A 56,936-nucleotide genomic window follows, 5' to 3' on the forward strand; every position below is an offset into this window, starting at 1 on the left:
TCCGCCTCAGCTTCCCGCCGTGCCCCCTTGAGCACGAGATAGAACTTTACACACGCCCCGCCGAGTCCGCAAACCAAAACCAGTGCGACCTGCATCACACCCCTGGATCCCCGTGACCTGGCGGTTTCCACATCGAACCCGGACTCATCCCCGACGGACCAGCGCGGTCACAGGCTCAGGTCCTGCTTGGCCGCAACATGGATGGCTGGAAGACCCAGCGGGCGGCCGAGCGGTGGAACAGCTCGAGTGCTTCGGTGAGCATCGCGGCGCGGAAGGCGTCCGATTCGATTCCGGCACGTGATGCATCGCTGCTCCGGTACCCCTCCAGCACTGCGTCGGTGACTTGTTCGTACCAGAGGCCAAGGTCGAGCTTGGCTGTGTCGGCTGGGGCTGCCGCTGGGCGAGCATCCTCCTGAGAGGTCTCCATCACCAGCTCCGCCAAGGAGATGAGCACGGAGACCACGTCGCGCAGAGGCAGGGCGTGATCGACCATGCCGCCGTCCTCGTCGATGATCCACCCTGCATCGTGGTCTGCCTGTCGGATTCGATCCACGCTCAGAGCACCGTGGATCTTCTGCAGGCTCATCACCTGCTCGGCATCTCGGAGCTCTCGGGTCAGGAGCTCCACAACCTCGGCAAGGTCCGTCGCCTCGGACTCCTCGAAGTCTTCGCGCACCTGCCCCCACGCCTGGTCCAGCGCGTCGGCGGCGCGGCCATTCATGATCTCCAGCTGCAGGGACGTCTGCGGGTATGCCCCGAAGTTTCCGGCCAGATCAGCGTGGAAGTCACCCAGACTACGACCCAGCCGAGTGGCCTCGGTGAGGAAGTCTGATTCATCGTGCAGGGCGGTGCGGACCAGCGCCGAGGCCGGTGCGGCTGCGATTGAGGCTTCGCGGATGATACCCAGATCCCCGGTGACCCACCGGTTCTCCCCGGTGGTCGGGTTCGACTCTGGCCAGCTTCCGGTGACCACGCCCAGGACCCCTGCCATGGTGCGGCTGCCGCTCCTGGTCATCCGAAGCACCGTGTCCAGCGGTGCTGAGCGCTGCGGGTCAGGTCGGCGGATGAAGTCCACGACAGTCCTGCCTGTCTCGCCGACTTCACCCTCGATGGTGACCGCGGTGCGGACCACGGCAGGCGTCGGCGCGTCCAACGGCGTGCGCTGCAGCTTGGCAGTGAAGGCTGGCCAGGTGTCGAACTCGGCGAAGGCCTCGCCTCGCGAACGGCCGTTGCGGCTGCCCTGCTGGCGGCGGGCCATCTCGTGCCAGGCGGCGAGGAAGGCCCGATCCCTGGCCCCGTCGTAGACCCAGAGGTCACCTGCGGGGGTGGCGAGTCGTCCGATGAAGGCGGTCTTGCCGGCCAGCGCCGATGGTCTGGTGCGCAGCGCCATCGGCACCGCCACGCGTGCCTGCCCTGCGGAATGGTCGACGGTCAAGATGTGCAGTTCAAGGTGCAGGCCCTGGTCGGGGTCGCCATGCGAGGCGGGCAGCCGCAGACCACCGACACGGGTGATCACACGGCGACCTGGTGCGGCCTGGAACCACGACTGCTGGGACAGCCACGTTCCGACCAGATCCAGGAATCCTGACTGTTCCTCACCTCGGAAGCTCACCATTTACTGACGTGCCCCCTGGCGCCGCATCGCGATCTCGTAGAGGCTGATGCCCACGGCCATGGAGGCGTTGAGGGATTCGGTCGCGGAGGTGATCGGGATCGAGACGATCTGGTCGCAGGTCTCCCGGACCAGCCGGGACAGCCCCTTGCCCTCGGAGCCGACCACGATGATCACCGGTTCCTGGGCGAGTTCGATGTTCTGCAGGGAGATGTCTCCGTCTCCGTCGAGTCCGAGCACGAAGAAGCCCAGCTGCTTCGCCTCCTTGAGCGCCTGGGTGAGGTTCTTCGCCCGTGCCACCGGGATCCTCGCCGCGGCCCCGGCCGAGGTCTTCCACGTGGTGGCGGTGACGCCGGCGCTGCGCCGTTCGGGGATCAGCACGCCGTGGGCGCCGAAGGCCGAGGCAGCACGCAGCATCGCGCCGAGGTTGCGCGGATCGGTGATCGAGTCGCAGGCCAGGAACAGCGGCTGGTGCGGGATGTGGCCCTTGGCCGCGCGCTCCAGCTCGTTCTCTGCCAGGTCCAGCACGTCGACGTAGTCGTAGGGCTCCAGCAGCAGGGCCAGCCCCTGGTGGACCGCGCCGCCGGTGGAGTTGTCCAGGTGCCGGCGGGTGACCTCCCGGACCCGGACCCCGGCTTCGGCGGCGAACTGCAGCGCCTCGCGGACGCGGCCGTCGGATTCCACATCGGTGGCGACGTGCAGCTCTTTGGCGGGAACTCGTTCGCGCAGCGCCTCGAGCACGGAGTTCCGTCCGGCGACCATGTCTTCGGCCCCGAAGCCGGAGCCGCGCTGGCGCGGCTGGCTGCTGCTGGTCTTGGTGGCAGCCCGATCGGCGAGCATCTTCTGCCGGTGTGCCTTGTGATAGACCCGGTCCTCCGCCTTCGGCGTCGGTCCCTTGCCGCGCAGCGCGCGTCGTCCCTGACCCCCGGAACCAGTCTGGGGGCCCTTCTTCTCTCTGCGGATCGCGGCCGATTTCGGCCGTGAGTCTTTCGCCATGTTCAGCCTTTCCTGGCCCCGGTGGCGGGGCTGGTGGTCGAACTCGACCGGGCAAGCGCCCAACGAGTTCCATCTTTGGAGTCTTCCAGTGCGATCCCGGCTGCGCTGAGCCGGTCGCGGACAGCATCGGCGCGGGCGTAGTCCTTGGCGGACTTCGCCTCTACGCGGTCGTGGAGCAGGGCTTCGATCAGCTCACTCAGGGCGGTCTCCGCGTGGGAGCCGCCAGCGTCTCCTGATTCGGGGACATCGCTGAGACCGAGCACCGCCACCATGGTGGTCACGGCCCCGGCGCTGCGGGCGAGGAGCGCGGCGTCTTCGGCGTCGAGCGCGATATTGCCCGCGCGCACGGTCTCATGCAGCACCGCCAGCGCCTGCGGGACGTTGAGGTCATCGTTCATCGCCGCCCTGAACGCCTCGGGAACACCATGGTCGGCGCTCAGCTGCTGGCCGGAGAGGCTCTCGGCTGCGCGGGCCAGGAAGGTCTCGATGCGTTCGACGGCGGCCTGCGCCTCGTCCAACGAGGTCGGGCGGTAGTCCAGCTGGGAACGGTAGTGCGCCTGTCCCAGGAAGTAGCGCACAGCGCGGGGTCTGGCTGCGGCGAGCATCTCCTCCGGGGCGATGGTGTTGCCCACGGATTTGGACATCTTCTCCCCGGCGTAGGTGACCATCCCGTTGTGCAGCCAGAAGCGCGCGAAGCCGTCACCGGCGGCGGCCGACTGGGCCAGCTCGTTCTCGTGGTGGGGGAAGCGAAGGTCCAGCCCCCCTCCGTGGATGTCGAAGGTGCTGCCCAGGTACTTGGTGGCCATCGCCGAGCACTCGACGTGCCAGCCCGGCCGTCCGGCGCCCCAGGGGGCGTTCCAGCGGGCGGTCTCCGGGTCGGTCTCCTTGTGGCCCTTCCACAGCGCGAAGTCGCGCGGGTCGCGTTTGCCGCGGGCGTCTGCGTCAGCGGCGTCCTGCATGTCTTCGGCCCGCTGGTGGGTGAGTTCCCCGTACCGGGGCCAGGAGCGGACGTCGAAGTAGACGTCGCCGGAGCCGTCCTGGGCGGGGTAGGCGTGGTCGGCGTCGATGAGTCGTTGGATCAGCGCGAACATCTCGGTCATATGCCCGGTGGCGCGCGGCTCGTAGCGCGGGCGCTTCACCCCGAGGGCGTCATAGGCCTGATGGAAGGCCTGCTCGAAGCGGTAGGCGAGGGCGAACCAGGGCTCCTGCGCCGGGTACTCCGCGCTGGGAGTGTGCTCGGGCTGGTAGGAGAGCGTCGACTTCTCCAGGATCTTGTCGTCGATGTCGGTGACGTTGCGGACGCTGAGCACGTCGAGGCCGCTGTGCTCGAGCCAGCGGATCAGGATGTCGAAGGCCACGGCCGATCGCACATGGCCCACATGGGGGCGCCCCTGCACGGTGGCGCCGCAGTAGTACAGAGACACCCGGCCCGGCTCAAGGGGCTCGAAATCTCGCACGGTCGCCGTCTTGGTGTCATAAAGTCGCAGTGCCACGCGGTCAGCCTATCCGGTCCTCGGTTCAGAGCGTGTAGATCACCGCGGTGGCAGTGGCCAGGATTCCTTCGCCGCGGCCGGTGAAGCCCAGTCCGTCGGAGGTCGTGGCGCTGATCGCGACCGGCGCTCCGGCTGCCGCGCTGAGCACCTGTTGGGCCTCCTCGCGGCGTGGACCGAACTTGGGTCGCTTGCCCACGAACTGCACGGCGATGGAGCCGATCCCGAAGCCTTCCCCCGCCAGGATCCGCGCAGCCTCGGCCAGCAGCTGTGCCCCGGAGGCTCCCTCGAGCTCAGGTCGGGCCGTGCCGATGGTGTCGGCGCCGAAGTGCACCCCCAGATCTCCAAGCCCTGCGGCGCTGAACAGCGCGTCGCAGCAGGCGTGTGCCACTGCGTCGCCGTCGGAGTGTCCGGTCAGGCCCTGCTGGCCGGGCCAGAACAGTCCGGCCAGCCAGAGGTCACGTGGTTCCTCGGCGGGGGCGAAGGCGTGGACATCGTGGCCGATTCCCACCCGCGGCAGCACAGGCTTCATCTGCTCGGGGGTGTGGATGCTCGCCAGCAGAGCCTGCGCCGCAGCGAGATCGGCTTGAGTAGTGATCTTCAGGGCGCTCTCCGAGCCAGGCACGACGGCGACCGCGATGCCCATCGCTTCGGCGATCATGGCCTCATCGGTCAGCCCCTCCGCCTCCGCGTCGGGGAGATCTCCGATGAACTCGAAAGCCTGCTGGAGCAGCGCGAGCGTGAAGCCCTGCGGGGTCTGCACCGCGCGCAGCGAAGACCGCGGCACGGTCTCGGCCACCCGTTCGGCGCCGCTGTCCGCGGCCGGCTCCGGATGCACGCGCTTGATGGTGTCGGTCACCGGCAGGGCAGGGACGACGGCGGCGGCGCCGGCCTCCACCGCTGCGAAGACCCGGGCGTAGACCTGCTCCGGGGTCATGGCGCGGGCGGCGTCCTGGATCAGCACCGTGGTGGTGGCGGGGTCCCAGTCCGCCGCCGCGGCGCTGAGCAGATGGTTCACCCCGGCGCGCACCGAGGAGGACCTGCTGCCTCCCCCGCGGGTGGAGAACACCGGGACTCCCGCAGCGGCGCTGAACTGCTCGCCCACTGCGGCCAGCTGGTCATAGCTGGCCCGGTCCGGTGGAAGCACCAGCACCACGGCGTCCAACCCGTGGCTCAGCCGGCCCGGCGTCAGCCCACCGCTGCTCAGCCCGTGGAGGCGCTGCAGCACCTGGGCAAGGATCGGTCGACCACCCAGATCCACGCAGGCCTTGGGTATTCCGTGTCCGAGCCGCTCTCCGCTGCCGGCGGCCACAACGATGAGCGCCCGGCGCGCTGTGACAGGTTTCCCCGTCCCGGCGTCCGGGCGACTCATCGATGGCGCTCCTGCGGGAGCGACCGTGGCTGCCGGTGCGACCTGTGGTCCCACCTGGCTCATCTCTACTCTGCGACCTTCTCTGGCTCTGCCGGAGTCGGGGCCTGATCGAGGATCTCGTCGAGAAGCTTCGCAGCCTCTTCCTCGTCGAGCTTCTTCGCAAGAGCCAGCTCCGAGACCAGAATCTGCCGGGCCTTGGCGAGCATGCGCTTCTCGCCCGCGGAGAGACCGCGGTCGTTCTCGCGCCGCCACAGGTCACGTACGACCTCGGCGACCTTGTTCACGTCGCCGGAGGCGAGCTTCTCAAGGTTCGCCTTGTACCGGCGTGACCAGTTGGTGGGCTCTTCGGTGTACTCGGCACGGAGCACGTCGAAGACATGCTCCAGGCCCTCCGCACCGACGACATCACGCACGCCGACCAGGTCGACGTTGTCTGCTGGCACCTCGATGGTCAGGTCTCCCTGAGACACCCGGAGCTTCAGGTACATCTTCTCTTCGCCGCGAATGGTGCGGGTCTTCACTTCTTCGATCGTCGCCGCACCGTGGTGCGGATATACGACCGTCTCGCCGACCTCAAAATTCATGTAATGATTCCCCTTTCCCGGACTCAAGTTTATCACGCGTCACAATTGGCTCCGCGTGTCGCTCCGGATTCCCTCCCGCGTCACCACATAGGGTTCGCCGCCGAATGATTTCGACATCCTGTAGAATTGGGCCAGACCAGACCATCACGTGGGCAGAGGATTCTCCGCTGACGTGGACGACATCTGCGCCGCACGCCAATCTCCGGGGTCCAAGACCGCGTACCCTGGAGCTGATCTGTATCGCTCCAAGCCCGTGAGGAGACTCTCCACGTGAAGTTCTCAGCTGATAAGACCCGCCGCATGGCAGCGGTCTCCGTGGCCGCCGCCGCACTTCTGGGCGCCAGCGGCTGCAGCGCCGTCAACTACCAGGCCACCACACAGCAGTACGCCGCCTCCGACGGCACCCGCGCCGACGTCGAGGACGTGAAGTTCCGGCACATGGCGTTCATCACCGACGAGGCCGGCAACCCCGCTCGGGCCATGGGTTCGATCATCAACACCGGCACCGAGGACGCCGAGGTGGAGGTCACCGCCGACGGCGAGACCTTCTCCACCACGGTCCCGGCTGGGGAGAAGATCTCGCTGGAGCTCGACGAGGAGCTCGTCGTGGAGTCCTTCCAGGGCGAGCCCGGCGCGATGCACGAGATCACCGTCAGCGTCGACGGCGAGTCCAAGCAGATCCTCGCCTCGGTCTTCGACGGCGTTCTGCCGGAGTACCGCCACCTGCTCCCCGACGGCTTCGACGAGTCCATGGCCGAGCACCTCGTGCACGGTCCTGACACCTGGGGCAGCGGCGCGGCCCACCACGACGAAGACGACGCCGGCCACTAGAGACCACTTGCCGCCGCGGCCCCGGGCCGCAGCGAGCACTGGAGCTTCCCGAACAGAGAGGGCCCGCTTCTTCTGAAGCGGGCCCTCTCTGTTCATCCAGGCCCGTTCCTCGGATCTGGGCGCGGAAGTCCCGCTAGGATTCTGCGGTCGCTTCCCGCAGCAGTCGGCGCAGGCGCTGCGGATCGATGCGCCAGAAGTCCTTGACCTGACCGTTGATGCGCAGCACCGGGATCTCCTCGGCGAAGCTGGCGAGCAGCTCCTTCTCGGTGGTGATGTCACGTTCGATGAGCTCCACGGAGAACTCCGCGCAAGCCTCGCGGGCGACTGCCACCGCGTCCTTGCACAGATGGCATCCCTGCTTGGTGAGCACCTCGACCTCGACTGATCGGCTCACGAACCCCCCTCTCCTCTCAGGACTTCCTGGTGGGACGAAGAAACCCCGGCCGCCTGCTGGCTGCCGGGGTTTCTTCGCGCTTCCAAGAAGTCTTATTTCTTGTTGCGGCGCTGATGACGAGTCTTCCGCAGACGTTTACGGTGCTTCTTCTTCGCCATGCGCTTGCGGCGCTTCTTGATCACTGAGCCCATGGGGTGCAGTCCTTGTCTGTAGGTAAACAACGAGAAAAAGGTCTCGGAACAGTGTAGCCGCAACGCAGTGCTGGCACAGAATCGACGCCCCCTCCGGGTCGCGATCGGACCACAGGGTCCCAGTCACTCCAGACCTCAGTCGAACCAGGGGTCCAGTCCGTAGAGCGGGAAGATCTCTTTGCGGGTCTGCATCACCGCGCGATCCACTGCGTCCGAAGGGTCGTAGCCGAGCTCCCAGGAGCGCCACCACAGCTCCGCGTCATCACCCATGGTCTCGGGTGCGCAGACCTGGTACCGCTCGCGCACATGGTCCCGCCAGGAGCGGGGCACCACGGTCTTGAGCGACAGCGGGGCCCCGACGATGACGCCGGTCAGGTGCGTCCAGCTGCGCGGGACCACGGTGTGCACCGCGTAGCCGCCTCCCCCGGTGGCGATCCAGCGTCCTTCACAGTGCTCGTCGGCGAGGTGGGCGATGTCCAGGGCACTCTGCCGCTGCGCGTCCACGCTGAGCTGCAGGTCCGAGAGCGGGTCGTCCCGGTGCGAGTCACAGCCGTGCTGGGAGACGATGACCTCGGGTTCGAAGGCGGCCACCAGCTGAGGTATGACGGCGTGGAAGGCACGCAGCCAGCCGGCGTCGCCGGTGGTCTCGGGCAGCGCGATGTTCACCGCCGAACCCTCGGCCCCCGGACCGCCGGCCTCGTTGGGGAATCCGGTGCCCGGGTAGAGCGCGACCCCGGTCTGGTGGATCGAGATGGTCATCACCCGCGGGTCGTCGTAGAAGATGTCCTGGGTGCCGTCCCCGTGGTGGGCGTCCACGTCGATGTAGACCACTCGACGGGTGCCCTGATCCAGCAGCAGCTGGATGGCGACCGCGGAGTCGTTGTAGACGCAGAAGCCGCCCGCGCGGGATCTCGCGGCATGGTGCATCCCGCCGGAGAAGTTCAGCGCCCGGACCGCGGTGCCGTCGAGCAGCGCCTGGGCGCACTGGCGGGTGCCGTCGACGATCCGGGCGGCGCCGAGGTGGATCTCGCTGAACACCGGGGTGTCCTCGGTGCCGAGCCCGTGGTCACCGGAGGCGTGTCCATGCTCGGCGGCGTTCTTCACAGCGGTGATGTAGTCGGCGGAGTGGACCGTGCCCAGCACGGTGTCCGAGGCGATCCCGGTCTTCAGCTGCCGCACATGTGAGCCGCTGAACAGTCCGAACTCGTCGCAGAGCTTCGCGGTGAGCTCCAGCCGCACGGGATCCATGGGGTGGTTGGAGTTGAAGCGGTATTCGAGCAGCGCCTCGTCCCAGACGACGGCGGCGGGAAGTTCTCCCACGGTGGCCTCCTCAGGCGTGGTCGGCGAAGTACTCCAGCTGGGAGACGTCCCCGGAGACGATGATGGTGTCTCCGGCGGAGACGAGGGTGTCTGGCTGGGCATAGACGAAGTCCTTGCCCGGCGATTTCACGCCCACCACGTTGACCTTGTGCCGGCTGCGCGGCTGGCACTGGTCGATGGTCTTGCCGTGCAGCTCGCGCGGCGGGCGCATCTTCACGATCGCGAAGTCGTCGTCGAACTTGATGAAGTCCAGCATCTGACCCGAGACCAGATGCGCGGCCCGGACGCCGGCGTCGTGCTCGGGGTAGATCACGTGGTGACACCCGATCCTGGTCAGGATCTTGCCGTGGGTCGGGTTGATGGCCTTGGCCCAGACCTGGTGGACCCCGAGGTCCACCAGGTTCGCGGCGATCAGCACGGAGGACTCGATGGAGGTGCCGACTCCGACGACGGCGGCGTCGAACTCCTGGGCGCCGACCTGTCGCAGCGCCTCGATGTCGGTGGCGTCGGCCTCCACCACATGGGTGAGCATATCGGCGTACTTCTGGACCAGGCCGCGGTTCTGCTCCACCGCGAGAACCTCTTTGTTCTGGCTGACCAGCTGGTTGCTCAGCGCGATGCCGAAGCGTCCCAGTCCCACGACGAGGACCGGTTTGTTGCTCTGGGGGTTCAGCTTGGGCACGAATGCGTCCTTTTCCGCGAAGAAACGTGCTCGGCCAGGAAGTGCCGAGTCGTGAAGTGCTGACTCCAGGGTAGACCCCTTCTGGTCAGCGGGTCAGCCGGCGAGCGGGTCAGCCGATCATCGGACGGCCCTCGGGGTAGCGGTAGCGGACCCGGCTGCGCTGACGCACGGTCAGCGAGGCGGCGAAGGTGATGATCCCGACCCGACCGGCGAACATCAGCGCTGCGAGCACATAGAGCCCTTCCGGCGGCAGGTCCTCGGTGAGACCGCTGGTGAGCCCGACGGTCGCGAAGGCGGAGATGGACTCATACAGCGGACGGCCCATGTCCAGGCCGGTGATGTACATCAGCCAGACGGTGGAGATGAGCACCAGCGTCGCGCCCATGGCGACCACCGAGACCGCCACCCGCACGGCGGACGGCGGGATGGTACGGCCGTGGGCAGTGGACTCGGCGTCGCCGCGGGCCTCGGCGAGGAAGGCCAGCCAGATCACCGCGATGGTGGTGACCTTGATGCCTCCGGCGGTGGAGGCTGAACCGCCGCCGGCGAACATCAGCGCATCGGAGACGAGCATGGTCTCGGCGTTCTGCAGATTCGACTCCACCACCGAGAAGCCGCCGGAGCGCATGTTCACCGAGGCGAAGAGCGAGTTCTGCAGCTTCTCCCCGATGCTCATGTCGCCGATGGTGGAGCTGTTGGACCACTCCATGATCCCGTAGAGCACCGCACCGATGACCATGAGCAGCAGCGTCACCTCCAGGGTGAGCTTGGTGTGCAGGCTCCAGCGACGCACGTGCCAACGGTTGCGCCAGAGCATGAAAAGCACCGGGAAGCCCAGGCTGCCCAGGAAGACCCCGACCATGATGGTCCAGATGACCACCGGGTCGTTGTCGAATCCGGCGAGACCTTCGGAGTGCGCCACGAAGCCGGCGTTGTTGAACGCCGAGATGGCATAGAACGTGCCGTCCCAGAGACCGCTGGCGACGTCGCCGTTGAGATGGATGAAGCGCGGGATCAGCACCATCGCCAGCAGCGCCTCCACCACCGCGGAGACGATCACCACGGTCCGGATCACCTGGCCGGTCTCGCCCATCGAACCGGTGGAGATTCCGCCCTCCTGCGCGACCAGCCGGGTGCGCACCCCGAGGTTGCGGGTCACCGAGATGGCCAGCAGCGCAGCGATCGTGATGATGCCCAGTCCACCGACCTGGATGCCGATCAGGATCACCACTTCACCGGCGAAGGACCAGTGGTCAGCGGTGTTCACCGGGGTCAGGCCGGTGACGGTGACCGCAGAGGTGGCGACGAAGAGCGCCTCGTGGAAGGCGGCGGAGGAGCCGGAGGCGGTGGCCCAGGGCATGTTCAGCAGTGAGGCGAACACCGCGATGGTCACCCCGAATATCAGCATCGCCGCACGTGCCGGCGAGGTGCGGGTCAGCCGCCCCATCCACCGCTTCAGGTGGAGCCGAGGTCCGGTCCGGCGGCCCCTGCCGTGTTCAGTCTGCGCTGCGGAGCTCATCGGTGATCTCCGCTGACCGGTGCGCGCTGGCGTTGACGGCGGCGCGCACGGCGGCGGGCAGGTCGTGTTCGTCGAAGGCGTTGATGGCACGCTCGGTGGTGCCGTTGGGCGAGCAGACCGCGCGGCGCAGTCCGGCGGCGTCGGCGGTGCCCGCAGCCTGGTGCTCGACCAGCATCTTGCCGGCGCCATAGATGGTCTGCGCCGCCAGATCAGCCGCCAGCGCCCGGTCCAGGCCCAGCTCCACGCCGGCCTCTGCCATCGCCTCGGCGAGATAGAAGGCGTAGGCGGGACCGGAGCCGGAGATCCCGGTGAGGGCGTCGATCTGGGACTCATCGATCACGTGGACGGCGCCGCTGGCGCCCAGCAGCTGGGCCACGGTCTCGGTGTCCTGCGGGCTCACGTGGGTGCCCGGGACCAGCCCGACCACGCCGAGGCCCACCGAGAGCGGGGTGTTCGGCATGGACCGGATGACAGGTTGGCCCTGGGGCAGGGCCGCCTCGATCATGTCCACGCTGATCGCGGCCGCCACGGAGACCACCACGGCCCCTGGCTTCACGGTGCTCGCGATCTCTGCGGCCAGAGCGACGATGCCATGGGGCTTGACCCCGAGGAAGATGATGTCGGCCTTCCCGGCGGCGCTGCGGTTGGCCTCGGCGTCGTCCTGCTCGGCGAGCACGCTGATCCCGAACTGCGTCGCGCGCTGTTCGGCGGTGGCGGCGCTGCGTGTGGTGGCCTGGACCTGCTCCGGGGCCACCGAGGAGTCCAGCAGACCCGCGAGGATCGCGCCGTTCATCGAGCCGAGGCCGAGCATCGCTATCCGCGGCGCGGTGGGAGTGCTGGTGCTGGTGCTGGTGCTGGTGGACATCGTCACTCCTGACCGAGGTGTCTGCGGGCGAAGGCCAGGGACTCGGCGAGCCAGCGCTCCCGGTCTCCGACGTTGCGGGCGGTGCGGGTGGCGACCTCGACAGCGACGACGCCGTTGAACCCGGTCTCGGCGAAATCGGTCCGGCCGAGCATCTCCATCGCCTCGGCCACGCGCTGCTCCCCCTGACCGGGGATGAGGTGATCGTCTTTGAACCCGTTGGACCAGCCGTCGGTCAGGTGCACGTGGCGCAGGCGCTGTCCCAGTGCCTCGACGGCCTCGAGCGAGTCGGCCTCTGCCGTGGCGGCATGGGAGAAGTCCCAGGTGACGTGCGGGTAGGGCTGATCCACCGGGTCCCAGTGCGGCAGGTACATGGTGGCCTCGCGACCACCGGCCCGCCAGGGGTACATGTTCTCGACGGCGAAGAGCACTCCGGTCTCCTCCTCCAGATCCTTGATCCCCTCGGCGAAGCCTTCGGCGTAGCCGACCTGCCAGCGGAAGGGCGGGTGCGCGACGACCACGCCGGCGCCCACCTCGTGGGCGAGGGCGGCGCTGCGCTTGAGCTTGTCCCAGGCGGAGCCCCAGACCTGCTGGGTGAGCAGCAGAGTGGGGGCGTGGATGGCCATGACCGGCAGGCCGAAGCGCCAGGAGAGCTCGTTCAGCGTGGAGGCCTGCTGGGACTCCCCGCGGTGGGTGACCATGACCTCCATGCCGTCATAGCCGAGGTCCTCAGCGATGGAGAAGCCTTCGGCGACCCCCATCGGGTAGACCGAAGAGGTGGAGAGCGCCACGGGGATCCGCGGAAGCTTATGAGGCGGGCGCGGCTGGACTTCCTCAGTGGGCATGTTCAACCGCCGCCGTCGCCAGGGTGCGACCGCCGGGGATCTCACCGCGGGAGGGCTTGCGCAGCTCGCGGCCGAGGTTGACGTGTCCGACGCCGGGAGCGGCGGGCACGGCCACCGCGCCGTCGCGGACCAGGGAGTCCAGCCGGCGCAGGATCAGGCCCTCACGCAGCGCCCAGGGGCAGATCTGCAGCGTCTCGATGCCGAAGACCTTCATCGCCTGCTCAGCGACCAGTGCGCCGGCGAAGACCTGCCGGGCACGCAGGGTGGAGACGCCGGGCAGCTCGGCCCGCTCGGCCGCGGTCATCGTGGCCAGGTTCTTCACCAGCGGCTTCAGCTCGGCATGGGCCAGGCTGCGCGGAACATAGGGACCCTCTGCGGAGGGCGCGGCGCCGGTCATGCGCGCCAGCGAGCGGAAGGTCTTGGACGTGGCGAGCACCTCGATGTGTCCGCTCAGGACCGGGAACTCGCGGCGCGCCGCCTCCAGCTCCTCACGCACATAGCTCTTGAGCGCCTTCACCTGGTCCTTGCTGGGCGGGTCCTCGCCCAGCCAGTCGCGGGTGAGCCGGCCGGCGCCGAGCGGAAGCGAGACCGCGGTGGCGGGCAGCTCGTCGCGCCCATAGGCGATCTCGAAGGAGCCGCCGCCGATGTCGAAGTTCAAGATGTCCCCGGCGCTCCAGCCGCGCCAGCGCCGGGCGGCGAAGAAGGTCATCGCCGATTCCTGGGCGCCGGTGAGCTCGGTGAGCTCCACCCCGGTCTCGGCGACGACCCGTTGCAGGACCGCCGCTCCGTTGGCGGCCTCGCGCAGCGCTGAGGTGCAGAAGGAGAGCAGATCCTCGGCCCGGTGCCGCGCGGCGAACCGGGCGGCCTCGGCGATGAAGCCGATCAGCTCGAGCTGACCGTCCTCGGTGATGGCCCCGTGCTCATCGAGGTGTCTGACCAGGGACAGCGGTCGCTTATGGGAGGCGAACGCCTCGGGTTTGGCCCCGAGATGAGCATCCACCAATAACAGGTGCACGGTGTTCGAACCGATATCCAGCACGCCCAGACGCATCAGGTGACTCCTTGACTAGGATCCGGTCTTCGCGGTGGTCTTCTTGGCTGGAGCCTTCTTCGCGGCGGGCTTCTTGGCCGGAGCCTTCTTCGCCGTGCTCTTGGCGGCCCGCTTGGGCGCACCGGGCTTCTTCGGTCCGGCGGCGCGCTTCTCCGCCAGCAGCGAGTATGCGTGCTCCTTGGTCAGCGTCTCCAGCGAGACGCTGCGGGGCACTGTCACATTGGTCTCACCATCGGTGACGTAGGGGCCGAAGCGGCCGTCCTTGACCACCACCTGCTTCTCCGAGGTGGGATCGGCGCCGAACTCGGCCAGCGGGGGAACCGCTGCCCGGCGTCCACGCTGCTTGGGCTGGGCGTAGATCGCCTTCGCCTCGTCCAGGGTGATGGTGAACATCTGCTCCTCGGTCTCCAGCGAGCGGGAGTCCGAGCCCTTCTTCAGATACGGGCCGAAGCGGCCGTTCTGGGCGGTGATCTCTTCGCCGTCTGCATCGGCGCCGACCACGCGCGGCAGCGAGAGCAGCCGCAGCGCCTGCTCCAGCGTCACCGTCTCCAGGGTCATGTCGGAGAGCAGCGAGCCGGTGCGGGGCTTCTCCTTGGCCGGCTTCTTCTTCGGCTTGGGCTTGCCGTTCTTGTAGTACTCGGTCGGCAGCGACTTCATATGCTCTTCGAGCTGCGCCTCGGTCATCTCTTCGATGAGCTCGGTGACGTAGGGGCCGTAGCGACCGTCCTTGGCGACGATCTCGCGACCGGTCTCGGGGTCGGTGCCGAGCACCCGGCCTGAATACTGGGCCTGTTCGAAGAGCTCCTCGGCCTTGGCGACGGTGAGCTCGTCCGGAGCCAGGTCCTGGGGCAGGTTGGCGCGCTGGGGCTCCAGCTCACCCTCGGCGTTGACGACGCCGTCGGGGTTCGGCCGCTCCAGATAGGGGCCGTAGCGCCCCACCCGCAGGTTCACGCCGGGGGCGATCTCGATGGAGTTGATCGCCCGGGCGTCGATCTCGCCGAGGTTCTCCACCACGTGCTTGAGCCCGTCGACGCCGTCCTTGGCGCCGAAGTAGAAGCCCTGCAGCCAGGCCTCGCGCTGGAGCTCGCCGCGCGCGATCTGGTCCAGGTCCTCTTCCATGCGGGCGGTGAAGTCGTAGTTCACGTATTTGCCGAAGTGCTCCTCCAGCAGCCGGATCACGCTGAAAGCGGTCCAGGAGGGGATCAGCGCGGAGCCGCGCTTGGTGACGTAGCCGCGGTCCATGATGGTCGAGATGGTCGGCGCGTAGGTGGAGGGGCGACCGATCTCGCGCTTCTCCAGCTCCGCGACGATCGTGGCCTCGGTGTAGCGGGCCGGCGGGGTCGTCTCATGGCCCTTGGCCTGGACGTCGCGGCCGATCAGGCTCTCGCCGGTCTCGATCTTCGGCAGTCGCTTATCGGCCTTGCCGGCCTTGGCCTCGTCGTCCTCCGAGGTGCTCTCGCGGATCTCCTCGTAGGCGGCCAGGAAGCCGGGGAAGGTGATGACGGTGCCGGAGGCGCCGAAGGTGGCGGTGGTGCCGGCCTTGGGTCCGCCGGAGACGGAGGCGCTGAGCCGCACGGAGGCGGTGAAGCCTTTGGCGTCCTCCATCTGGGAGGCGACGGTGCGCTTCCAGATCAGCTCGTAGAGCTTGAACTCATCCTTGGAGAGCTCCTTGGCCACCTGGCCGGGGGTGCGGAAGTGGTCGCCGGAAGGCCGGATCGCCTCGTGGGCCTCCTGCGCGGTCTCGCTCTTCTTGGAGTACAGGCGCGGGCTGGCGGGCACATGGTCGGCCCCGTAGAGCTCGGTGATCTGCCGACGCGCCGCGGTGATCGCCTCGTTGGAGAGCGTCACCGAGTCGGTACGCATATAGGTGATGTAGCCGTTCTCATACAGCCGCTGCGCCACCTGCATGGTCGCCCGGGAGGAGAAGCGCAGCCTGCGGGAGGCTTCCTGCTGCAGCGTCGAGGTGATGAAGGGAGGCTGGGGACGGCGCGAGTACGGCTTGTCCTCCACCGAATCCACGGTGAACTCCGCCTTGGTCAGACCCTCGGCCAGGGCCTCGGCCGCTTCGCGGTCCAGGACGCTGACCTCTGTCTTGGAACGGGTGGACTTCAGCTCGCCGCGGTCGTTGAAGTCCGCGCCGGTGGCCACGCGGGCCCCGTCGACGGCGTTGAGCTTGGCGGTGAACTCCTCACCGGCGGCGGTGGCGAAGCTCCCGGAGAGGTCCCAGTAGCCGGCCGGGATGAAGGCCATGCGTTCACGCTCACGCTCGACCACCAGTCGGGTGGCCACTGACTGGACGCGTCCTGCGGAGAGGCCCTTGCCGACCTTGCGCCAGAGCACCGGGGAGATCTCGTAGCCGTAGAGCCGGTCCAGGATGCGCCGGGTCTCCTGCGCGTCGACGAGGTCGTCATCGATCTGACGCACGTTCTGCAGGGCTCGAGTGATGCCCTCATTGGTGATCTCGGTGAAGGTCATCCGGTAGACCGGGACCTTGGGCTTGAGCACCTGCAGCAGGTGCCAGGCGATGGCTTCGCCTTCGCGGTCGGCGTCAGTGGCGAGATAGAGCTCCGAGGCGTCTTTCAGGGCCCGCTTGAGCTCTGTGACCTTCTTCTTCTTGGAGTCGGAGATCACGTAGTAGGGCGCGAAGCCGTCGTCGGGGTTCACCGCGAACCGGCTGAAGGGGCCCTTCTTCATATCAGTGGGCAGCTCTGAGGGCTGTGGCAGGTCACGGATATGCCCGGCGGAAGCGTCCACGATGAAATCATCGCCAAGGTACTTGGCGATGGACTTGGACTTCGCCGGGGACTCGACGATGACGAGTTTCTTGCCTTCGGGCACTGATCTCCTTGAGGGAATTCTTGCGGTGCAGTCTCGGGCGCTCAGCAGTGGGCTGGCCGTCGAGTGCTCAATATATCAGCGAGCAGAACACGTCGAGGCCGGTGGAATCAAGACTCCCTGAGGTAGCCCTCGACGTAGAGGTCGAGGATTTCGCTGCGCAGCTCCTGTTGAAGCTGGCCTTGATCGGTGGACTCATCCGCCATCAGAGCGGCGACGGCGGTGACGAGCGCGGCGGCCTGATACTCCCCGTCGGCGGCTCCCAGCAGGCCCGCCGCGGCGCTGGAGACGGCCCGACTGCGGCGCAGCCCAGCGCCCTGACGTGCGAGGATCACCTCCGGGTGGACGGCGCCGAAGCGCTGATGGCGTTCTTCGGTGACATCTGCGGCGACGGCGAGGACCGCATCGAGCACCGCCTGCGGGTCCCGGGCGACGGCTTCTGCCCGGGCCGCGGTGGCCCCGATCACCGGTCCCAGCGGCCGCTCCACCGCGCCGGTGAGCTCCTCGAATCTCCGCCAGGGCGTGATCGCGCCCGCATCTGCCGGGCGGCGTCGGATGAAGATCATCCCGAATCCCACCGCGAGCACCGCGCGGGAGTCGAAATCATCCAGGTATTCGGCGTAGCGGCGGCGGTAGTTCTCCGGCTCACGCTGGGTGGAGGCGTCGCGCAGCCAGGTCTCGGCGTATGCGGAGCTTTCCTGCCGGTCGCGCTGGATGAACCAGGCATCGACCTCCGCGCCGAACGTCTCGCACCACAGGCGCGGTCGGGCGTCCCAGGCGGCGTGGTCCTGGATCTCCCAGTTGCCCAGCAGCTGCGCGGTCCCGGACTCGGCGAGGTGCTGGGGCAGCGAGGCGATCAGCTCTGCCATGAGCAGATCGCCGGCCCGGCCGCCGTCTCGGTAGGTATAGCGCCCGTCGATCTGCTCATCCTGCGGACGCGGGGTGATGACGAAGGGCGGATTGGAGATGATCAGGTCGAATGTCCGCCCGGCCACCGGTTCCAGCAGGCTGCCCTGCACCAGCTCCACCCGAGCACCGAGGTCTCTGGGGTCCAGCCGCAGCGCGGGGGCGTTGAGAGCCAGGTTGAACTCGGTGAAGTCCAGTGCCCGTTGACTGAGATCGGTGGCCACGACATGCTCGGCGTGGTCCAACAGGTGCAGCAGCTGGATTCCGCAGCCGGTGCCGATCTCCAGGGCGCGCTTGACCGGAGTGCGGTGGATGCTCGCCGCCAGGGTCAGACTCGCGCCGCCGATCCCGAGCACATGCTCGGGATGCAGCGGACCCTGCACCTGTGCGGCGGGAAGGTCGCTGGCCACCCAGAGGTCGGCCAGGCCCCGAGCCTGCTCGGCCTGGTAGGGCCGCAGGTCCACGCTGGGACGGTAGAGCGCGGCGTCGTGCCCTTCCCCGGGCGCCGGGGGCCCCGGTGCCACGGGGGCTGCTCGGTGCACCAGGTTCAGGCGGCGCAGACCGTCGACGCCGACCTGAGGCAGGGCGGCATGCAGCTGCGCGGCGGTGGTCTCGAGCCCGAGCAGCCAGAGCCCGGTGAGCACGGCGCAGGGGTCCGGCGCGGGTTCGGCGGCCAGCAGCTCCGAGACCCGCAGCGCTGCGGGCACGGGCTGATCGCGTTCCAGCGCGGCGAGCGCGACGGGGCCCAGCAGCTGCGTGACACGTTCGTTGGTGAACTGCGCGGAGACCAGGTCCGTGCGCAGGGCGGCCAGCAGCTCGGAGTCAGCGACCGGGGCCGGCAGGATGACATGCTGCTGCTCGAGATGGCTCATCAGCGACGCACCTTCTGCAGGGGACCGGCATTGGGATCGGAGGGGTCCTGCTCCAGCCGCGCCTGACAGTTCTCGCAGCGGGTGGTCTCCGGTATGTCGCGGTGGTCATCGCAGTAGAGCTGCAGCGTGGAGCATCCGCGGTCCATACAGTTATAGAAGGAGCTGGTCGGGCTGGCGCAGCGGCTGCATTCACCGATGGTCTTGGCCTCGGAGGAGAAGCGGGTGTTCATCCGGGAGTCGAAGACGTAGAGCTCGCCCTCCCAGAGTCCCTGATCACCGAAGGTCTCTCCGTAGCGGACGATCCCGCCGTCGATCTGGTAGACCTCTTCGAAGCCGCGCCGGCGCATCAGCGCCGAGAGGACCTCGCAGCGGATCCCGCCGGTGCAGTACGTCACCACCGGCTGGTCCTTGAGGTGGTCGTATCTGCCGGAGTCCAGCTCTGCGATGAAGTCCCGGGTGGTCTCGGTCTCCGGGACCACAGCGTTCTTGAACTTTCCGATCTGCGCCTCCATGGCGTTGCGGCCGTCGAAGAAGGCGACCTCCACGCCTTGCGCCTGCTTCGCCTCGACGAGCTCATGGACCTGCTGCGGCTGCAGATGCTCACCCCCGCCGACGACGCCGTGCTCATCGACCTCGATCTCCTCGGGCACGCCGAAGGCCACCAGCTCGGGGCGGACCTTGACCGAGAGTCGAGGGAAGTCCTCCGCCCCGCCGTCAGACCATTTGAAGGCCATCTCACGGAACGGGGCGTACGCCCGGGTCTGCTTCACGTACTGCTTGACCGCCTTGACCTCACCGCCGACGGTGCCGTTGATCCCCTGCGGGGAGATCAGGATCCGGCCCTTGACTCCGAGTTCCCGACAGAGGGTGTGCTGCCAAAGCCTCACCGCCTCGGGATCCGAGAGGGGGGTGAAGGCGTAATAGAGGACGATCCGGGACATGCTCACCTCTCAAGGGTAGTTCTGAACAACATCTTTATGAACTCGTTGTCCTGCCCTCTCACGGTGCGCTGCTTTTTCTTTGTATGGTCGGACTATGACTTCTGAGCTGAGCGATGACCTTGTCCGCCACTGGGTAACCGGATGGGCGCGAACTCACGACTATGACGTCCACCATGAAGGCAATGTTCATTCCGCTCTGCGCTCCGGAGATTCAGACGAGTGGGAGTACGTACTCTATTCCCCTCAGGACACCGACCTGCGCAAGATCGCCTCCGCCGTCTCCAAGGATTCCGCCCGGCTGCTGACCGTGATCGCCGAGCCCGGCGCCGAGTCGCTGAGCCAGAGTCCGATCGAAGGCCTCCAGCTCATCAGCGATGAGGAGAGGCTCATGGTGGTGGACATGGACACCCAGGACGTCGAGGATCCGATCACCCCGGAGGGGTACACCACCACTCGCGAAGACCATGACGGCTGGACGCTCTTTACCGTGCGCGACGGGGACAAGGTCGCCGCCCGCGGCCGGGTCGCCACCGTGGGCCATTACGCGATCCTCGACCGGATCTATACCAACGACGACTATCGCCGCCAGGGCCTGGGCACCTATGTGACCCGCGCACTGATCGCCATCGCCCATGAGCACGACGTCGAAGAAGGCCTGCTCGTGGCCACCGGTGATGGCCGTGAGCTCTACGAGTACCTGGGCTGGACCCTGCTCGGCGACGTCCACGTCTACGGCGCCACCTCGGGTGGACGGCTGCGCCCGAGCCACTCCCAGTTCGACGACCTCAACGACTAGGCTCCGCGCGGCACCTGTTGTATGATCGGCGAATTGGTTGCATTAAGTTCAATTGTTCATAAATCATTGAAGGAAGATGCAGCTCCGCACCGTCGCTGAAGGAGCACCCCATGGCCGCCAACCCGTTGACCGACCGCCTCGATGCAGGCCCCGTCATCTGCGCCGAAGGATTCCTCTTCGAACTTGAGCGGCGCGGCTACCTCACGGCAGGAGAATTCGTGCCCGAGGTGGCGCTCGAGCACCCTGATGCGCTGCGCGCGCTGCACCGGGACTTTCAGCGCGCCGGCTCGGACATCGTCGAGGCGTTCACCTATAACGGGCACCGGGAGAAGATGCGGGTCATCGGCAAGGAGGACCTGCTCGAACCGTTGAACCGCTCGGCCCTGCGCATCGCCCGTGAGGTCGCCGATGCCCGACCCGGGGACCTGGTGGCCGGCAACATCTCCAACACCAACATCTGGGACCCCGCGGACGTGCAGCGCCAGAACGAGGTGCGCGGCATGTTCGAGGAGATGGTGGGCTGGGCGGCGGAGGAGGGCGCAGACCTCATCGTCGGCGAGACGTTCTACTATGCCGGGGAGGCGCTCGCGGCCCTGGACGTGGCCCGGTCCTCAGGGCTTCCCGTGGTGCTCACGCTCGCGCCGATGGCCTTCGAAGAGATGGCCGACGGGCTCGGCGTGGTCGAGACGTGTCAGCGCCTGGAGCAGGCGGGCGCCGACGTCGTCGGGCTCAACTGCTTCCGCGGCCCGGACACCATGATGCCGTGGCTGCGCCAGATCCGGGAGGCAGTCTCCTGCCACGTGGCCGGGCTGCCCGTGCCCTACCGCACCACGCAGAGCGAACCCACCTTCTTCAACCTCACTGATGTGCGCGCCAGCGTGCCGTCCCCGCATGGACGGACCTTCCCCACCGCGCTGGATCCGCTGTACACCAATCGCTATGAGATCGGCGCGTTCGCGAAGGAGGCCTACGACCTGGGGGTCAACTACCTGGGGGTCTGCTGCGGCGCCTCGCCGATGCACATCCGCGAGACTGCCGAGGCCGTGGGGCGCAGCACCGAGGCCAGTAGGTACTCCGAGCGCATGGAGAACCATTTCATGTACGGGTCCCATGATCGGCTGCCCGACCACATCCGGTCCCTGGGGGATCGCGCCTGAGCAGCACCGGCGCATCAAGCGCTGTTCAGTGCTGCCAGCGCAGCGGGGGTGAGAGCAGGATGCTGACGTAGCCTGAGGGTGATGCCCGATCAGGAATCCTTTGAGCTGCTGCGCCGTGCGGGTCTGCCGGCTGAGATCGGCGACGCCGGTCCGCTGCGCCACGTCCGCACGCTGCCGGCTCGGCAGGCGCAGACCGCCGCCTGGCCTGAGTGGGTGCCCGCTGAGCTGCGCGCGGGCTACCGGCAGCTGGGGGTCTCCGGGCTCTACACCCACCAGGTGCTCGCCGCCGAGGCCCTGCACGCCGGGCGCCACACGATCCTGGCCACCGGCACCGCATCGGGGAAGTCCCTGGGCACCCAGCTGCCCGGACTGGCGGAGATCTGCGGAGGCCCGCGCGGGGCGCTGCCATCGGCAGGCCACGGCGGTGCTTCCGGGAGCCTGGGCCCTCCGCCCAGCGTGGGCACGACCATGCTCTACCTCTCCCCCACCAAGGCGCTGGCCGCCGATCAGCTGGATGCGCTGGGCCAGCTGGCCGAGGCCACCGGGCCCGCCGGCACCCAGGGCGGCATCCGCCCGGCCTCATACGACGGGGACACCGACCCTGCTGAGCGCCGCTGGGTCCGCCAGCACGCCAATGTGGTGCTGACCAATCCCGACATGCTCAACGTCGGGATCCTGCCCAACCATCGGGCCTGGGCCAGGTTCTTCGCCCGGCTGCGCTATGTGATCATCGATGAGGCGCACAGCTGCCGCGGGATCTTCGGCTCACATATCGCGCTGCTGCTGCGCCGGCTGCGGCGGATCTGCGCCCACTACGGGGCCTACCCGGTCTTCACCGGGGCCTCCGCGACGAGCGGTGACCCCGCCACGTCGTTCTCCCGGCTGATCGGGCACCCCGACACCGCGGTCCGAGCCATCACCGAGGACGGCTCACCCCACGGTGCCGTGGACGTCTACCTCTGGGCGGCCTCGAACTCCGCGCTGACCGGAGACAACGCGGCACCGCTGAAACGCAGCCTCACCGTGGAGGCCGCAGACGTCCTCACCGACCTGGTGGTCGCCGGGCACCGGACGCTGGCCTTCATCAAGTCCCGGCGCGGGGCCGAGACCATCGCACAGATCGCCGCCGATTCGCTCGCCGAGGTGGACCGTGACCTGCGCGGACGGGTGGCAGCCTACCGGTCCGGCTACCTCAAGGAGGAACGCCGCGAGCTCGAGGACGCGCTGCGCGAAGGGCGGCTGCTGGGCGTCGCCTCCACCCCTGCGCTGGAGCTGGGAATCGACATATCCGGACTGGACGCGGTGATCATCGCCGGCTGGCCCGGCACCCGAGCCTCGTTCTTCCAGCAGCTGGGCCGGGCTGGACGCTCGGGCCAGCGCGGTGCCGCGTTCTTCATCGCCGGCGACGATCCGCTGGACTCTTATCTGCTGGACCACCCCGAGGCGATCTTCGACACCGCTGTCGAGGATGCGGTGACCGATCCTTCCAACCCGCATGTGGCCGCGCCGCACATCCTCGCCGCCGCCCAGGAGCTGCCGCTGACCCATCCTGACCTGGAGCTGTTCGAGGCCTGGCTGATCGGGTCGCTCACCGAGCAGGGGCACCTGAGACGCCGGCCGCGGGGCTGGTTCTTCGCCCACGACGACGTCTCCGCCGCGGCCTGGGTCAAGCTGCGCTCCGACGGCGGCGGGCCCTACACGATCGTGAACGCGCAGGACGGCACCGTCGTCGGTGACATGGGCTCCGCCCAGGCGCAGCCGCAGGCCCACCCGGGGGCGGTCTATGTGCACCAGGGGCGCAGCTACATCGTCGAAGAGCTGGATCGGGAGAACAGCGCGGTGCTGGTGTTTCCAGCGAGCCCGCCGTATTACACCCAGGCCCGGGAGACCACCTCGATCGAGGTGGTGCAGATCGAGGAGTCCATGGACTGGGGCCGTTACCGGCTGCACTCCGGGATGGTCGAGGTGACCAGCACCGTGGTGGGCTTCCAGCGCAAGGCGCTGGGCTCCTCCGAGGTGCTCTCGGACGAGCCGCTGGACCTTCCACCCTCCACGCTGCGCACCCAGGCGATGTGGATCACCGCCCCGGAGACCGAGCTCGCAGAGGCGGGCGTGATCCCGGAGCATGTGCCCGGAGCGCTGCATGCCGCCGAGCACGCGATGATCGGGCTGCTGCCGCTGCTGACCTCTGGTGACCGCTGGGACATCGGCGGCGTCTCCACCGCGCTGCACCGCGACACCGAGCTGCCCACGATCTTCGTCTACGACGGGCACCCCGGCGGAGCCGGGTTCGCGCGGCGCGGCTTCGAGCTGGCCGCCGATTGGATCGGCGCCACCGCCGAGACCATCGCCGGCTGCGGCTGCGCCACCGGTTGTCCCTCCTGCGTACAGTCCCCCAAATGCGGCAACAGGAACAACCCGCTGGCGAAGCAGCCGGCGCTGGACCTGCTGCGCGCGATCCTCGCTGCCCGCCCAGAGGAATCAACCCATGACGGAGACCCCGCAGCGCCGGACGGCTGAACACATCTGACTGCGTGACGCAATATGAACACGTCCGACAAACGTGTTGGACGTGGGCTACGATTGAACCTGCTTCAAGAGAAGTGACCTGGAGAACCGCCCTCGGGCGGTGATCCGACGATCCGTTCACGGTCACTCACCAACCCCATGTTCAAGGGTGGTCCCGGATCACGAAGCGGCTTGTTCTCACCTCAGACGGAGCTCCGAAGCTCCCTGTGGTGCTGATTGGGACAGGCAAGAGCAGCGTCGAAAGGAACCCCACCGCACCGTGCACCGAGTTGTGCACCCTCTGCTCGTGCGTGAACATTAGCGAGCCCCCAGCGACATATTCCTGGGACACCCCTGTCACTTTTCCGGGCGAAGATCCGCCCGTACAGACCGAAGGATCACCTCATGACGACCCATCAGCAGACCCCCGCTGCACCCGCCGTTCGCCTCCGTCATCGCGGGCTGAGCGCGCTGGCCGCCAGCGCCGTCCTGGCCCTGGCCCTGAGCAGCTGCAGCGCCTTCGACCGCGGCGGCGACGAGGCCGAGGCTGCTCCCGCCGACCAGCAGGAGTTCACCATCGGCGTGGTCGGCGCCAACGAGAGCCACCGCGAAGTCGAGCGCATTGCGGAGGAGGAGCTGGGCTACGAGATCGAACTCGTCGAGTTCACGGAGTACACCCAGCCCAATCCGGCACTGACCAGCGGCGACATCGACGCGAACTGGTTCCAGCACACTGCTTACCTCGCGGACTACAACGTCAGCTCCGGGGAGGATCTGCAGCCCATCGGCTCCACCGCCGCGGTGCCGCTGACCCTGTACTCCAACGAGTACACCGACGTCAGCGAGTTCTCCGAAGGGGACACCATCGCGATCCCCAATGACGCGGTCAATCAGGGGCGCGCCATCAACACCCTGGTGGCCGCCGGGCTGCTGGAGCTCTCCGAGGAGACCCGCCAGCCCGAGCCGCGCCACATCGACGAAGCAGCCTCCACCGTGGCGGTGCAGCCGGTCGCCGCCCAGCAGACCGTCAACGCGCTGGAGTCGGTGGAGGGTTCTGTCATCAACAACAACTTCGCCCAGGACGCCGAGCTCGACCCCGACGCTGACGGCATCTTCGCCGATGACCCCACCGACGCCGCGGCATTCCCCTACATCAACGCCTTCGTCACCCGCGCGGAGGACAGCGACAATGAGGCGCTGCGCGAGATCGCAGCGGTCTACCACGACGAGCGGGTGCTCGAGATCGAAGCCGAGCTCTCGGCCGGAACCTCGGTTCCCGCCTCGGATGTGACGCCCGAGCAGCTCCAGGAGGCGCTGGTCGACTATGAGGACTCGCTGCGCGATGCAGCTGGCGAGACGAGCGAGGATGGCGAGTCCGGGGCTGAAGAGGACGACGACGCGTGAGCACAGCCCCGCTCATCGAGTTCAACCGCGTCTCCCGCACCTACGGCACGGGAGACAAGACCGTCACCGCGGTCGACGACGTGAGCCTGCGCGTCGACCGCGGTGAGGTCTATGGCGTCATCGGGTTCTCCGGGGCAGGGAAATCCACCCTGATCCGGCTCGTCAACGGGCTCGAGCGACCGACCGCAGGGTCCGTCCATGTGCTGGGGCAGGAGATCTCCGCCATGCGCGAAGGGCAGCTGACCAAGGTGCGCTCACGGATCGGCATGGTGTTCCAGCAGTTCAACCTGTTCCACTCCCGCGATGTCGCCGGCAATGTCGCATACCCGTTGAAGGTCGCCGGGTGGAAGAAGGCTGAGCGCCAGGCCCGGGTGGAGGAGCTGCTGGATTTCGTCGGACTGACCGACAAGGCCTCGCAGCACCCCGAGCAGCTCTCCGGCGGGCAGAAGCAGCGGGTCGGCATTGCTCGCGCCCTGGCAGCCAAGCCGGACATCCTCTTGGCCGATGAGTCCACCTCGGCGCTGGACCCCAACACCACCGGTGAGGTGTTGAGGCTGCTGCGCCGCGCCAACGAGGAGCTGGGCATCACCATCGTGGCGATCACCCATGAGATGGAGGTCATCCGTTCCATCGCGGACCGGGTCGCGGTGATGGACCAGGGTCGGATCGTGGAGACCGGACTGGTCTATGACGTGTTCTCCAGCCCGCGGGAGACCAAGGACGCGAGCTTCGTCGGGGCAGCCCTGAAAGACCGGCCCACCGCGGAGGATGTGCAGAGGATCCGCGGTCACGCCACGGGGCGGCTCATAGTCGTCTCGCTGCAGAACGCGGCGGCGGTCAGCGCCGTGCTGGGCGAGGCGGCCTCCCACGGGGTGGCCTTCGAGATCGTTCACGGCGGCGTGAGCACCACCAAGAACGCCTCCTATGGTCTGCTCACTCTTGCATTGGAGGGTGACACCAGTGCGGTGGAGACCTTCGTCATGGCGCTCAACGCGGCCGGAGAGGTGCAGGAGGTGCACGAATGATCGACACGTATCGAGCTCTGGACTGGAGCTACTACGGGCCTGAGCTGCTCGAGGCCATTTTCGACACCATCTACATGGTCGCCTGGGCATTCCTGCTGGGCGGCTTCATCGGGCTGGCCATCGGCCTGACGCTCTACACCACACGTGAGGGCGGGCTGCTCTCGAACAAACCCGCATATGTGGCGATGAACTTCGTCGTGAACCTCATCAGGCCGATTCCCTTCGTGATCCTGATCGCGGCCCTGCAGCCCGTGACCATCTACGTGATCGGGTCCGGGATCGGCAACGATGCGGTGATCTTCGTGATGATCTGGGCCTCCACCTTCGCGATCGCGAGGATCGTGGAGCAGAACCTGGTCTCCATCGACCCCGGGGTGATCGAAGCTGCCCGCGCCATGGGCGCGTCCCGGCTGCGCATCATTCTCACGGTGCTGCTGCCGGAGGCGCTGGGCCCGCTGATCCTGGGGTATACCTTTGTGATCATCGCGCTGACCGACATGTCCGCCCTGGCGGGCATCATCGGCGGTGGCGGCATCGGAAACTTCGCCATCGTCGAGGGGTACAACCGCTTCAACCCCGAAGTGACCTGGCTGGCGGTGATCGTGGTGATCATCTTCGTCCAGTCGCTGCAGCTGGTGGGCAACTGGGCGGCACGGAAGGTCATGCGGCGCTGAGCCCCCTGCAGGAAGCCTCTGCCGACCCGCCGTCGTCCCTGCTCTCTGCCCATGAACCACGGAAGGACTCACCCATGACTCTGCGCTCCATCACCTTGGGAACCGACGAGCATCGTCTCGAGACATCAGCACTGGGCTACGGTGCGATGTCGTTGGCGGGGGCCTACGGTGCGATCGGTGAGGCCGATGCACTCGCGCTCCTGGACCACGTGGCGCAGCGCGAGGTCACGTTCCTGGACACCGCGAACATCTACGGCGACGGTGAGAGCGAACGGGTGCTGGGGGTGTTTCTGAAGCACCGGCGCAGGCAGTTCGTCCTGGCGACCAAGGTCGGCATCGAGAAGGGCGCGGGGGTCGGGCAACGCCGCGCGCGAGGGGACGCGGCGTATATCAGGGAGCAGATCGATCTGAGCCTGCGCCGTCTGGGGACAGACCATGTGGACCTCTACTATCTGCACCGGGTGGATCCTGACACTCCGATCGAGGAGAGCGTCGGAGCCCTGGGCGAGCTGGTCACGGCCGGCAAGGTGCGCGCCATCGGCCTCTCCGAGGCCACGGGAGAGGAGATCACCCGCGCCGATGCGGTGCATCCGATCACGGCGGTGCAGAGCGAATGGAGCATCTTCGCCCGGGATGTGGAGACCCATGTGCTCCCGACCTGCGCGCGGCTGGGCATCGGCTTCGTCCCGTATTCCCCGGTGGGCCGGGGCCTGCTCACCGACTCCTTCGATCCGAAGAGTCTCCCGGCTGACGACATCCGGCAGAACTTCCCGTGGTTCACGCGTGAGAACATCACGCACAATGCCGCTCTCACCGCACAGGTGCGCGATGTCGCCGCGCGTCTCGAGATGCCTGCGGCAGGACTGGCGCTCGCCTGGCTCTATCAGCAGGCCGCCGCCCTGGGGGTGCAGATCTCGCCGATCCCCGGAACGCGGACTGCGGGTCACTGGGATGAGCTGCAGCGCGGGGTGGATGTCTCGCTCCCCGGTGACGCAATGGCAGAGCTCGACGCCCTGGCGGGGCAGGTTCGCGGGGATCGCAGCTTCGATCCGCGCTGGGTCTCCGGCGGGCGCGAAGGACTGCTTCCACGCGGCTGAGCACCACGCCAGTCTCATCCATTGTGCAATTCGATCGGGTTTTCGGGCGAAATGCACGGAGGAACCTGCACAGATTGCACACTCGATGCTGAGATGCCGATTCCTCGCCGACCCTCCCCTGATGTTTGCCCCCAGCACGGACGGTTCGGAGCCCTGCGTCGTTCTTCTCCACAGCATCGCGCTGTCCTGAAGGATCGCCGATCATGCGTCTCAGACTGGGAACACCTGCAGCCAGCAGGGTTCACCAGTCGTCACCTCCACGGGTCCGCGAGTGTCGGATGAGCGAGTCTCCCTTCTGAGACCTGCAGGTCCCGGGCGCCGGGCGACCGTCACGGAAGGCCTGTCATGAGAAGCATTCTGATGGAGAAGACTCCGGCGCGCACCGGTCCGCAGGAATCCAGGAGCTGGGTGCAGCAGCTCCATCGTGAGGAAGAAGGGCTCGCGACGGCCGAATACGGCATCGTCATGCTCGCCGCGGTCGGGTTCGCGGGGCTGCTGGTGGCGGTGCTGAGCTCCGGCACGGCACGAGGACTGCTGAGCGGCGTCGTGGAACGTGCGCTCTCGTTCTGAGCGCGGCTCGATCAGCGCGGAATTCGCGGTGGCGCTGCCCGGGGTGGTGCTCGTGCTGCTGCTGGTGCTCGCCCTCAGTCTCCATGGCGCCGCCCAGGTCACTCTGGAGACGGGAGCTCGGGCCGCGGCTCGGGAGCTGGCCCGCGGGGAGGACCCCGCCGCGGCGGAGGCGGCCGCCCGGCGGGTCACCGGTGAGGAGGTGTCCTTCCAGCTCAGCCACGATCAGGACTACGTCACCGTGGCGCTTGCCCGCCCGGTCCGGGTGCTCGGGTGGGTCGAGGTCGGGATGACCCAGGATGCCCGCGCCACGGCCCGGGTGGAGAACCTGCCATGAGGCCCCGGGTGTCGCTCTCGGAAGAGCGCGGTTCGGGCACCGTCCTGGCTCTGGGGCTGATCATGGTGCTGCTCATCCTGCTCGCCGCGGCGCAGACCCTGAGCATGGTCGCGGCGTCCTCCGCGCAGGCTGCCCGGGGAGCGGATCTGGCGGCGCTCGCGGGAGCCGATGCGGCCCGCGGCCTGAGCACCGGGAGCCCGTGCACCGTGGCGGAGGCGGTGGCCGCCCGCAATGCAGTTGAGCTCACCAGCTGCACCGTGACCGGCGAATACCGCACCGAGGTGCTGGTGAGCACCGTTGTGCCGATCCTGCCGGAGCGGCTGCTGGACGCCGGCGGTGTGGATCTCTCCGGACTGCTCAGTCGCGGGGCTGCGCGCGCCGGGCCTCCCCCGTGATCGGCAGGCTGGACCGAGATCCGCGCGAGGACCGCGCGAGCAGAGGCTGCCGCCCACCGGGGGCCGGTCTGGCTCAGAGACGGGCGAGCAGCGCCGCCAGCAGAGCGATCCGCTCTGGGATCGATTCCAGCCGGACCTGTTCATGATCGGCGTGGGCACCGGCGCCATCGGGACCCAGACCGTCGAGGGTCGGCAGGCCCAGCGAGCCGAGGAAGTTGGTGTCTCCTGCTCCTGCCGCGGGCCGACCGCCGACGGTGGGAAGTCTAGCGTCCGCAGCGGCGGCCTCCACCGCGGCGAGCAGCTCCTCATCGGCCGCGTCGGCCTGCCAGGCGGGGCGCTGGGACAGGGTCTGCACCTGCAGCTGGGCGTCCCGACGGACCGGGACGAGATCACTGATGGACGCCAGCACCTGGTTCTCCACCTCGGGGGTGCGGAACCGCAGTCCCACCTCCACCGATGCCGCCGCAGGCACCACATTGGTCTTGCCGCCGCCGGCGATGGTCCCGACATTGCACAGCACATCTCCCGGAGCGGCGTCCTGGGCCGATCCGATGATCTCGCGCAGGGCGAGGATCTGATCCACCAGCTCCTCGATGGCGTTGACTCCGCCCTCGGGGTCCAACGCCGCGTGCGAGGCGCGCCCGGTGACCTGAAGCCGGAGCCTGGTGCTGCCGAGCCGACCGACCTTCAGCGCTCCGCCGGGGTGGGGGGACTCGAAGCCCAGCACGGCGCTGACTCCCTCGGCGCTGGCCAGCAGCAGCTCCCGCGAGCTCGGGGACCCGATCTCCTCGTCACCGACCACGATCACCCGCACCGGCGGCCGGCTGAGGCCCAGCTCTGTGCTGACGCTGAGCCCCTGGTGCATGATCAGCAGCCCGGACTTCATGTCGAAGATCCCGGGCCCGTGGGCGATGCCTGCTTCGATGCGGAACGGCATCTTCTCCAGCGTGCCGGTGGGCCAGACCGTGTCGGAATGTCCGATGAAGAGCACCGGAGCGGCCTCACTGCGCTCACCGGCTCCCGGGACGTCCATCACCAGGTGCGTCCCCCACTCCCCCTCGTGGACGGCGACCTCGGCATCGTGCTCGGTGAAGAGCACGCGCACCTGATCAGCCACTGAGGTGACCCCCTCGGCGTCTCCGGTGGGCGACTCGGTCACTACCATCCGTTCCAGAAGCTCGAGGGTGCGGTCATAGCGATTCCTTGCCAGGTCAAGCAGGGCAGTGGGAGAAGAGTTGTCCATGGGGCTATGATACGCAACGTAAGAACATAGACCAGGCTTCGAGAGGACCGCATGACAAATCAGGATGCAGCCGCACCCGCTTCCCCCGCCATGCCGGAGACGATCAGCCTGGATGATGGGGTCACAGTGCGGGGTCTCACCGAGGTCGCCGAGCTGGAGGCCGCATGCCGGCTCTACCGCGAGGTCTTCTCCTACAGCGGGGAGGACCAGGGGATCAACGCCCGCCTGTTGAAGAACCTGCTCACCTATGGCGGCACAGTCATCGGTGCGCTCGACGCCGCCGGTGCCTTGCGCGGCATGGCCTTCGGCTGGACCGCGGTGGAGACCGATCAGGATGATCCGCACATCTACCACTTCTCCCAGGCCGCAGTGGTCTCCCAGGACCTTCAGGGCCAGGGCGTCGGCCGCGCGCTGAAGAACGTCCAGGCCGCCGTCGCCCACCGGCAGGGATCAAGCCGCATGCGCTGGACCTACAACCCGATGATCAGCCGCAACGCCCACTTCAACCTCGACGTGCTCGGCGCGCAGGGCCGCTGGTTCACCCGCGACGCCCTCGCCGGGCCCGGCACCGATCGCATCACGGTGGAATGGCGACTCGATGAGTCGCACGAGGGACACCGGGTGGCGACTGACAGCAGGTTTGAGGCCGAGCTCGCGGCACACCCGCTCACCACCCCCGGGGAGATCCGGGCCGGCGGCGAATCCACCGCGCTCGCCGTCCCCGCCCAGCAGCCCACCGATCCGGCAGTCATCGAGCTGCTCCGATCGCGCTTCCAGGAGATCTTCGACCAAGGGTTCGTCGCGGTGTCCTGTCGCCGCATGGACGAGGACCTGGCTGTCTACAGCTTCACCCGACCGGCATGAACCGGATGAACAGCATGGTCACCGAAGATTTCACAGACCAGCATGCGAGTGGCGGAGCAGAGGACGCGGGGTCCGATGATCAGCGCGGTCCGGACAATCCAGCTGCGCGCTTCGGAGCCAGCATGTCCCCGCGGGCCTCGGCCAAGACCCTGCAGGCGCGACTGATCCGCAAGGAGCGCGAGAACCTGGAGCGGGTCTTCGCCAGCTTCGAGACCGAGGACTCGGTGGCCCGGGCCGCGGCGCTCATCGCCGGGGCGCGCCGTCGCTTCATCGTGGGCCACGGCAGGTCTGCGGCCTTCGCGCACCTGCTGGACCTGGACCTCTCCCATGGGGTCTCGCAGGTCTCGCTCATCGACGGCCAGAGCACTCGCAGCATCGATGTGCTCACCGATGTGCGCAGCACCGACGTCCTGGTCGCGTTCTCGATGCGCCGCTACCGCCGGGAGACCGCCGACCTGGTCCATGCCTTCGCCCAGCGCGGCGGCACTGTGGTCGCGGTGACGGACTCGGTCGATTCCCCGCTGGTCGCGCCGGCCAGCGAGGTCGTGATCGTGCCCACCTGTTCCGCCTCGGTCACCGACTCCGCCACCGGCATCGCCGCGGTGATCCACCTGCTCACCGCGCTGACCACCGCAAGTGCCAAGGGAAGCCGCCGTCGGCTGACCGAGAGAGAATCACTGATCCAAGAGATGGGACTGTATATCTGATGCGCGCCACAGAGATCGTGCTCCACGACGTCGAGCTGCCCCTGCGGCACGCCTTCGAGACCAGCTCACACCGGAAATCCTCGCTGCGCCACCTGTTGGTGGAGATGATCGCCGAGGACGGCACCGTCGGCTGGGGCGAGATCGCCTCCCCCGCCGGCCCCTTCTACGCCCCGGAGACGACGACGACGGCGTGGCAGACCGCGGTCGAACATCTGATCCCCGCCGTGCTCGGCGCAGACTGGGAGCACCCAGACGAGGTCGCGGGACTCTACGCGAAGGTGCGCGGAAACTATTTCGCCAAGGCCGGGATCGAGATGGCCGCATGGACCCTGTGGACCGCGGCCCGGTCGGTGCCGCTGGCACAGGCTCTCGGCGGGGAACGCGACTCCGTCATCGCCGGCGTCTCCTTGGGCATCGAGCCCAGCATCGACGCGCTGCTCACCGAGGTGACCCGCCACGTGGAATCGGGCTATCCCCGGGTGAAGCTGAAGATCGCACCGGGATGGGATGTCGAACCCGTGCGCGCGGTGCGTGCGGCCTTCCCGGACCTCGATGTCCATGTCGACGCCAACGGCGCCTACCCAGGGTCTGCCGAACCGGGCGGCGAGGAGGCCTTTGAGGTGCTGCGCGCCCTGGATCCCTTCCGGCTGACCATGATCGAGCAGCCCTTCGCGCCGAAGAACTTCTTGGACCACGCCCGTCTGACGGCGGCGCTGGAGACCCCGGTCTGCCTGGACGAGTCGGTGGAGACCCTCGATGACCTGCGGACCGCGCTGGCCCTGAAGGCCGGGAATGTGCTCAACATCAAGGTCTCCCGCATGGGAGGGCTCAGCGCGGCGCGCGACGCCCACGCCATCACCTCCGCCGCGGGCTGGCCGGTCTGGTGCGGCGGGATGCACGAGTTCGGGGTGGGCCGGCTCGCCAATGTGGCGCTCTCCTCGCTGCCCGGGTTCACGCTGCCCTCCGACGTCTCCGCCTCGGGCAAGTACTACGCGGAAGACATCATCGATCCACCGGTCACCGCCGAGCAGGGCGTGGTGCAGGTCCCGACCACCCCGGGGCTGGGCGCCGGCGTGCGCACCGACGTCATCGCCGCGCACGCGACCAGACAGCAGCGCTTCCAGGCCTGAACCCACCCCGCAGCGCGATAATCTGACGGCAGTACTCTGACACCAGCATCCTGACATCCCAGCGGTGCTCAAAGAGTCTCCCCGGCTGAGAGGCAGCGATAACATGGTCACCGCATTCGTGATGATGAAGACCGACCCCCACCGCATCCCCGAGTCCGCGCAGGACATCGCCAATATCGAAGAGGTCCAGGCCGTCTATTCGGTCACCGGCAAGTGGGACCTGGTGGCCATGGTGAAGACTCCGAACCTGGAGGATCTCAGCGATCTGGTCCCGGCGAAGATCTCCAAGGTGGCCACGGTCCATGACACCGAGACGATGGTCGCGTTCCGCACATACTCGGACCAGGAGCTCGAGGCCAGCTTCAGCCTCGGCGGAGAGTAGCCCCGCGGGGGTACGCGCCAGGCCCCCCGCCATGTCCGAACACTGAGGGCCCGACCGGATTCCGGTCGGGCCCTCAGTGTTCATTCATCCACGGTGCTTCGGGTTCCAGCGTCTTGAGCCCGGGCGGGTCGGCTCAGGCCATCCCGGGTGCTGGGTTCTCCACCGAGCCGCCGCCGCGGGCGGTCACATGGGGGCCGTCCTCCTCGGACGTGGCCTCCTCGGCAGACCCATCCCCGCGGCCGCGGCGGATGAACTGCAGCGCCACAGCAAGTGCCAGGGCCACCATTCCGCCGACCGAGAACGTCAGATCCGGGTAGATCAGCAGCAGACCACCGACGATCAGCAACGTCCGTTCGATGACCGAGGCGCGCAGGAAGAGATATCCGGCAAGGCCCGAGGACAGCGCGATCAGCCCCACGATCACGGTGAGCAGGGAGACCGCCAGCTCGTCCCAGGTGCCTTGCAGCAGCAGCGCCGGCTGAAGGATGAAGACATACGGGATCAGGAATCCGGCCAGCGCGATCTTCACCGCCGCCACACCAGCAGCCATCGGATTGGCCCCGGCGATGCCCGCACCGGCGTAGGCCGCGAGACAGACCGGTGGCGTGATGTCCGCGAGGATGCCGAAGAAGAACACGAACATGTGCGCCGCGATCAGCGGGACGTCGAAGTTGTTGTACAAGATCGGCGCCGCCACCGAGGCGGTGACCACATAGTTCGCGGTGGTCGGCAGGCCCATGCCGAGGATGATGCAGGCGATCATCACGAAGAAGAGCACCAGCAGGAAGCTGCCGCCGGCCAGCGACACCAGCCCGCGGCCGAGCTGGCCGCCCAGGCCCGTGGCGGTCACGGTGCCGGCCACGATGCCTGCTGTGGCACAGGCGGCGATCACTGGCAGAGCGGTCCGCGCAGCGGCGATGAACAGTTCCACGAATCCGCGCACGTTGAGCCGGGTGGAGGAGCGGAAGAAGCTCAGGACGATCGCGGTCGCGATGCCCAGCAGTGCCGCCCGGGTGGGGGTCAGGCCGGCGATGAGCGTGCTGATGATCACGACCAGCGGCAGCAGCAGGTCGGCGCGGGTGACCAGCGACCGGATGCTGGGCAGCTCCTCGACCGGCAGACCTTTGATCTCCCGGCGCTTCGCCTCGAAGTGCACCGAGAGGAAGGCGCCCAGGAAGTAGAGCAGCGCCGGGATGATCGCGATGACGATCAGCTCGTTGTACTCCAGGTTGGGCACGTTCTGCGCCATGATGAACGCCGCGGCACCCATGATCGGGGGCATCAGCTGACCACCGGTGGAGGCCGTGGCCTCGGTGGCGGCCGCGAAGTGTGGCTTGAACCCGGCCTTCTTCATGATCGGGATCGTGAAGGAGCCCGAGGCCACGGTGTTGGCCACCGAGGATCCGGAGACCATGCCCTGCAGGCCCGAGGCGGCGACGGCGGCCTTGGCCGGGCCGCCGGTGTACTTGCCTGCCGCGCGGAAGGCCAGGTCGTTGAAGAACTGGCCGATGTTGGTCCGGAGCAGGACCACCGCGAAGAGCAGGAAGAGGAAGATGAAGTTCGCCGAGACCTGCAGCGGAGTGCCGAAGATCGATCGCGTGGAGAGGAAGGTCTCCGTGGCGAAGGCGTCCCAGGAGCGTCCGCGGTGCGGGAAGATCGGGCTCATGTTGCCGAAGATCGCGTAGGCGATGGCGGCGGCGGCGATGATCACGATGGGCAGTCCCACGCAGCGACGCGTGGCTTCCAGGACCAGCAGGGTGCCCGCCACTGCCACGGTGTAGTCCAGCGCGCTGAAGCCGAGGATCTGAACGGCGTTGCCGACCAGGTACTCATAGCGGAAGACGATGTAGAGGTTGACCGCCATGCCTGCGGCGGCGAGCAGCGCGTCATACCAGGGCACTCCCCTGCCACGGCCGAGCAGCAGGTCTTTCCAGAGGACCCCGCTGGGCTTCGTGTTGAGCAGCTTCTTGCTCGCCGGGTAGAGCAGGAAGATCAGGGAGGTGGCGCCCGCGAGGTGCAGCGCGCCGTGGATCCAGCCGGTGAAGGGCCGCTCAAGCGCGTAGTAGAGGTGGTACAGCGTGAAGGCTACGGAGAGCCCGCCCACGATCCATGTCCACCAGCCCAGATCCGTCCGGAAGCGGCTCGAGGTGTCGTGCTTCCGAAGAATCTCGGCTGCGCGCTCCTCACCACCGACCCCCGGCTCCTGCAGATCAGCAGAAGCCGGGGAGCGATTCTCAGCAGTGCTGCGTGTCACGGCAGGTCAATGCCCTGCTCTTCGAAGTAACGCTCTGCGCCGGGGTGCAGCGGGATATCGCCGATCCCGGTCAGGGCGTTCTCTTCGCTGATGTTCTCACCGATCTCGAGCGTGACGTCTCCGGCGTTCTCCAGAGTGGCGGCGGTGATCTCGTAGCCGAGGTCCTCGCTGACCTGGGTGGTGGAGGCGACCAGGGCCGCGAACACCGAGACCGTGGTGACGTCCTCGTCGAGGAAGTCATAGGCGTCGGCGGAGATGTCGTAGGACTCGGCGCCGGACTCACCCGAGATGGACTCGGTCATGTCGTCCTCGATGCCCAGCAGCGCGACATCGGTGGAGGCGGCCAGCTGGGTCAGACCTGCCACCGGGACGCCGACCACGAAGATCGACGCGTCGATCTGGCCGTCAGCAAGCATCTCCGTGGAGGTGCCGAAGTCGGCGATCTCTGCGGTGTAGTCACCCTCCTCGATGCCGTGCGCGGCGAGGATCGCGTCGGAGATCGCGCGGGTGCCGGAGCCGACGTCGCCCACGGCGATGGTCTGTCCCTCGAGATCCTCGATGGACTCGATGCCGGAGTCTTCGCGGACGATGATGTGCGCGGCCTCGGGGTAGAGGTTGGCGATCCAGCCGAAGTTGTCCAGCGCCATGCCGTCGAGGTCATCGATCTCACCGTTGACGCCCATCTCCGCCGTGTCGTTCTGGGTCAGGCCGAGCTGCATCTCTTCCTGGAAGATGCCGCCCAGGTTGTCTGCGGAGCCGCCGGTCTCGATCGCGGTGACCGAGACGTCTTCGATGTTGTCTTCGAAGATCGAGGCCAGCTCGTCTCCCAGCGGGAAGTAGGTGCCGGCGACGCCGCCGGTGCCGAAGGTCAGCTCATTGGTGTAGCTGTCCTCGTCCCCGGTCTGGACGTCTTCGTCCCCACCGTTGTCATCTCCGCCGCAGGCGGACAGGGCTAGAGCGGCTGCAGCGGTGACTGCAATAGTTGTACGACGCATTTTCATGAGTCTTCTCCTCAGTCGAGTGATTCAAGGTGCGTTGAGTAGTCAGAGGTGCGTGGAGTAACCAGCGGGTTGAGTACACGGTGCGATGTGTAGTCAGTCACTTTACCGTGGTGTACGACACTTTACTGGCTCCGCGGATACCCTTTTTATACTGCCCTAGATGGATGAGCAGGGTGTTTCGTGATTTGCACAGCATGGAACCCGGTGCCAGGGCCGCGAGAGAGGGAGGGTCCGAGATGACGATCTACATCGACCCGCCGAGCTGGCCGGCCCACGACACCGTGTTCTCGCACCTGATCTCGGACCACTCCCTGCAGGAGCTGCACCAGATCGCAGCGGCCGCAGGAGTCAGCATCCGCGCCTTCGACCGGGATCACTACGATGTCCCGGCCCACCTCTTCGATGACCTCACCGCCCTGGGGGCAGTGCCGGTCTCGGGGGGTGAGCTGACCCGGATTCTGCTCGGCTGTGGGCTGCGCATCCCTGCGGCGCAGCGGCCCGAGAAGCTGCGCCGGAATCTGCAGCGTGCCTGGCTGCGGCTGGGCACACGCTGGGAAGCCCTCGACGGCCCGTGGACGACCCTGGGCGAGGAGCTGCTCACCCGCTGGTCAGAGCCGCACCGGAACTACCATTCGCTGACCCACCTGAACGCGGTTCTGCGTGGGGTGAGCACGCTGGAGCGTGCCGGGGAGCTGTCCCCGGAGCAGCGTCCCGTGGTGAGCCTGGCCGCATGGTTCCATGACGCGGTCTACGTCGGGGTCGCAGAAGAAGATGAAGAAGCCTCGGCATCTCTGGCCGAGAGCAGGCTCGGGGCGCTGCTCCCCACTCATGTGGTGGGAGAGACGGCACGGCTGGTGCGGCTCACCACGCATCACGACCCGCCGACCGGGGATCGCAACGGAGCGGTGCTGGTCGACGCCGACCTCGAGGTGCTCGCCCAGACTCCGGGGGGCTATGCGCGCTACGTCGCGGCGGTGCGTCGGGACTACCACCACGTAGCCGAGGACGATTTCCGCCGCGGCCGGGCACGGGTGCTTCAGCGGCTGCTCGCCGCGCCATCGCTGTTCCACACAGCCACCGGCGTGCAGCGCTGGGAGCCGCAGGCACGGGTCAACCTGACTCGCGAGCTCGAGCTGCTCAGTCGCCGCTGAGGCGCTCTTCGAGGCGGGTGACCTTCTCGGTGAGCTGCCCGGTGAATCCGGGGCGGATGTCGGCCTTGACCACGAGGCTGACTCGAGGGCTCACTGCGGCCACAGCATCGGTGGCCCGGCGGATGACGTCGAAGACCTCATCCCACTCACCTTCGATCGTGGTGAACATCGAGGTCGTCTCGTGCGGAAGCCCGGAATCACGGACCACCCGGACGGCTTCGGCCACGGCCGCGCTGAGCGAACCATCGGGGGTGTCTGCGGCGACGGGAGCGACGGAGAAGGCTGCCAACATGGTCACAGATTACGCCAGTTCCTCCACCAGGCCCAGCACCACCGGAATCACCCCGAGCAGGATGAACCCCGGCAGGAAACAGAGTCCCAGAGGCAGCACCATCTGCACCGCCAGGCGGGCGGCCTGCTCCTCGACCGCCTGGCGGCGTCGTCTGCGCGCCTGGACCGCAGTCAGTTCCAGCAGCTGGACCGTGGGGGCGCCGGTGGCGTGTGCGAAGGCCAGCTCCGCACCGAATTCGTGAAGCTGCACCTGGGAGTCCACACCGGACCAGGCGTCCTGCCATCGTCGCCCGGCAGCGAGTCCACGGTGCACGCGGGCCAGCGGCGCGCATCCCGGGACGTCCTGGGAGAGCCGCTGCACAGCGGTTTCGATGCCCGCACCGGCCCGCAGCATCGCTGCGGTGAGGTCGAGCAGCGTCGCGGCGTCGGGGGTGCGATCCGCGGGAGCCTCTGCCGGCGTCGAAGCCCTCGACGCCGGTGCACCCCGCCTTCGCCGCCGCGGCGACGCGGGCGCCGGCAGGGGCGCAGGTGCGGGCGCATGCACCAACGCGATCAGAAGCCCCACCAGAAGGGCACAGAGAAGTGCCGGCAGCACCTGCCCCTCAGCCATGCTTCCCCACCGCTCGGATCATCCTGGTGCTCCAGCGCCAGCCGAGCAGGAGACTCCCCAGCCCGACGACCAGGCATCCCCACCCCAGCGCCGAGCCGAGCAGCACAGCGAAGGGATCAGCCCCCATCAGTGCGCCCATGGCCAATCCACCCAGCGGGAGCGCAGCCAGGATGAACTGGGTCAGGCGGGGACCGGCGGCCGCGGTGCGAACGGCGGCCTCCAGGGCGGCCGAGTCCTCCAGTGCATCGGCGGCCTTGCGGCACAGCGCCGAGAGGGGTGCACCGGTGGACTGGGAGAGCGCGTGGATGCTGATCAGCCGCTCCAGCACCTCGGTGAGGACCACCGTGGTGGTGGCGCTGGACCGGGCCGGCGCGAAGTTCCCCATAGTGCGTCCGGCTCTGCGGCGTTGGCTGGCCGTGACGGACGCCAGGCTGCGCCGGAGCCCGACCACGGCCCCGAGGCCTGCCTGCTCTGCCGCTGCCGCGAGTTCACAGACCTGTGTCAAGGGGTGCGTGGTCTCCCGCGAGCGCCAATGGGTCCCAAGGTCGGCCCATGCCTGGGCCTGGGAGCGTCCCGACTGCAGCAGTGCCGCATATTGGTGCAGCAGAGAGCAGGCGCTGCTGCCCAGATCGTCAGCGGAGCGCTCTGCCCTGAATCTCCCGCCCCGCAGCGACGCCGTGCGCAGGACTTCCCTGGGCAGCACCTCTATGAGCAGCGCCTTCGGAGGTCGCAGCGCACGACGAGGCCATCCCCCACGTGGGGGAACTCCGAGAAGCGCCGCGCTGGCCGCCGCGGCGGCCACGCAGAGCAGGAGAAGAAGCGGCACCGGTGTGGTCATCGCAGACCGATCCGCTTCGTCAGTTCATCCCAGCCGCTCTGGATCTGCACGCTCGGCTGGACTGGCACCCCGAGGGCGTTCGGGTCGATGAACCTGGCCAGCAGTGCTGGCACCATCTGAAGCGTCCGCTCACGGCAATGGACGAGTGAGATCGCCACGGGCATCCGCCGACCTCGACGCCGCTCCATGTGGATGACCGCGTCCAGGGCGGCGCCGGCCTGCAGCGCCACCGACTCCGGGGGCAGCTCGGCGAGAGCGCCCATCGCGATGAGTCTGGCCGGGACCGCGTCCGGTGAATTGGCGTGGACCGTCCCGACCGCGCCCTGATGCCCGGTGTTCATCGCGGTGAGGAAGTCCTTGAGCTCACTGCCCCGGCACTCCCCGACGATGAGCCGGTCCGGGCGCATCCGCAGCGTCTCCCGGACGAGTCGGCCCATCCCGAGCTCGCCGGCTCCTTCCACATTGCCGCGGCGCTGCTGCAGGTGCAGCACATGCGGGTGATCTGGCCGAAGCTCTGTGGTGTCCTCGACGATGATGATCCGCTCCTGGTGCGGGCACTCGGCGAGCATGGCCCCGAGCAGGCTGGTCTTGCCAGAACCCGTGGCGCCGGAGATCAGACAGTTCAGCCGGGCGTCCACGATGCCGCGGATCACCGGGAGCCACACTTCTGGTGCGTCCCATTGCTCGGCAAGCTGATCCAAGGTTGCCGCCGAGCCGCGGGAGATGCGCACCGAGATCATCGTGCCCTCCACCGCCACCGGAGGAATCACGGCGTGGATGCGACACTCACCGATCCGTCCCTCGGCACACGGCTGACCCTCATCGAGCCTGCCTCCGGACAGGGCGATGAGTCGCCTGGCCAGGCCACGGACCTGCTCCTCCCCGGCGAACTTCACCTCGGTCTTGCTCAGACCTGCGGCGCCGTCGATCCACACCTGACGGCGACCATCGATGAGCACGTCGGTGACGCCGGGCCGCTCGACCAGCGGCTGCAGCGGGCCGAGCCCGACGAGCTCGTCGCGCAGCGTCCTGACCAGCTCCCCGGTGGTTCGAGACCCCAGCGCCAGCCCTGATGCGCGCACGGCCTCCGCGATGCGGGCCGCGGTCACCGGCTCGGCGGAGCTGGTGAGCTTCTCCCGCAGCGCGTGAAGCTGCTGGTCACTCATGGCGGAGGCCCCGCTCGAGGTCCAGGGCCTCGAGCAGCGCCCCGATGTAGGCCGCGCCTCGCCGTGAGCGAAGCAGCTCGTAGGCGGCACCGAGTTCATCCTCTCGGCGGAGCCATCTCTGCTCGGGGAGATCTCCGGCCAGGGGGATCTCTGTGGCTGCCGCCAGCTCCTGCGGACTCCACCCGAGATGCCCTGCACCGTTGGCGACGAGCATCGGCGGCACCCCTGTGAGCGCGCGTGCCAGCTGCCGCGCGGCCGCGGCGCCCCGGGCACTGCAGGGTGTGACGAGCAGCAGCTGATGCAGGTGCTCGCGCACCAGCGCCACCGCGTCTGCATCACGACCGACATCGATCACCACGGTGTCGAAGACCCTCAGGGCCGAGCGCACGACGGGGTCCAGCATCCGCCGTCGCGCGTCAAAGCCTGGTGCGCCGCTGAGCATGTGGACCCCGTCGCGGAGCGGCAGCGCGGCGGCCAGCTGCGGGGAGGCGATCTCCCCCTGCAGACCGGCCAGCTCCTCCCACCCGAATTCTTCGCCGCGCTCTGCGGCCGCTGGACCGCGTCGGTCTTCCCTTCCACGCCCGTTCAGGGCACCGCACGAGACCTCCGCCACCCCCATCAGCCCCGCGATTCCTGACCCCGGGGCGGGATCCGCATCGACCAGCAGCGCCGAGGCACCTCTCACCGCCTGCTCTGCGGCGAGCAGATATGCCACGGTGCTGGCCCCCACGCCTCCCAGGACCCCGGCGACAGCCACCACCCGACCTGGGCCCCGATCCAGCACCCGCTCGCCCAGATGACCGGCCAGCCACGCCTGTGCCGCCGGCAGCGGCACAGGCTGCAGCCCCGGATGCTCCGCCGCGATCCTCCACAGCTGCTGATCCTGCCGCTGTCGCGCTCCCGAGCTGCTCAGCAGCAACGCACCCCGCGCCAGCTGCGGAAGCGAGGGCAGCCGGTCGGTCCCACACATCAGGACCGCCCATTCCTGCGGAACCACCGCCTCCCAGCTGGAACGAGACTCCAGCGCAGCGCCCACGGTGGCGGCGATCAGCGCGACGTCGTCGCGCAGCACTCGATCCTCGGTGATCAGCAGCAGGCGAGGTTCAGCGTCCATGACCCCACCCTGCCGGTGTCGGCGGCTGCGGTCCGTGGAAGCGGAGGAGCTGTGGGCAGCGGCTTCGCGGCGGGAGGTTATTCCCAAGCTGGGGAAAACTCTGGGGAAAACCGGGGGAACAGTAGGGCGAACCATGCGGATCATCACGGACGCTGTTCGGAGACCCTGCCCGGCACCACACCCTGCGCCTCGCCGCTCGTCGCCTCCTAGACTGGGCCGATGAGCACCGATTCAGCCGCCCTGCCCGCATACCCCGACGCTGAGCTGCGCCGGGTGCTGTGCGTGGTGGCCCATCCGGATGACATGGAGTACGGCGGTTCGGCCGCCGTCGCCCGCTGGACCGCGCAGGGGGCTGAGGTTTCCTATCTGCTGCTCACCGCGGGAGAGGCCGGGATGCGCAGCCGCGACCCCGAGGAGGCCGCAGAGATCCGCGCCGAGGAGCAGCGCAGGGCCTGTGAGCTGGTCGGCGTCACAGACCTGGTGATCCTGGATCTGCCCGATGGCACGCTGGAGGCCTCGCTGGACACCCGCCGACAGATTGCTCGACGCATCCGCCAGCTGCGTCCCGAGGTGGTGCTGACCCAGACCTGGGATCTCGAGGTCGGCTGGGGGCTCAACCATGCGGACCACCGCGCAGCCGGGCTGGCCACCCTGGACGCGGTCCGCGACGCCGACAACCCCTGGGTCTTCCGTGAACTCATGGACCAGGAACGGCTCGAGCCCTGGGCGGTGCGGGAGCTGCTGGTCTTCGGGGCGGCACCGACCCATCTGATCGACATCAGCCGGGAGCCGCTGCAGCTGGGCCTCGCCTCGCTGGAGGCCCATGAGCAGTACCTGGCCGAGCTCGGCGGCGCCGCCGAGACCCGGCAGATGCTGGAGTCCATGGCCGCGCAGCAGGCCGAGGACCTGCCTGGGGTGGATCATGCCCTGGGTGTGGCCGTGCACCGCATGGGCTGACCCGCAGGACCTAGAGACCCGGCAGGTAGTCCTGCGGGTCCACGCTGCGCCCGGCGTCCCAGGGCTCTTCCCAGCCGAGCCGGTTGAGCACCCGGTCCACCAGGATCCCGGTGAACCCCCAGATCAGCGTGCCATCGACGAGGAACGCCGGGGCCTTGAACACGGTGCCAGAGCGATGCAGGACCGTGGTGAGGCGGTTCTCCGGGCGGATCAGCGCATCCAGCCGGACGGGCAGCACCCGTTCCACCTCCCCGGACTGCGGGCGGAGCAGACCGGTGTGTCCGGCAATGCCGATCACCGGTGTCACCATGAAGCCGCTGATCGGCACCGGGGCCGGAGGCAGGGAGCCGAGCACCCGGACGCGGGCGGGGTCCAGCCCCACCTCCTCCTGGGCCTCACGCAGCGCCGCGGCCGTCGGGTCGCGATCGAACTTCTCCTGGGCGCCACCGGGGAAGGAGATCTGTCCTGGGTGTTTCTTCAGTCCCGGGGAGCGCTCGGTCAGGAGCAGGTGTGCGTCGTCGTCGTCGGGGGTGGGGGCGCAGAAGAGCATCAGCACCGCCGCCCGCCGGGCGTTCTCCATCCCTGCCGGGGTCATCCGGGGAGGCATCGTGGTCGGGCGCTGGTTCCACCAGCCCCCGGACCCTGCGGATTCCGGATGCGTGCACGCGTAGTCGCGCCCCTGCTGCAACAGCGCCTCGAGTCGGGTCGGGACCGCCGTGCCGGTCAGCGAGAACCCAGCGGGCACTCCCCCGCCGAGAAGGTCGGGCCGGGCGATGTCTGGACGAGCTGCGTCTGGGCGAGCGGCGTCTGGGCCCTGAGATGCGGTGTCGGCGTCACGCACTGAGCGGGTACCCCTGCGCGCGCAGCTCCCGGCGGGTGTGCCCGGCCTGCATCTTGGCCAGCAGCTCCTCGCGCCCCGGCGCCAGCTCGTACTTCAGCAGCGTGGCGGCCAGCTCCGGGTTGACCTCCCCGGCACCGAAGGCCGGGCACATGGAGGCGATCGGGCAGGCGCCGCAGGCCGGTCGACGGGCGTGACAGATGCGCCGGCCGTGGAAGACCAGCCGGTGGGACAGGTCGGTCCAGTCGCGCCGCTCGAAGAGCTCCGCGACCTCCTGCTCGACCTTCACCGGGTCCTGCTGCTGCGTCATGCCCAGCCGGCGGGCCAGCCGACCGAAGTGCGTGTCCACGGTGAGTCCGGGCTTGCCGAAGGCATCGCCGAGCACCACGAAGGCGGTCTTGCGGCCGACCCCGGGCAGCTTGACCAGCTCCTCGAGAGAGTCCGGCACCTCGCCGTCATGCTCGCTGACCAGCGCGCGCGAGAGCCCCAGCAGCGAGCGGGTCTTCGCGCGGTAGAAGCCGGTGGACCGGATCACCTCTGCCAGCTCGTCCTCCTCGGCGTGAGCCATGGCGCCGGCGTCGGGCCAGCGCCGGAACAGCTCGGGCGTGACCGCGTTGACCCGCACATCGGTGGTCTGCGCGGAGAGCACCGTGGCGATCAGCAGCTCGAAGGCATTGTTGAAGTCCAGCTCGGCCACTGCGTAGGAGTAGACCTCCCCCAGGACACGATTGATCCGGCGCACGCGGCGCTTCTTCCCCAGCAGGGTCTCATCGGGCATCGAGACCATTCTACGAAAGCCCCGAGGGTGCGTCCGCTATGTGATATCCGCCTCAGGCGCCCGGCGGCAAAGGATGTATTGTGAGCGGCAACACAGGAGTATCCAAGGAGGAGCCGCATGACCCAGAATGCCAAGCAAGAGAACAAACTGGACTCGATGCAGAAATCGGGTCAGGTCTTCCCCCCGAGCGAGACGTTCGCGAAGAACGCCGTGGCCACCCAGGAGCGGTATGACAAGGCCGCCGAGGATCGCCTCGGCTACTGGGCCGATCAGGCCCGCTCCGTGCTGAGCTGGGACAAAGACTTCACCGAGGTGCTCGACTGGTCCGAGGCCCCAGTGGCGAAATGGTTCGTCGGCGGCGAGGTGAACGCGGCCTACAACGCAGTGGACCGCCACGTCGAGGCCGGTCACGGCAGCCGCGTCGCCCTTCACTTCGAGGGCGAGCCCGGCGACTCGCGCAGCATCACCTACCAGGAGCTGGCCGACGACGTCGCCCGCGCCTCCAACGCCTTCGAGTCCCTCGGCCTCACCAAGGGTGACCGGGTGGCCATCTACATGCCGATGATCCCCGAGGCGGTGGTGACCATGCTGGCCTGCGCCCGCATCGGCGCCATCCACTCGGTCGTCTTCGGCGGCTTCTCCGCCGACGCGCTGCGCTCCCGCGTGGACGACGCCGAGGCGAAGCTCGTGGTCACCGCCGACGGCTCCTACCGCCGCGGCAAGCCCTCCACGCTGAAGCCGGCCGTCGACGACGCGCTCGCGGCGCCCGGGCACACCGTGGAACACGTGGTCGTGGTCAAGCGCAACGGCGAAGAGGTCGCCTTCAACGACGATCTCGACGTCTGGTGGCACGACATCGTGCCGCAGCAGTCCGCCGAGCACGCCTACGTCGCACACGACTCCGAGCACCCGCTGTTCATCCTCTACACCTCCGGGACCACCGGGAACCCCAAGGGCATCCTGCACACCACCGGCGGCTACCTGACCCAGACCGCGGTGACCCATCGCGACACCTTCGACCTGCGACCGGAGACCGATGTCTACTGGTGCACCGCCGACGTCGGCTGGGTCACCGGGCACTCCTACATCGTCTACGGCCCGCTGGTCAACGGCAGCACCCAGGTCATCTACGAAGGCACCCCGGACTCACCGCACAAGGGCCGGCTCTGGGAGATCGTTCAGAAGTACGGCGTCACGCAGTTCTACACCGCGCCGACGCTGATCCGGACCTGCATGAAGTGGGGCCGGGAGATCCCGGACCAGTTCGACCTCTCCACCCTGCGCGTGCTGGGCACCGTGGGCGAGGCGATCAACCCCGAGGCGTGGCTGTGGTTCCGCGACGTCATCGGCGCCAACAACGGCGTCGGCAAGGCTCCCAAGGAGGAGCCTGCTCCGATCGTGGACACCTGGTGGCAGACCGAGACCGGCGCGCACATGATCGCCCCGCTGCCCGGGGTGACCGCGACCAAGCCGGGCTCCGCCCAGACCGCGGTGCCCGGCATCTCCATCGGCATCGTCGATGAGATGGGCACACCCCTGGAGAAGGGTGAGGCCGGCCTGCTCGTCATCAAGGAGCCCTGGCCCGCCATGCTGCGCGGCATCTGGAAGAACCCGGAGCGCTACCAGGAGACCTACTGGTCACGCTTCGGTGACGTCTACTTCGCCGGCGACGGCGCTCGCACCGACGAGGACGGCGACGTCTGGCTCATGGGACGCGTGGACGACGTCATGAACGTCTCCGGGCACCGGCTCTCCACCACGGAGATCGAATCGGCCCTGGTCTCGCACCCGTCGGTCGCCGAGGCCGCCGTCGTCGGGGCCAAGGACGCGACCACCGGCGAGGCTGTCGTGGCATTCGTGATCCTGCGCGGCGACTCCGAGGGTGGGGACAAGGAGCAGATGGAGCAGGATCTGCGCGCCCATGTGGGCAAGGAGATCGGCCCGATCGCCAAGCCGCGCAACGTGCTGGTGGTCCCTGAGCTGCCGAAGACCCGCTCGGGCAAGATCATGCGGCGTCTGCTCAAGGACGTGGCCGAGGGCCGTGAGGCCGGAGACGCCTCCACCCTGGCCGATCCCACGGTGATGCTGCAGATCGCGGAGGACATGCGCGCCAAGCATGGCGCGTCCTGACCTCCCACGGCTGAACACCGCTGAACAACCCGAAGACGCCTGAGTGGCGGATTCTCCGGGCATGTTCTCCCCTCAGAGGGGCGAACTGCACGGAGAATCCGCCATTCGGCGTTGGGGGGACAGTAGGGTGTGACCATGCCCTCTGAGACTCCCCGCCTGCTGATCATCAACGGTCCCAACCTGAACATGCTGGGCACTCGTGAGCCCGGGATCTACGGGGCCGCCACGCTGGCCGACATCGAGCAGCTGTGCCGCGAGTCCGCCGCCGCGCTCGGCTTCGCCGCGGAGCTGCTGCAGTCCAACCATGAGGGCACCATCATCGACGCGATCCAGGCCGCGAAGGGCAGCGCCTCCGGGATCGTCATCAACCCCGCGGCCTATACCCACACGTCGGTGGCGATCGCGGATGCCCTGCGCGCAGTGGACCTTCCGGTGGTGGAGGTCCATATCTCCAACGTCCACGCCCGCGAGGAGTTCCGCCGGCATTCCTATGTGTCCCCCGCCGCGGCGGCGGTGATCGCCGGTGCCGGACTCAACGGATACCGCTACGCGATCGATCACCTGGCGTCGCTGCTGCGCGAGCGCTGAGCCGCTCAGGCTCCCATGGAGCTCTGCCACGCCGCGTCCAGCTTGGCGTAGTAGCCGCCCTGGGCCGCCAGCTCGGCAGGAGCTCCGTCCTCCACCACCCGGCCGTCGTCGATCACCAGGACCCGGTCCGCGATGGCCACGGTGGAGAGCCGGTGAGCGATGATCAGCGCGGTGCGGTTGCCCAGCAGCCGCTCGAGCCCCTGCTGCACCAGCGCCTCGCTGGGCAGGTCCAGCGAAGAGGTCGCCTCATCGAGGATCAGCACCGCAGGGTCCGCCAGGAACGCGCGTGCGAAGGAGATCAGCTGACGCTGTCCGGCCGAGAGCCTGCCGCCCCGCTTGTTCACATCGGTGGCGTAGCCCTCGGGCAGCTCCATGATCAGGTCGTGACAGCCCACCGCCTTGGCCGCGGCGATGATCTCCTGCTCGGAGGCCTCCGGGCGGCCCAGCGCGATGTTGCCGCGGATGGTCCCGGAGAACAGGAACGCCTCCTGGGTCACCATGGCCACGTGGCGGTGATGATCGGTCACGGCCAGGTCCCGCAGGTCCACCCCGTCCAGGCTCACCGCGCCGCTGCTCACGTCATAGAACCGCGCCAGCAGCTTCGCCAGCGTGGACTTGCCCGCTCCGGTGCGTCCCACCACTGCCACGGTCTGGCCTGCGGGGATGTGCAGGTCAAGGGCGTGGAGCACCACCGGGCCGTCCTCGTCGTAGCGGAACGAGGCCTGGGTGAACTCCAGCTCTCCACGGGCCTCGGGCAGGTGCCGCGGGTGGTGGGCCTCGGTGACCGTGGGGCTCTCCTGCAGCAGCCCGGAGACCTTCTCCAGCGCCGCGGTGGCTGACTGCAGCGAGTTGTAGAACATCGCGATCATGTCCAGCGGCTGGAAGACCCGTTTGGTCGCCAGCACCAGGGCGACCAGCACCCCGATGCCGAGATCACCCTCGAGCACCCGGTATCCGCCCCAGAGCAGGACCACGGTGACCGTGATGTTGCCGATGAGCATCAGGGAGGGCTGCAGCACCCCGAACAGCGAGATCGAGCGCACCATGTCCTCGCGGTAGCGGGCCGCCAGACGCCGGTACTGCCTGGACCGGGAGTCTTCCCGGCGGAATGCCTGCACGGCGCGGATGCCGGTCATGGACTCCACGAAGTGCACGATCATCTTGGCCGAGGAGACCCGGGTGCGCCGATACGCCACCTCGGAGTTGCGCTGGTACCAGCGGCCGAGCATCGCGATGGGAATCAGCGCCGCGACCAGGACCAGGCCCGAGCGAAAGTCCATGATCCAGATGGTCACCCCGGTGAAGAACATGAACATCACGCCCTGGACCAGCGAGTTGATCCCGCCGTCGAGCAGCTCGCGCAGAGACTCCAGGTCGGAGGTCTGCCGAGAGATCACCTTGCCCGAGGTGTAGTCCTCGTGGAAGTCCAGGCTCAGCGCCTGGGTCTTGCGGAAGACCTCCCCGCGCAGGGTGAACAGCATCTGCTGCGAGGCCTCAGCGGTCATCCGGGTGTAGTGGAAGATCAGGATCCCAGCGGTCACCGCGCAGGCGATGTAGGACAGACCGGGCAGCCACATGCCGGAGCTCTGCCCCTCGATCATCCGAGGCAGCCCCCAGTCGATGGCCCAGGCGACGATCAGCGGGATGGAGGCCTGGGCGGCCTGTGCGATCACCACGAAGAGCGCGGTGATCAGCAGCTTGCGCCGGACCCCGACGGAGAGCTGGACCAGCAGCTTCCAGGAGCGACGCCGGATGAACCCGCGCTCCTCCTTGTCGAGCTCGATCTGCTCCTCGCCCGCGGTCCCGCGCAGGTGCGCGAAGCGGTCGCTCCTGGCGTCGTCCGTGGCAACGTTGGCGGCGACGCCGCCGGCTCTGCTGGTGGCTTCACTCACGGCCGAGCACCTCCTCGGCACTGACGGGACGAACGCTGGCGCTCATGACCTCGCGATAGGCCCGGCTGCGCTCCAGCAGCTCCGAGTGGGTGCCGACGTCGCTGATCCGCCCGTGCTCGAGCAGCGCCACCCGGTCCGCCATAGCGACGGTGGAGGGGCGGTGCGCGACGATCAGCGTGGTGGTCCGGTTCAGCACCTCGCGCAGCCGGTGCGTCACGGCCTCCTCGGTGCGGACATCGAGGGCGGAGAGCGGATCATCGAGCAGCAGCACAGAAGGCGCGGAGGCGATCGCGCGGGCCAGCGCCAGGCGCTGGCGCTGGCCGCCGGAGAGGCTGAGCCCCTCCTCACCGACCGGGGTGTCCACACCCTGGGGCAGGGTCTCCACAAATTCTGCGTCGGCCGTGATCAACGTCCGGCGCAGCACCTCGTCGAGCTGATCTGGCGCAGGTGCGGCGTCACGGTGCGGGTGCTGCGGGTCGTCGACGTCGCGCAGGTGTGAGGTGCCCAGCAGCACATTGGACTTCACCGAGGTGGAGAACAGGATCGGGTCCTCGAAGGCGACGCCGATCCGTGAGCGCAGGTCTGCGAGGCTGTAGTCCTTCACGTCCACCCCGTCGATCCGGATGGCGCCGCCGGTGGTCTCGTAGAGCCTGGGGATCAGGTTCAGCAGCGTGGAGGTGCCCCCGCCGGTGGCGGAGACCAGCGCCATGGTCTCTCCGGGCCGGACCTGCAGGGTGACCCCGTCGATCAGGTCACGGTCCCCGGCCTTGGTGTCGGGGTAGCGGAAGTGCACTTCGTCGAACTCCAGCACGCCGCGCTCCGGGGCCACCACAGGCGCGTGGGGTGAGGTGATCTCGGTGGCGGTGTCCATCACGTCGGCGTGCCGGTCGATCGCGGTCTTCGCGGTGAAGGTCATCCCCAGCATCATGCCCACGCCTTCGATCGGACCCTTGAGCACCGCGGCGGTGGCGAAGAACGCGGCCAGGGCACCGATGGTCACACCGGTGGTCTCCTGGTTCGCGACCTGCCAGAGCCCGATCAGCAGGCACAGTCCGAGGATGCCCTCGGGCAGGATCACCATGGCCATCAGGAACTTCGCCAGCGTGCGGGCCTTGGAGACCTCGAGGTCGCGCAGCTCGTCGGCCTCCTCGGTGAAGCCCTCCTGGGCATAGTCTCCGCGGCCGAAAGCCTTCAGCACGCGGATCCCGTGGACCGATTCTTCGACCTTGGTGGCCACATCTCCGGCCTGGTCCTGCGAGGCGCGCGAGTAGTGCACGAACTTCTTCCGGAACCGCGGTCCGATGATCATGATCGGCAGCGCGGCGCCGAGGAAGACCACCGCCAGCAGCGGGGAGAGCGTGGCCATCAGGGTGAAGCCCACCAGCAGGCTGACCACCGAGGTGATGAGCATCAGCGAGCCGAACGCGAACCAGCGGCGCAGCAGGTTCAGGTCGGCGATCGCGCGGGACTGGAGCTGTCCGGCACCCCATGCCGAATGGAAGGACGCGGAGAGGTCCTGGAGCTTGTCGAAGAGCCGCGTCCGCATGGAGGTCTCGGCGTCCGAGGCCGGCGGGATCACGAAGAATCGGCGCAGGTAGACCAGCCCTGCCTCCAGCACGCCCAGCCCGAGGATCACCGCACCCGCGGTCCAGACGGCGCTGACCTCTGCGTTGTCATCCAGTAGGGAGTTCACCAGGACCTGAAGCACCTGCGGGATGGACAGTGCGACGACGCCGGCGCCGATCGCCGCGATCAGACCCAGGGTCCAGCGCAGCTTGAGGCCTTCGAGGTAGGGCCCGAGCCGGGCCAGGGCCTGCCAGAGCGTACGACTGCGCCCGGGGGACTCAGTCATCTCAACTCCTGCAGCTCGTTGCATCAAGCAACTAATCTATGTCGTTTCGTGCTGAACTTCAATGAGCGTGGCCTCGGGCGGGCAGAACAGCCGCACCGGGGCTGTGCGGGAGGTTCCGATGCCCGCTGAGACGTGGAGCGGGACCTGCCGGGCAGGCTCCCCCGGCTGGCCCGGCACCGACTGCGCCGGCACCTGAACCGAGCTCAGACCCTTGGCCTGGGGCCGCGGCAGGTCGCAGTTGGTCACCAGCGCGCGCCCGCCGGGCAGGCAGACCTGTCCGCCGTGGGTGTGGCCGGCGAGGATCAGCTCGGCTCCGCTGCCGGCCAGTGTGGCCAGCGCCGCGGAGACCGGGGCGTGGGCCAGACCGATGCGCAGCGGATCGGGGATCGAGCCCTGCTCCTGGACCGACTCCCCGGGCGCGGGCCAGCCCTGGAACTCGTCCCGGCCGATATGCGGATCATCCACTCCGGAGAAGGCCAGGGGCCGTCCGGCCACGGTCAGCTGGGCGGTCTGGTTGTTCAGGTTCTTCCAGCCGCTGGATTCGAAGCCGCCGAAGAGGCGCTGCCAGTCCAGCTCCTTGGGGTGCGCATCCAGACTGGAGGGGCCGCGGAAGTAACGCAGCGGGTTCTTCCAGGTGGGCGCGTAGTAGTCGTTGGATCCCCCCACGAAGACTCCGGGGAACTGGCGCAGCGGCTCCAGCGCCTGGAGGACCTCGCCCACGGCGTCCGGATGGGAGAGGTTGTCACCGGTGTTGATGACCAGGTCGGGCTTCAGGTCCGCCAGCGACTGCAGCCAGGCGAACTTCTTGCGCTGGCCCGGGACGTAGTGGATGTCTGAGATGTGCAGGATGCGAAGCCCTGCCCCGGCGCGCAGCGGCACGGTCACGTGGCGGGTCCGGAAGTCATTGACGCCCAGGCCCACCACCTTCAGGGATGCGGTGGCGCTCAGTTGTCGTCTCCGCCGCCGTTGTTGGAGCCGCCGTTGTTGCTGTCGTTGTTCCTGTCGTTGTTGTCGGAGTCTCCGCCGTCGGAATCGTCGTCGAGGTCAACGGCGGAACCGTCGGTGCCGGGGTCTCCACCCTCGGACACGGTGCCGCCGTCGCGATACCGGGCGCGGTCGCGCCGGTCCTCGAACGGGGAGTCATCGGCCTCGCGGAAGTCGGAGGTGTCATAGTCGTCCCCGACCTGCTCCATGTACTCCAGCCACATCGGGGCCGCCAGGGTGGAGCCGAAGAACTCTTCGTAGAACTCACCGGCGACGGTGCGCCCACGGTAGCCCTGGTTGCTCTCGGGGTTGCCGATCCAGCTTGCGGTGGACACACCCGAGGAGTAGCCGACGAACCAGGTGTGGGCCGCCTCATCGGTGGTGCCGGTCTTGCCAGCCATCGGGAACGGCGGGTCGCCTGCGGCGATGGTGCCCTCGGCGATGTTGATGGTGATGTCGTTGACCTGCGCGACGATGTCCTCGTCGACGACCTGCTCACAGTTGGCCTCGGGGACGTCGTACTCGTTGCCATGGGTGTCGGTGACCTCGAGGATCGCGCGGGGCTCGCAGAAGGTCCCGTCGGCGGCGAAGGCGGCATAGGCGGCGGCCTGAGTCAGGGGAGCGATCTCGTCGGTGCCCAGCACGAACGAGGGGTTCTGCGGAGAGAGCCCCTGGCTGGTATCGGTCGCCCGGTGGACGCCCAAGCGGTCGGTGAGATCGGTGATGGCGCAGAGGTCCATGTCCGCCGCGGTGGCCAGGGTCGCAGTGTTCACCGAGAAGTAGACGCCATAGTCGATGGTCATCCGGCGATTGGAGTCTTCCTCGACGTTGCCGACGCTCCAGTCCTGATCCGAAGTGGTGTAGCCGCGCTCGAGGCAGCTGGCCTCCCAGCGCGCAGTGTCACCCCATTCATCGACGGAGGCATCGACGACGTCGTCGGTCTCGCCGCCTTCTTCGAGGTATGCCGCGACGACGAAGGGCTTCAGCGAGGATCCGGGCTGGAAGCCGTTTCCACCGCCGTCCTCGGCGTCGACGTTGTAGTTCAGCGTGGTGTTGCCGTCACCCTGTTCAGGAGTGAAGTTGCGGTTCTGCGCCATGGCGAGGATGTTGCCGGTGCCTGGCTCCACCGAAGAGATCGCGGCACCGGCACCGGAGCTGTCATCCGCGGGAACGGTCTCCATGACGCCCTCCTCTGCGGCGGTCTGGGCGTCCGGGTCCAGCGTGGTGGTGATCCGGAGTCCACCGCGGTCGAGCAGCTCTTCGCGGGCAGCCTCATCGGGGCCGAAGGTGTCGCTGGCCAGGATCTCGCGACGCACGTAGTCACAGAAGTAGGCAGCCATGCTGGCGGAGACGCAGCCGACCTCTTCGCGGTTGACATCCAGGCCGAGCCCGGAGCCGAGGGCCTCGTCGTATTCCTCCTGGGTGATGAGTTCCTCGTCGAGCATCGAGCCGAGCACGATGTCCCGGCGGGCCTGGGAGGCTTCGGGGAAGACCTCGGGGTTGTAGCCGTTCGGTGACTGCACCATGCCGGCCAGGACTGCGGACTGGGCCACGTCGAGCTCGGAGGCCGGGATGCCCCAGTAGTACTGGGCGGCGGCCTCGACGCCGTAGGTGCGGCCACCGAGGAGCACGATGTTCAGGTAGCCCTCGAGGATCTCGTCCTTGGTCATCTCCTGCTCGACCGCGACGGCGAGCTTCATCTCGCGCAGCTTGTCGGCGTAGGTCTTCTCGCCGGTGCCGGAGATGGTCAGGCGGCCCTCGCCGCTGATCACCACCGCGTTGATCAGCATGTTGTTCACGTACTGCTGGGTGATCGTCGAGGCGCCCTGCTGGGTATCAGAAGTGGCGTTGTGCACCAGCGCACGGGACAAGCCGCGGGGGTCGACGCCGCCGTGCTCATAGAAGCGCTCGTCCTCGATCGCGATGATGGCGTCGATCATCTCCTGGGAGATGTCCTCCAGCGCGACCGGCTGCCGGTTCTCCGCATAGAAGGTCGCCAGCTCTGTGCCGTCGGAGGCATAGATGTAGGAGGGCACGCTGAGCGGCTCCTCCGCCAGCTCGGCGGGGATGTCTTCGAGGATGTCTGTGCCGGCGGCCGCGGCGGCGCCGCCGGAGGCCGCCAGCGGGAAGATCAGCCCTGCTGCCAGCAGGCCGCAGAGAGCACTCACGCCCAGGAAGGACATGATCTTGCCGACCGTGGTGGCAGTATCAAACAGGGGGGATTTACGTGACGCCATGGGCTTCATCTTAGCGGCACGCTCTGTGCGCCTGCGCGAGGTGACGTCACGCGGATCTGGGCGGGCTCTTCTTGGTCCCGGCGGGCGTCCGTTAGTCTGAGAATATGAGTGCATCTGAGACCCAATGGGAATACGCGACGATTCCGCTGATCATCCACAACACCAAGGGCATCCTGGACCAGTGGGGCGAGGACGGCTGGGAGCTGGTCACCGTGCTTCCCGGCCCGGAGGGCAACGCCCCCGTGGCCTACCTCAAGCGGCCGCGGAACTGAGTCACACACCATGGCTGAGCAGATCTCTGCAGTTGAAGCGCGCCTGGCCGAACTCGGCCTGAGCGTTCCCGAGGTGGTCCCCCCGGTCGCCTCCTATCAGCCGGCGGTCATCGCCGACGGCGTGGTCTACGTCTCCGGGCAGCTGCCCTTCGTCGACGGCGCGCTGCCGTTGACCGGCAAGGTCGGCGCCGAGGTCTCCGAAGACCAGGCCTACGAGCTCGCCCGGCAGTGTGCGCTGAACTGCATCGGCGCGCTGAAGGCGGCCGTGGGTGATCTCGACCGGATCACCCGGATCGCCAAGGTGGGCGGCTTCGTCGCCTCGGTTCCGAGCTTCACCGGTCAGCCCAAGGTGCTCAACGGCGCCTCGGAGCTGCTCGGTGCGGCCTTCGGCGACGCCGGGCAGCATGCCCGCAGCGCCGTGGGCGTGTCGGTGCTGCCGCTGGACACCCCGGTGGAAGTCGACCTCATCGCCCATGTCCGCTGAGGCCTCCCCGGTCTTCACCCAGGACAGACGCTGGCAGGACCAGGAGCGCCGCTGGGCCGCCGTCGGCTTCGCCCCGGTGATCATCGGCGGCGACGCCGGAGCCTATGGCGCAGCACGGGCCTTCCATGAGGCCTACGGCATCACGTCGCTGGTGCTCTCGAAGCACCAGATGTGGATGATCGCGCATTCGAAGATCATCACCCACCTGGAGATCGAGAACGGCACGGTGATGGAGCATGTGCGCACCGGGCTGAACCTCGCACCGATCCGGCGGCTGCGCGATCAGGGGATCCCGATCCTGCTGCTGGGCGCGATCGACTCCACCGTGCAGGCGATCATCGAGCTGCGCGAGGCGCACCCTGAGGACCTGGGCGACGACGTCGTCGTGCCCTATGTGGACCGGGCCCGTTTCGACGCGGCCACCGTCAAGGACAACTTCACCGCGCTGGCCGAGAGGCTCGGCGTGGATCACCCGGTCACCCGGGTGGTGGACTTCGGCGCCGCTCTGGACACCCAGCTCCCGCTGGATCTCAGCTTTCCGGTATGGGCGAAGCCTGCTGATGTCACGGCCTGGTATTGGACCGAGTTCGAGGGCAAGCACAAGGTGCACCGGGTGGAGACTTCCGAGGATCTGGCCGATCTCTTCGCCAAGGTCCACGCGGCCGGGTACCGGGCGAGCTTCGTGGTGCAGGAGGAGGTCCCGGGCGATGACCAGAACATGCGGGTGCTGACCTGCTACGCCGATCAGAACTCGGTGATCCGCTTCGCCTCCTGGGGCGAGACCGTGGTGGAGGATCACTCCCCCGCCGCGCTGGGCAACCCTTCGGTGATCCTCACCACGAAGAACTCCGAAGCGGTGGATCAGGCGCAGAAGCTGCTCACCGAGCTGGGTTGGGTGGGTTACGCGAACTTCGACCTGAAATTCGATCCGCGCGACGGAAAGACGAAGTTCTTCGAGCTCAATCCCCGGCTGGGTCGCTCCAGCTACTACATCACCGGGGCGGGCAACAATCCGGTGGAGTACTACGTGCGGGACTTCATCCGCGGCGAGCTCTCAGCCGATGGCGACACATCCCGCGTGGAGGATCAGCAGGAGACGGTCTACACCGTGCTGCCGGGCTGGCTGGCCGGCCGGTATGTCTCTGACCCGCAGCGACGACGCCGGGTCGCAGGGATCCTGCGCTCGGGCGGTGCGCGGAACCCGTTCTTCTACGCGGCTGATCGCAGCCCGCGCCGGGTGGCGCTCCTGCTGGCCGCGCAGGCCTCCCTGGTGCGCAAGTTCCTCCGCTTCTATCCGCCCTCACGGGTCACCGGGGAGTAGCCTCCGAGCGTCACCCGCAGATCAGGCGCAGATCAGGCCTAGATCAGGCGCAGACATAGAAGGAGCGCCCGGCGATTCGCCGGGCGCTCCTTCTATGTCTGCGATCAGTGCTGGTGGAGACCAGCGGGTTCGGCTCAGCGGGAGCGCTGGCGGATCCGCTGGATGTCCAGGATCACCACGGCGCGCGCCTCCAGGCGCAGCCAGCCGCGCTGGACGAACTCAGCCAGCGCCTTGTTCACGGTCTCGCGGGAGGCGCCGACCAGCTGGGCCAGCTCCTCCTGGGTGAGCTCGTGCGCCACCAGCACGCCGTCCGGAGCCGGGCGGCCGAAGCGGTCAGCCAGGTCCAGCAGCGCCTTGGCGACGCGTCCGGGGACGTCGGAGAAGACGAGGTCCGCGAGGGACTCGTTGGTCCGGGTCAGCCGCTTGGCCAGGGCCTGGAGCAGCTGCACCGAGACCTCTGGGTTGGTGGTGATGACGTTGCGCAGGCTGTCATGGCGCAGGCCGGCCAGTCGCGTCTCGGACACGGCAGTCGCCGTGGCGGTGCGTGGCGCGGGATTGAACAGCGCCATCTCGCCGAAGATCTCGCCCG

Annotated in this window: 53 protein-coding genes (1 of these 53 running past the window's edge); 22 read left to right on the forward strand and 31 right to left on the reverse strand. The window is 68.1% G+C overall.

All coding sequences use genetic code 11. The features are described from left to right. Positions 1-175: 175 nt before the first annotated feature. The 5 genes from LTH93_RS12500 to LTH93_RS12520 form a co-directional block, all read right to left on the reverse strand. Positions 176-1,615 carry a maltokinase N-terminal cap-like domain-containing protein gene (locus LTH93_RS12500; RefSeq protein WP_255727611.1) on the reverse strand — a complete coding sequence of 480 codons (1,440 nt, stop codon included), beginning with the start codon at positions 1,613-1,615 and terminating at the stop codon, positions 176-178. Beyond that, positions 1,616-2,608: a 23S rRNA (guanosine(2251)-2'-O)-methyltransferase RlmB gene (gene rlmB, locus LTH93_RS12505; protein ID WP_241466041.1), complete on the reverse strand. Its 993-nt coding sequence runs from the start codon at positions 2,606-2,608 to the stop codon at positions 1,616-1,618. Positions 2,609-2,610: 2 nt separating this feature from the next. Further along, complete coding sequence (gene cysS, locus LTH93_RS12510; protein ID WP_241466039.1) at positions 2,611-4,101, reverse strand: cysteine--tRNA ligase; 1,491 nt, start codon at positions 4,099-4,101, stop codon at positions 2,611-2,613. 25 nt (positions 4,102-4,126) lie between these two features. Further along, complete coding sequence (ispF, locus tag LTH93_RS12515; protein ID WP_241471147.1) at positions 4,127-5,470, reverse strand: 2-C-methyl-D-erythritol 2,4-cyclodiphosphate synthase; 1,344 nt, start codon at positions 5,468-5,470, stop codon at positions 4,127-4,129. Between the two features lie 65 nt (positions 5,471-5,535). After that, positions 5,536-6,054, reverse strand: a complete 519-nt coding sequence (locus LTH93_RS12520) for a CarD family transcriptional regulator (protein ID WP_036477487.1) — start codon at positions 6,052-6,054, stop codon at positions 5,536-5,538. 270 nt (positions 6,055-6,324) lie between these two features. Here LTH93_RS12520 and LTH93_RS12525 point away from each other — a divergent pair, with 270 nt between their 5' ends. Then, the gene (locus LTH93_RS12525) at positions 6,325-6,885 is read left to right on the forward strand and encodes a hypothetical protein (RefSeq protein WP_241466035.1); all 561 of its coding nucleotides are present in this window, start codon (positions 6,325-6,327) and stop codon (positions 6,883-6,885) included. 133 nt (positions 6,886-7,018) lie between these two features. Here LTH93_RS12525 and LTH93_RS12530 read toward each other — a convergent pair whose 3' ends face one another. The 11 genes from LTH93_RS12530 to trhO form a co-directional block, all read right to left on the reverse strand. Continuing rightward, positions 7,019-7,279 carry a glutaredoxin family protein gene (locus LTH93_RS12530; protein ID WP_241471148.1) on the reverse strand — a complete coding sequence of 87 codons (261 nt, stop codon included), beginning with the start codon at positions 7,277-7,279 and terminating at the stop codon, positions 7,019-7,021. 92 nt (positions 7,280-7,371) lie between these two features. Beyond that, positions 7,372-7,470, reverse strand: coding sequence for a 30S ribosomal protein bS22 (locus LTH93_RS12535; protein WP_081652675.1), 99 nt, complete (start codon positions 7,468-7,470; stop codon positions 7,372-7,374). A gap of 135 nt (positions 7,471-7,605) precedes the next feature. Then, positions 7,606-8,790 (reverse strand): acetoin utilization protein AcuC, encoded by a 1,185-nt coding sequence (locus LTH93_RS12540; protein ID WP_241471149.1) that lies wholly within the window; start codon positions 8,788-8,790, stop codon positions 7,606-7,608. 10 nt (positions 8,791-8,800) lie between these two features. After that, positions 8,801-9,472 carry a potassium channel family protein gene (locus tag LTH93_RS12545; protein ID WP_241466029.1) on the reverse strand — a complete coding sequence of 224 codons (672 nt, stop codon included), beginning with the start codon at positions 9,470-9,472 and terminating at the stop codon, positions 8,801-8,803. A gap of 109 nt (positions 9,473-9,581) precedes the next feature. After that, positions 9,582-10,991, reverse strand: coding sequence for a TrkH family potassium uptake protein (locus LTH93_RS12550; RefSeq protein WP_241471150.1), 1,410 nt, complete (start codon positions 10,989-10,991; stop codon positions 9,582-9,584). After that, entirely contained in the window at positions 10,969-11,856 is an 888-nt protein-coding gene (gene proC / locus LTH93_RS12555; RefSeq protein ID WP_241466025.1) for a pyrroline-5-carboxylate reductase, read from the reverse strand. Before proC ends, LTH93_RS12550 begins: the two co-directional genes overlap by 23 nt. Positions 11,857-11,858: 2 nt before the next feature. After that, positions 11,859-12,698 carry a sugar phosphate isomerase/epimerase family protein gene (locus tag LTH93_RS12560; RefSeq protein ID WP_241466023.1) on the reverse strand — a complete coding sequence of 280 codons (840 nt, stop codon included), beginning with the start codon at positions 12,696-12,698 and terminating at the stop codon, positions 11,859-11,861. After that, on the reverse strand, positions 12,688-13,749 hold the full coding sequence (locus tag LTH93_RS12565) for a Ppx/GppA phosphatase family protein (protein ID WP_241471151.1): 1,062 nt from the start codon (positions 13,747-13,749) through the stop codon (positions 12,688-12,690). The genes LTH93_RS12560 and LTH93_RS12565 overlap by 11 nt, the downstream gene beginning before the upstream one ends. 15 nt (positions 13,750-13,764) lie before the next feature. Then, on the reverse strand, positions 13,765-16,587 hold the full coding sequence (topA, locus tag LTH93_RS12570) for a type I DNA topoisomerase (protein ID WP_241466019.1): 2,823 nt from the start codon (positions 16,585-16,587) through the stop codon (positions 13,765-13,767). 107 nt (positions 16,588-16,694) lie between these two features. Beyond that, positions 16,695-18,362 carry a DUF7059 domain-containing protein gene (locus tag LTH93_RS12575; protein WP_241471152.1) on the reverse strand — a complete coding sequence of 556 codons (1,668 nt, stop codon included), beginning with the start codon at positions 18,360-18,362 and terminating at the stop codon, positions 16,695-16,697. Next, entirely contained in the window at positions 18,362-19,309 is a 948-nt protein-coding gene (trhO, locus tag LTH93_RS12580; RefSeq protein ID WP_241466015.1) for an oxygen-dependent tRNA uridine(34) hydroxylase TrhO, read from the reverse strand. The genes LTH93_RS12575 and trhO overlap by 1 nt, the downstream gene beginning before the upstream one ends. An 88-nt stretch (positions 19,310-19,397) precedes the next feature. On the opposite strand from trhO, the gene LTH93_RS12585 reads away from it, so the two are divergent. The 10 genes from LTH93_RS12585 to LTH93_RS12630 all read left to right on the forward strand — a co-directional run bounded on the left by LTH93_RS12585 (position 19,398) and on the right by LTH93_RS12630 (position 29,263). Continuing rightward, on the forward strand, positions 19,398-20,099 hold the full coding sequence (locus LTH93_RS12585) for a GNAT family N-acetyltransferase (protein WP_241471153.1): 702 nt from the start codon (positions 19,398-19,400) through the stop codon (positions 20,097-20,099). Between the two features lie 110 nt (positions 20,100-20,209). After that, positions 20,210-21,256 (forward strand): homocysteine S-methyltransferase family protein, encoded by a 1,047-nt coding sequence (locus LTH93_RS12590; RefSeq protein ID WP_241471154.1) that lies wholly within the window; start codon positions 20,210-20,212, stop codon positions 21,254-21,256. Positions 21,257-21,337: 81 nt separating this feature from the next. Then, on the forward strand, positions 21,338-23,776 hold the full coding sequence (locus LTH93_RS12595) for a DEAD/DEAH box helicase (protein ID WP_241471155.1): 2,439 nt from the start codon (positions 21,338-21,340) through the stop codon (positions 23,774-23,776). A gap of 393 nt (positions 23,777-24,169) precedes the next feature. Next, positions 24,170-25,168 carry a MetQ/NlpA family ABC transporter substrate-binding protein gene (locus LTH93_RS12600; protein WP_241471156.1) on the forward strand — a complete coding sequence of 333 codons (999 nt, stop codon included), beginning with the start codon at positions 24,170-24,172 and terminating at the stop codon, positions 25,166-25,168. Beyond that, the gene (locus tag LTH93_RS12605; protein WP_241466006.1) at positions 25,165-26,193 is read left to right on the forward strand and encodes a methionine ABC transporter ATP-binding protein; all 1,029 of its coding nucleotides are present in this window, start codon (positions 25,165-25,167) and stop codon (positions 26,191-26,193) included. The genes LTH93_RS12600 and LTH93_RS12605 overlap by 4 nt, the downstream gene beginning before the upstream one ends. Further along, positions 26,190-26,867, forward strand: a complete 678-nt coding sequence (locus LTH93_RS12610; protein WP_241466004.1) for a methionine ABC transporter permease — start codon at positions 26,190-26,192, stop codon at positions 26,865-26,867. Before LTH93_RS12605 ends, LTH93_RS12610 begins: the two co-directional genes overlap by 4 nt. A gap of 74 nt (positions 26,868-26,941) precedes the next feature. Further along, on the forward strand, positions 26,942-27,964 hold the full coding sequence (locus tag LTH93_RS12615; RefSeq protein WP_241466002.1) for an aldo/keto reductase: 1,023 nt from the start codon (positions 26,942-26,944) through the stop codon (positions 27,962-27,964). Positions 27,965-28,309: 345 nt separating this feature from the next. Beyond that, the gene (locus LTH93_RS12620) at positions 28,310-28,534 is read left to right on the forward strand and encodes a DUF4244 domain-containing protein (RefSeq protein ID WP_241466000.1); all 225 of its coding nucleotides are present in this window, start codon (positions 28,310-28,312) and stop codon (positions 28,532-28,534) included. Then, a complete protein-coding gene (locus tag LTH93_RS12625) occupies positions 28,518-28,868 on the forward strand; it encodes a TadE family type IV pilus minor pilin (protein WP_241465998.1) in 351 nt (116 codons plus the stop codon). Before LTH93_RS12620 ends, LTH93_RS12625 begins: the two co-directional genes overlap by 17 nt. Continuing rightward, positions 28,865-29,263 (forward strand): Rv3654c family TadE-like protein, encoded by a 399-nt coding sequence (locus LTH93_RS12630; RefSeq protein ID WP_241465996.1) that lies wholly within the window; start codon positions 28,865-28,867, stop codon positions 29,261-29,263. The genes LTH93_RS12625 and LTH93_RS12630 overlap by 4 nt, the downstream gene beginning before the upstream one ends. A gap of 73 nt (positions 29,264-29,336) precedes the next feature. On the opposite strand, the gene LTH93_RS12635 is transcribed toward LTH93_RS12630, so the two are convergent. Beyond that, entirely contained in the window at positions 29,337-30,506 is a 1,170-nt protein-coding gene (locus LTH93_RS12635) for a M20/M25/M40 family metallo-hydrolase (protein WP_241471157.1), read from the reverse strand. A 51-nt stretch (positions 30,507-30,557) separates the two neighbouring features. Here LTH93_RS12635 and LTH93_RS12640 point away from each other — a divergent pair, with 51 nt between their 5' ends. The 4 genes from LTH93_RS12640 to LTH93_RS12655 all read left to right on the forward strand — a co-directional run bounded on the left by LTH93_RS12640 (position 30,558) and on the right by LTH93_RS12655 (position 33,589). Next, the gene (locus tag LTH93_RS12640) at positions 30,558-31,370 is read left to right on the forward strand and encodes a hypothetical protein (RefSeq protein ID WP_241471158.1); all 813 of its coding nucleotides are present in this window, start codon (positions 30,558-30,560) and stop codon (positions 31,368-31,370) included. A 14-nt stretch (positions 31,371-31,384) separates the two neighbouring features. Continuing rightward, positions 31,385-32,077, forward strand: a complete 693-nt coding sequence (locus tag LTH93_RS12645; protein ID WP_241471159.1) for a MurR/RpiR family transcriptional regulator — start codon at positions 31,385-31,387, stop codon at positions 32,075-32,077. Continuing rightward, the gene (gene menC / locus LTH93_RS12650; protein ID WP_241471160.1) at positions 32,077-33,207 is read left to right on the forward strand and encodes an o-succinylbenzoate synthase; all 1,131 of its coding nucleotides are present in this window, start codon (positions 32,077-32,079) and stop codon (positions 33,205-33,207) included. The genes LTH93_RS12645 and menC overlap by 1 nt, the downstream gene beginning before the upstream one ends. A 103-nt stretch (positions 33,208-33,310) precedes the next feature. Beyond that, the gene (locus LTH93_RS12655) at positions 33,311-33,589 is read left to right on the forward strand and encodes an Lrp/AsnC family transcriptional regulator (protein WP_036476260.1); all 279 of its coding nucleotides are present in this window, start codon (positions 33,311-33,313) and stop codon (positions 33,587-33,589) included. Positions 33,590-33,722: 133 nt separating this feature from the next. On the opposite strand, the gene LTH93_RS12660 is transcribed toward LTH93_RS12655, so the two are convergent. Continuing rightward, a complete protein-coding gene (locus tag LTH93_RS12660; RefSeq protein WP_241471161.1) occupies positions 33,723-35,843 on the reverse strand; it encodes a TRAP transporter permease in 2,121 nt (706 codons plus the stop codon). Then, on the reverse strand, positions 35,840-36,844 hold the full coding sequence (locus tag LTH93_RS12665; RefSeq protein ID WP_241471162.1) for a TAXI family TRAP transporter solute-binding subunit: 1,005 nt from the start codon (positions 36,842-36,844) through the stop codon (positions 35,840-35,842). The genes LTH93_RS12660 and LTH93_RS12665 overlap by 4 nt, the downstream gene beginning before the upstream one ends. Before the next feature lie 236 nt (positions 36,845-37,080). On the opposite strand from LTH93_RS12665, the gene LTH93_RS12670 reads away from it, so the two are divergent. Next, on the forward strand, positions 37,081-37,995 hold the full coding sequence (locus tag LTH93_RS12670; protein WP_241471163.1) for a DUF4031 domain-containing protein: 915 nt from the start codon (positions 37,081-37,083) through the stop codon (positions 37,993-37,995). Here LTH93_RS12670 and LTH93_RS12675 read toward each other — a convergent pair. From LTH93_RS12675 to LTH93_RS12695, 5 genes are read right to left on the reverse strand one after another with little or no spacing between them, the layout of a single operon-like run. Continuing rightward, positions 37,982-38,287: a thiamine-binding protein gene (locus LTH93_RS12675; RefSeq protein ID WP_241465981.1), complete on the reverse strand. Its 306-nt coding sequence runs from the start codon at positions 38,285-38,287 to the stop codon at positions 37,982-37,984. The genes LTH93_RS12670 and LTH93_RS12675 overlap by 14 nt on opposite strands. 9 nt (positions 38,288-38,296) lie before the next feature. Continuing rightward, positions 38,297-38,896, reverse strand: a complete 600-nt coding sequence (locus LTH93_RS12680) for a type II secretion system F family protein (protein ID WP_241471164.1) — start codon at positions 38,894-38,896, stop codon at positions 38,297-38,299. After that, complete coding sequence (locus LTH93_RS12685) at positions 38,889-39,722, reverse strand: type II secretion system F family protein (protein WP_241471165.1); 834 nt, start codon at positions 39,720-39,722, stop codon at positions 38,889-38,891. The genes LTH93_RS12680 and LTH93_RS12685 overlap by 8 nt, the downstream gene beginning before the upstream one ends. Positions 39,723-39,730: 8 nt before the next feature. Continuing rightward, positions 39,731-40,900, reverse strand: a complete 1,170-nt coding sequence (locus LTH93_RS12690) for a TadA family conjugal transfer-associated ATPase (protein WP_241465975.1) — start codon at positions 40,898-40,900, stop codon at positions 39,731-39,733. Then, positions 40,893-42,014 carry a hypothetical protein gene (locus tag LTH93_RS12695; RefSeq protein WP_241471166.1) on the reverse strand — a complete coding sequence of 374 codons (1,122 nt, stop codon included), beginning with the start codon at positions 42,012-42,014 and terminating at the stop codon, positions 40,893-40,895. The genes LTH93_RS12690 and LTH93_RS12695 overlap by 8 nt, the downstream gene beginning before the upstream one ends. Before the next feature lie 219 nt (positions 42,015-42,233). Here LTH93_RS12695 and LTH93_RS12700 point away from each other — a divergent pair, with 219 nt between their 5' ends. Further along, complete coding sequence (locus LTH93_RS12700) at positions 42,234-42,971, forward strand: PIG-L deacetylase family protein (RefSeq protein WP_241465972.1); 738 nt, start codon at positions 42,234-42,236, stop codon at positions 42,969-42,971. A gap of 10 nt (positions 42,972-42,981) precedes the next feature. Here LTH93_RS12700 and LTH93_RS13530 read toward each other — a convergent pair whose 3' ends face one another. Together LTH93_RS13530 and nth are read right to left on the reverse strand one after the other, a co-directional pair. Then, the gene (locus tag LTH93_RS13530) at positions 42,982-43,812 is read right to left on the reverse strand and encodes an NUDIX hydrolase (protein ID WP_241471167.1); all 831 of its coding nucleotides are present in this window, start codon (positions 43,810-43,812) and stop codon (positions 42,982-42,984) included. Beyond that, entirely contained in the window at positions 43,805-44,587 is a 783-nt protein-coding gene (gene nth / locus LTH93_RS12710; protein ID WP_241471168.1) for an endonuclease III, read from the reverse strand. The genes LTH93_RS13530 and nth overlap by 8 nt, the downstream gene beginning before the upstream one ends. A 117-nt stretch (positions 44,588-44,704) precedes the next feature. Here nth and acs point away from each other — a divergent pair, with 117 nt between their 5' ends. Next, entirely contained in the window at positions 44,705-46,717 is a 2,013-nt protein-coding gene (gene acs / locus LTH93_RS12715) for an acetate--CoA ligase (RefSeq protein WP_241465966.1), read from the forward strand. 135 nt (positions 46,718-46,852) lie between these two features. After that, complete coding sequence (aroQ, locus tag LTH93_RS12720; RefSeq protein WP_241471169.1) at positions 46,853-47,305, forward strand: type II 3-dehydroquinate dehydratase; 453 nt, start codon at positions 46,853-46,855, stop codon at positions 47,303-47,305. 5 nt (positions 47,306-47,310) lie between these two features. Here the strand turns inward: aroQ and LTH93_RS12725 are convergent, their stop codons facing one another. From LTH93_RS12725 to LTH93_RS12740, 4 genes are all read right to left on the reverse strand, one after another. Beyond that, positions 47,311-49,116: an ABC transporter ATP-binding protein gene (locus tag LTH93_RS12725; RefSeq protein ID WP_241471188.1), complete on the reverse strand. Its 1,806-nt coding sequence runs from the start codon at positions 49,114-49,116 to the stop codon at positions 47,311-47,313. A 73-nt stretch (positions 49,117-49,189) separates the two neighbouring features. Then, a complete protein-coding gene (locus tag LTH93_RS12730; RefSeq protein ID WP_241471170.1) occupies positions 49,190-51,049 on the reverse strand; it encodes an ABC transporter ATP-binding protein in 1,860 nt (619 codons plus the stop codon). Positions 51,050-51,085: 36 nt separating this feature from the next. Next, a complete protein-coding gene (locus LTH93_RS12735; RefSeq protein ID WP_241471171.1) occupies positions 51,086-51,973 on the reverse strand; it encodes a metallophosphoesterase in 888 nt (295 codons plus the stop codon). Positions 51,974-51,993: 20 nt separating this feature from the next. After that, positions 51,994-54,270 (reverse strand): transglycosylase domain-containing protein, encoded by a 2,277-nt coding sequence (locus tag LTH93_RS12740; protein ID WP_241471172.1) that lies wholly within the window; start codon positions 54,268-54,270, stop codon positions 51,994-51,996. Between the two features lie 104 nt (positions 54,271-54,374). On the opposite strand from LTH93_RS12740, the gene LTH93_RS12745 reads away from it, so the two are divergent. The 3 genes from LTH93_RS12745 to LTH93_RS12755 are packed head-to-tail and all read left to right on the forward strand — an operon-like array spanning position 54,375 to position 56,347. Beyond that, positions 54,375-54,542 carry a hypothetical protein gene (locus tag LTH93_RS12745; RefSeq protein ID WP_166645872.1) on the forward strand — a complete coding sequence of 56 codons (168 nt, stop codon included), beginning with the start codon at positions 54,375-54,377 and terminating at the stop codon, positions 54,540-54,542. Between the two features lie 10 nt (positions 54,543-54,552). Continuing rightward, complete coding sequence (locus tag LTH93_RS12750; RefSeq protein WP_241471173.1) at positions 54,553-55,026, forward strand: RidA family protein; 474 nt, start codon at positions 54,553-54,555, stop codon at positions 55,024-55,026. Next, positions 55,016-56,347 (forward strand): carboxylate--amine ligase, encoded by a 1,332-nt coding sequence (locus tag LTH93_RS12755; RefSeq protein ID WP_241471174.1) that lies wholly within the window; start codon positions 55,016-55,018, stop codon positions 56,345-56,347. The genes LTH93_RS12750 and LTH93_RS12755 overlap by 11 nt, the downstream gene beginning before the upstream one ends. A 134-nt stretch (positions 56,348-56,481) precedes the next feature. On the opposite strand, the gene LTH93_RS12760 is transcribed toward LTH93_RS12755, so the two are convergent. Beyond that, positions 56,482-56,936, reverse strand: partial view of a Crp/Fnr family transcriptional regulator gene (locus tag LTH93_RS12760; protein ID WP_036477681.1) — the 3' portion only. The gene runs 223 nt beyond the window's last position; the window shows 455 of its 678 coding nt (coding positions 224-678); its start codon lies off the right edge, out of view; its stop codon occupies positions 56,482-56,484.

It is taken from the genome of Nesterenkonia sp. DZ6, from assembly GCF_022565835.1.
Classification (GTDB): domain Bacteria; phylum Actinomycetota; class Actinomycetes; order Actinomycetales; family Micrococcaceae; genus Nesterenkonia.

Coding starts and splice junctions, on each gene's coding strand:
- LTH93_RS12755 (WP_241471174.1), top strand. CDS start 55,016: ATGTCCGCTGAGGCCTCCCCGGTCTTCACCCAGGACAGACGCTGGCAG.
- LTH93_RS12630 (WP_241465996.1), top strand. CDS start 28,865: ATGAGGCCCCGGGTGTCGCTCTCGGAAGAGCGCGGTTCGGGCACCGTC.
- LTH93_RS12700 (WP_241465972.1), top strand. CDS start 42,234: ATGAGCACCGATTCAGCCGCCCTGCCCGCATACCCCGACGCTGAGCTG.
- LTH93_RS12665 (WP_241471162.1), bottom strand. CDS start 36,844: ATGAAAATGCGTCGTACAACTATTGCAGTCACCGCTGCAGCCGCTCTA.
- menC (WP_241471160.1), top strand. CDS start 32,077: ATGCGCGCCACAGAGATCGTGCTCCACGACGTCGAGCTGCCCCTGCGG.
- LTH93_RS12615 (WP_241466002.1), top strand. CDS start 26,942: ATGACTCTGCGCTCCATCACCTTGGGAACCGACGAGCATCGTCTCGAG.
- LTH93_RS12675 (WP_241465981.1), bottom strand. CDS start 38,287: ATGTTGGCAGCCTTCTCCGTCGCTCCCGTCGCCGCAGACACCCCCGAT.
- LTH93_RS12595 (WP_241471155.1), top strand. CDS start 21,338: ATGCCCGATCAGGAATCCTTTGAGCTGCTGCGCCGTGCGGGTCTGCCG.
- proC (WP_241466025.1), bottom strand. CDS start 11,856: ATGTCCACCAGCACCAGCACCAGCACCAGCACTCCCACCGCGCCGCGG.
- LTH93_RS12690 (WP_241465975.1), bottom strand. CDS start 40,900: ATGAGTGACCAGCAGCTTCACGCGCTGCGGGAGAAGCTCACCAGCTCC.
- LTH93_RS12695 (WP_241471166.1), bottom strand. CDS start 42,014: ATGGACGCTGAACCTCGCCTGCTGCTGATCACCGAGGATCGAGTGCTG.
- LTH93_RS12680 (WP_241471164.1), bottom strand. CDS start 38,896: ATGGCTGAGGGGCAGGTGCTGCCGGCACTTCTCTGTGCCCTTCTGGTG.
- rlmB (WP_241466041.1), bottom strand. CDS start 2,608: ATGGCGAAAGACTCACGGCCGAAATCGGCCGCGATCCGCAGAGAGAAG.
- LTH93_RS12730 (WP_241471170.1), bottom strand. CDS start 51,049: ATGACTGAGTCCCCCGGGCGCAGTCGTACGCTCTGGCAGGCCCTGGCC.
- LTH93_RS12640 (WP_241471158.1), top strand. CDS start 30,558: ATGACAAATCAGGATGCAGCCGCACCCGCTTCCCCCGCCATGCCGGAG.
- LTH93_RS12550 (WP_241471150.1), bottom strand. CDS start 10,991: ATGAGCTCCGCAGCGCAGACTGAACACGGCAGGGGCCGCCGGACCGGA.
- LTH93_RS12620 (WP_241466000.1), top strand. CDS start 28,310: ATGAGAAGCATTCTGATGGAGAAGACTCCGGCGCGCACCGGTCCGCAG.
- LTH93_RS12585 (WP_241471153.1), top strand. CDS start 19,398: ATGACTTCTGAGCTGAGCGATGACCTTGTCCGCCACTGGGTAACCGGA.
- LTH93_RS12590 (WP_241471154.1), top strand. CDS start 20,210: ATGGCCGCCAACCCGTTGACCGACCGCCTCGATGCAGGCCCCGTCATC.
- LTH93_RS12500 (WP_255727611.1), bottom strand. CDS start 1,615: ATGGTGAGCTTCCGAGGTGAGGAACAGTCAGGATTCCTGGATCTGGTC.
- LTH93_RS12635 (WP_241471157.1), bottom strand. CDS start 30,506: ATGGACAACTCTTCTCCCACTGCCCTGCTTGACCTGGCAAGGAATCGC.
- LTH93_RS12645 (WP_241471159.1), top strand. CDS start 31,385: ATGGTCACCGAAGATTTCACAGACCAGCATGCGAGTGGCGGAGCAGAG.
- LTH93_RS12520 (WP_036477487.1), bottom strand. CDS start 6,054: ATGAATTTTGAGGTCGGCGAGACGGTCGTATATCCGCACCACGGTGCG.
- acs (WP_241465966.1), top strand. CDS start 44,705: ATGACCCAGAATGCCAAGCAAGAGAACAAACTGGACTCGATGCAGAAA.
- LTH93_RS12655 (WP_036476260.1), top strand. CDS start 33,311: ATGGTCACCGCATTCGTGATGATGAAGACCGACCCCCACCGCATCCCC.
- nth (WP_241471168.1), bottom strand. CDS start 44,587: ATGCCCGATGAGACCCTGCTGGGGAAGAAGCGCCGCGTGCGCCGGATC.
- LTH93_RS12565 (WP_241471151.1), bottom strand. CDS start 13,749: ATGCGTCTGGGCGTGCTGGATATCGGTTCGAACACCGTGCACCTGTTA.
- LTH93_RS12535 (WP_081652675.1), bottom strand. CDS start 7,470: ATGGGCTCAGTGATCAAGAAGCGCCGCAAGCGCATGGCGAAGAAGAAG.
- LTH93_RS12600 (WP_241471156.1), top strand. CDS start 24,170: ATGACGACCCATCAGCAGACCCCCGCTGCACCCGCCGTTCGCCTCCGT.
- LTH93_RS12575 (WP_241471152.1), bottom strand. CDS start 18,362: ATGAGCCATCTCGAGCAGCAGCATGTCATCCTGCCGGCCCCGGTCGCT.
- LTH93_RS12670 (WP_241471163.1), top strand. CDS start 37,081: ATGACGATCTACATCGACCCGCCGAGCTGGCCGGCCCACGACACCGTG.
- ispF (WP_241471147.1), bottom strand. CDS start 5,470: ATGAGTCGCCCGGACGCCGGGACGGGGAAACCTGTCACAGCGCGCCGG.
- LTH93_RS12750 (WP_241471173.1), top strand. CDS start 54,553: ATGGCTGAGCAGATCTCTGCAGTTGAAGCGCGCCTGGCCGAACTCGGC.
- LTH93_RS12610 (WP_241466004.1), top strand. CDS start 26,190: ATGATCGACACGTATCGAGCTCTGGACTGGAGCTACTACGGGCCTGAG.
- LTH93_RS12745 (WP_166645872.1), top strand. CDS start 54,375: ATGAGTGCATCTGAGACCCAATGGGAATACGCGACGATTCCGCTGATC.
- LTH93_RS12560 (WP_241466023.1), bottom strand. CDS start 12,698: ATGCCCACTGAGGAAGTCCAGCCGCGCCCGCCTCATAAGCTTCCGCGG.
- aroQ (WP_241471169.1), top strand. CDS start 46,853: ATGCCCTCTGAGACTCCCCGCCTGCTGATCATCAACGGTCCCAACCTG.
- LTH93_RS12740 (WP_241471172.1), bottom strand. CDS start 54,270: ATGGCGTCACGTAAATCCCCCCTGTTTGATACTGCCACCACGGTCGGC.